A 56595-nucleotide genomic window follows, 5' to 3' on the forward strand; every position below is an offset into this window, starting at 1 on the left:
GCAAAGGAAGCAAATCTAACTCGTGGTGCTTTATATCATCACTTTAAAAATAAGCAAGGTCTGTTTGAAGCAGTATTAATTACAGTACAAAAAGAGGTTGCTGATCAAATCGAACGAGATGCTAGAAAAAGTGATGATTTGTGGGAGCAACTATTATTAGGGTGTAAAGCATTTGTAACAGCTGCTGTTGAACTTCAAAATAAACGAATATTACTCATTGATGGTCCGGCAGTTGTAGGTTGGGAAGTTTGGCGATCGATGGATAGACAAAGCTCGATGCGATTGTTACATGAACAACTTGACCTTATGCAAAGAAGTAATTGCTTCAAGCCAGTTTCAGTGGAAGCGATGACCCACTCTTTATCAGGTGCATTAAATGAATCTGCATTATGGATTGCTCAAATGCCAGAGCACGAGGGTTCGTTGGATGAAATAATGAAAGTAATTTCATATTTCGTTGAGGGATTTAAGCTGCAGTATGGGACTTCGTAAACCTTCTCTTTTTAAGAATATTATTGGAGGTAGTAGGAAAGAATGGATTTCCTTCAGGTTGTCAAAAAACGTTTCTCAAGAATTATTACTGAAATTTAGAAAAGGATCCGTCACTTTTTCCGTAAGAGTAGACGGACCATCCTTTTTATTCTATACGTTTCAAACATCTTTTTCTTTCTAGTTCTCCCGCATATAACTGACAGTAAGTCCCACACTTCAAGTAATAAAGTGAATATTTGGGGGGATAAACAAAACCCCCACTGATTGAAGTTTCACTTTATATGTGAGTATAATCTATTTAGTGCACAGGGCTGCCTTAGCTCTGGCTGCATCTCAAAAAAATCAAGATTCCCCTTTTCCAACAATTCCATAAAACAAGATTTTTACAATATCCTCGGTCATCGGCAGTATTTGTTTATAGATATCCTCACGCTGCATAGCTTCTTTAAATATTTGTAAATACATTAGAAGTGACTCATTTGATAGGTTAGGATCGATAAATCCGTCACGCCTTCCTTCATCAAATAAAGCCATCATTTTAGGCAGTGCCTTTTTTTGATACAACTCTTCAACATAACTAGTTCCAGCTGCATATTCCTTCATAATGACGTCATAGAAATTAGAATGTATATGCTGGGCTGTTTCCTTTTTCGCAAAAATAATCCCCTTTATTTTTTCATGGAAAGGTAAATCGCTGTTAAATAATTCTTCAAATTCCCACCATGCTTTATTTATATAATGTTTAATTACTTCTTGGACAAGGTTATCCTTGCTGCCAAAATAATTATAAATCGTTACCTGAGATACATTTGCTTTTGTAGCTATTTCCTTAATAGCGACTTTTTGTACGCCGAAATCCATAAATAAACTTAAGGCCGCCTCTAAAATATGTGATTTTTTTAACTCCCGTCTTCGTTTAAAACCGTCCAACTAATCTCACCTCATTTTAAGTTTAATAAAAAATATGTAATAAAACAATAAAAATATTTCATAAGTTATTGCAAAAGAGGTTTTAAATATATATTATGAAATATATAAGTTAAAATATTTCATAATTTGAGAAAAGGGTAAGGGAGGAAGAAGAATGCCTGTATTGAAAACATCGAATTTAACAAAGAAATTTGGTAAGTTTATGGCGCTAGATGGTGTAAATATAGAAGTTAATGAAGGAGAAGTCTACGGATTTATTGGGCCGAATGGAGCTGGGAAGTCAACAACGATTCGCATATTATTAGGAATATTAAAGGCAACGAAAGGCAACGTACAGATTTTTGGGAAGGATGCATGGTCAGAGGCTGTAGAAATCCATAAGCGAATTGCTTATGTTCCAGGTGATGTGAACTTGTGGCCAAACTTAACGGGTGGAGAGGTTATTGATCTGTTTGTTAAACTTCGCGGTGGCAATAATAAAAATCGTAGAGAAGAACTAATTAAGCGGTTTGAATTGGACCCAACTAAAAAATGTCGTACGTATTCAAAAGGGAATAGGCAAAAGGTTGCTTTGGTTGCCGCATTTTCTTCTGATGCAGACTTATATATTTTAGATGAGCCGACATCGGGGCTTGATCCATTAATGGAACAGGTATTTCAATCTTGTATATTAGAAGAAAAGCATGCAGGGAAGAGTGTTCTGCTTTCTAGCCATATTTTATCTGAGGTGGAAAGGCTTTGTGATCGTGTTGGTATTATTCGACAAGGAGAAATTATAGAATCTGGCTCACTAAGTGAAATGCGCCATTTAACACGTACCAATTTGTTAGTTGCTACCAAACAGTCCATTGCTTCCCTTGATGAAGTAAAGGGTGTTCATGCCATTGAAGAGCAAGGGAGTGAAATATCCTTTCAAGTTGATACGGAGGAGTTGGATGCCGTTATTCGTTATATTAGTCAATTTGGCATTGTAAAATTAGAAAGTGCTCCACCGACATTAGAAGATTTATTTATGAGACATTATGAAGGTAAATCGAATATAGGAGCAGGAGGTGCGGTGTAATGGCTGGCCAATTCACAAAAAATACAGGAAGACTGTTACGCTTTCTCCTCCGTCGTGATCGGTTGCGTATCTCTGTCTGGATGCTTTCATTAGTAACTGTAACGTTGATGATTGCCATTTCTTTTACTGATCTATACGCAACAAAGGCAGATCGTCAAGCAATAGCTGAAACAATGTTAAATCCAGCAATGACAGCCATGGTGGGAAAAGGATATGGGTTAGAAGATTATACATTTGGAGCTATGATGGCACATCAGATGCTTTTATTTACAGCGATAACAGTAGCAATTATGAGCATTCTTTTGGTAGCACGACATACTCGAGCAGATGAGGAAGAAGGCCGCATAGAGATGGTCCGTTCCCTTCCGACTGGACGGTTATCTAATTTGCTTGCCACACTTAGTGTAGTTTTTATGACGAATTTTTTACTAGCGCTTATTATTGGCTTTGGTCTAGCATCATTGGGAATAGAAAGTATGGACTTAGCAGGGTCTTTGTTATATGGAGCTGGCTTAGGAGCAGCTGGTTTCTTTTTCACAGCCATAACAGCAGTTTTTGCACAACTGTCCGAAAACTCTCGTGGTGTAATTGGTTTTTCTTTTTTCGTATTAGGAATTTCCTATATGCTACGTGCTATTGGTGACGTTAGTAGTGAAGCATTATCATGGGTCTCACCGTTAGGGTGGATTTTAGGTACACAGGTTTATGTTAATAATTATTGGTGGCCCATTCTATTGACAGTTGGTGTATCGTTTATACTATGTATATTGGCACTTTATTTAAATGCGATAAGGGACTTAGACTCTGGTTTTCTTCCTGCTAAACCAGGAAAGAGGCGTGCATCCTTCTTTTTACAAAGTCCATTCGGATTAATATTTCGACTTCAACGTACTGGCTTAATCGCATGGGCAATTGGTATGTTTGTAATTGGAGCATCATATGGTTCTGTTCTGGGGGATTTAGATACGTTCTTTGAGGATGTGGAAATGATGAAGCAAATGTTAACCCCAGTGGAGGGATTTTCGCTTACGGAACAGTTTATTACCATGCTGATGAGTGTCCTTGCTATGATGAGTACCATTCCAACGTTAATGGCAATACTAAAGTTAATGGGGGAAGAGAAGAAGGGGCGCACGGAGCATTTATTAAGTCGGGCTATTTCGCGTACTCGTTTAATAGGTAGTTCATGGGTGATAGCGATGCTTGTTTCATTTGGGATGCTTTCATTAGCGGCAATTGGACTATGGTCTTTAGCAACAGCCTCCATTGATGGAGGAATCGATTTAGGAGTTGTTTATCGTGCAGCAATGGTCTATCTACCTGCCATGTGGGTAATGATTGGTTTTACAGTATTGCTTATTGGACTGTTCCCTAATGGGAGTAGTTGGATATGGGGTTACTTAATTTATTCGTTTATTGTAGTTTATTTAGGTAATTTAATGCAATTTCCCGATTGGATGAGCAATCTTTCCCCATTTGGTCATGTACCACAAATACCAGTAGAGGACATGAATATAATGGCCATTTTCATATTGACGGTAATAGCTTTTGCATGCACCACCATTGGTTTTATAGGCTATCAGAAACGGGATATAGAGGGTTAATTAAAAGCCGAAAGATAAAAAAAATGTGGATACGTTGTGTGATGTATCGTTGCCGAAGCCTTCTCCACGGAAAGCGAAGTATCAATAGGAGTATTATCGCAGAAACATGAACATATACTTTTTTCCGCGTCCATTGCCTCAGCTAACTTAGTAAAGAAACATACGTTACCAAGGGATCTTCGGACTCGTGTTGTTCCAGCCGGATAAGGAATGCCTAAGTAGCGATACATTGCACGCAGAAGTTTCACTTTATTCGTGGGTGGACGGTGTATTAATTCCTGGTTTCCTTTATAATAAAAGAATATATGGAATGTATTTATGATAGGGGTCAAGGTAATGGGTAAACAGCGAAACGGGATAAAGCCATTTATATCTTTAATTATATCTACGAATATTCCAAGACTTGCACTTACAATAGGCTTAATCGGAAGTATAATTACTACACTTGTCGGATTGAGTATTCCTTTGCTAACTAGAGAACTAGTGGATGGGTTCTCTATCGAATCAATGAGTATGCTATTGATTGTGGCTATTGGGCTTGTATTTATTTTACAAGCAGTCATTGATGGCATATCAACGTATTTACTTGCAGCAGTAGGACAGCGAATTGTTGCTCGTCTAAGGGAACAAATGTGGATGAAGCTGATTCGGATGCCAGTTAGCTATTTTGATAAGACGAATAGTGGAGAATCGGTAAGTCGCGTTGTTAATGATACAGGTATAGTAAAAGATTTGATTTCACAGCATTTTCCACAATTTATTAGTGGATTGATATCTATTATTGGTGCAGTTGCTATTCTACTAATTATGGATTGGAAAATGACACTCATGATGTTAATTGCTGTTCCAATTACCATCCTACTTATGATGCCTTTGGGCAGTAAAATGGCGAAGATTTCCCGTAGTCTACAAGATGAAACAGCAATGTTTACAGGAAATATCCAACAAACTCTAAGTGAGATTCGCTTAATGAAGTCGTCTACTGCTGAATCCTTTGAAGAACAAAAAGGCGTGCAGGGAATCGGCAAATTATTTTCATATGGCTTAAGAGAATCAAAAATATTTGCCCTAATTGGTCCATTAATGTACTTAATTATTATGGCTGTAGTTGTCATTATTATCGGTTATGGTGGGATAAGAGTAGCAAATGGAACGATGTCAACGGGGTCGCTGGTAGCGTTTTTATTATATTTATTTCAAATTATAATGCCTATTACGACATTCGCTATGTTCTTTACTCAATTGCAAAAAGCAAAAGGTGCGACAGAACGGATTATAGATATATTAGATCTACCGGTAGAAGCTGGTCAAAATGGGATTGACAAGCAGATTACACATGAAACGATTCATGTAAACAATGTTACCTTTGCCTATGATGACAACGAGCAGGTGTTAGAGAATATATCTTTCACCGCAAAGCCTGGAGAAATGATAGCTTTTGCGGGTCCTAGTGGAGGAGGAAAGACAACTTTATTTGGGCTATTGGAACGATTTTATCAGCCATCTGAAGGAGAAATAATAATTGGTAATACATCGATTCAGGACTTATCCTTAGAAGCTTGGCGTAGCCAGATCGGATATGTCTCACAGGAAAGTGCAATGATGGCTGGAACGATTAGAGAAAATTTAACCTATGGCCTAAGTAATGCATCAGATATATCGGATGGACAGCTCTGGGCGGTTACTGCGATGGCTTACGCAGATCAGTTTATTGCTGATTTTCCCGAGCAGTTAGATACAAAAGTAGGAGAACGAGGAATAAAACTATCAGGTGGACAGAGGCAACGAATTAATATTGCCCGTGCCTTTTTAAGAGATCCAAAGATATTAATGATGGATGAGGCTACTGCAAGTCTTGATAGCCAATCTGAAAGAATTGTTCAACAGGCTTTAACGCGATTAATGAAGGGACGTACGACTTTTGTTATTGCCCATCGCTTATCAACAATTGTTGATGCAGATAAAATTGTATTCATTGAAAAAGGAAAAATAACTGGCATAGGTAATCATCAGGAGCTTATGGAGCAACATGCCTTATATAGAGAGTTTGCCGAACAGCAATTAGCTGATCGTTAAGCGTGGAGAGCGAAAACATCGCTCTCTTTTTTTATAGTCTAGGAAATTAGAAAATTAGCCCATGTGGGTAAATATGGGCGTGTCTAAGCCGCGTCCAGATCCAGCGCCCAGAAACAGGCGACTTCACGAATCGCCCTAATCTAAGTCATCATCTACAAGCAAACTCACCGTGATTCCTTTATCTCGGTTGACTCGCTCCAGTCGCTACGCTTCTAATCCGGCGTTTGTTCTTTTGTTCTAAGATTGCTATGTTTTGGCTATCTGAACCAGCATAGATTTAAAAATGCTAGTGCGAGAGTATGGTGAAAAGTTAAACGCTACTACTGCGAAGATTACAAAATACGATGTAGTCAAGCAATTTCAATCTTTGAGTACATTATATATCTAAATTATGAAAAAATTCCAGGTAATATATTGCATGTTAGAGAAAAAAATAGTATGATTAACACCATTGATATATTGCATATAGATGGAAGGCATTTACATTAAAATTTGCTTCTAGGAGAGGACATATATATGAGGGAAAAATTATCATTTTCAAACTATGCCGCCATAGGTGTAATGTTATTTGCATTATTCTTTGGAGCTGGTAATTTAATATTTCCTGCTCAGCTTGGACAACTTGCTGGAGCTAATGTTTGGCAAGCGGTCATCGGGTTTTTAATAACTGGAGTAGGTTTACCATTATTAGGTATATTAGCTATGAGCTTTTCTGGTAGCAAAAATCTTCAGGATTTGGCCGGTAGAATTCATCCTATCTATGGTGTTATGTTTACCGCACTATTATATCTAACGATAGGACCATTTTTTGCAGCACCAAGAACTGGAACGGTAGCATTTGATGTTGGCATTTCACCATTTATCAGCGAGGGATTCCAGCAAGGTGGTTTAATGATTTTTACACTCGTTTTCTTTGCAATAACCCTATTTTTTTCGCTTTATCCTGCAAAAATCGTCGATTATGTTGGTAAGATTTTAGCGCCAGGCATTGTGGTACTACTTGTGATTTTACTTGCTATGGTTATTTTCAAACCAATGGGTTCTTTACAAACTCCTCAGGAGGCATATGCAGATGGTGCCTTTTTGAATGGATTTTTGGAGGGCTATAATACAATGGATGCACTTGCTTCCTTGGTGTTTGGAATTATCGTGATTAAGGCTATTCGTTCATTGGGAATTACATCTAAACGAGAAATATTGAGAGCTACGGCCAGGTCTGGTTCTGTTGCTATTGTTTTATTAGGAGCGATATATGTTGGAATTGCTTATTTAGGAGCTACAAGTACAGAGATATACGGAATATTTGATAATGGTGGACCTGTATTGAGTAGTGCATCAACACATTATTTTGGAACATTTGGATTGATTCTATTAGCGCTTGTTATTACATTAGCTTGTTTAACGACAAGCATTGGGTTAACAACTGCTTGTTCAGAATATTTTCATTCATTATTTCCAAGGATAAGCTATAAAAAGTTTGTTGTATTCTTTGCAGTGATAACTTTTGTAATAGCTAATTTTGGTCTTACTAATATTATTACTTATTCCATACCTGTACTGATGTTCCTATATCCATTAGCGATCGTCTTAATGTTATTAGCATTCTTGTCACCTTTGTTTTACCATGGAAGATCTGTCTACATTTCGGTAATTGCAGTAACATTTTTAATCAGTAGCATTGATGGACTAAAATCGCTCTGTGAATCATTAGGTATTCCTTACTTTAACTGGATGATTCCCATTGTTTCGTTCTACGAAACAGTTTTGCCGTTATATAATGAAGGTCTTGGCTGGCTAATCCCAGCATGTATAGTCCTAATTATTACAGGCATTGTTCTTCGATTGCAAAAAGCATCTACTGTTCAGGCATAATCGAAAAAATAAAGTATGATTAAGAGACGGAGACAAATGTAATGAAGAAACAATAAAGAACGAAAGGATAATTAATTTAAAATAATTATCCTTTCGTTTTTTGATTAGGATAATTAATATAGCATCTGAAATATGTGAGACTCCTTGAAAAAGAAGAGCGCTTTATCTGCGTGCTATGTATCGCTGCCAAAGTCCTCCTTATCCACAGCACGAGCCCGAATCCACTTGGTAACGTGTTTTCCTTTACCAAGTGAGCTTAGTCCGTGCTCGCGGAAAGCCAGTGTATGTTCATGATGCGGGGGTGATACTCCTATTAATAAACGTGATTATTCGTATTTTGAGTAAAGAAGTTGTGTTTAGTCCCAGCCCCTTTTCAATAATTTATTCCTCATATAACCGGCAGTAATCCCCTCACTTCAAGCAATAAAGTGAAATCAATATTGGGAAGTGGGGGATCAACTTCCAGTAAATGTCCAATTGGTTTAAAGGTCTTTATATCATACCCTCGTGGTACTAACAATCCGTGGGAGATAATAAAATGCCCACGGATTGAAGTTTCACATTATTTTAGTGCTTGAAATTCTTGTATCGTACGTAACCAATTTTCTTTCATAATTGGAGCAAGAGCCTCATTATTTCCTTCTTTCATAAGGTTAATAATCTGGCTATGTTCTTCTATGGATTGTTCAGTTAAAATGATGGAGTTATGGAAGAATAAGCGTCTTACATGGGCTTGTAAGTTAGCAATAATGTTGTGGATATAGGGATTATTTGCAGCATCAACGATAACTTGATGAAATTCTTCGTCAATTTTTAAAGCGGCATAATAATTCTCTGAGCGAATAGCTTTCGTAAATCGGTCATTAATTTCTTCCAATACAGCTGTTATATCATCCGTTAAATTATCAATAGCTAATTCAGCTGACAAGGCCTGTAGTACAGCTAATGGTGGAAGTAAATCATTCATAGATTCTTTTTCCACTTCTGTTACTTGCGTTGCTTTTCCAGGAAACATCTTTACAAATCCCTGTACTTCTAAAAGTTGTAGAGACTCTCTAACCGGAGTCCTACTCACGCCTAATGCTTTAGCAAGTTCAGAATCATTAAGTTTTTCTCCAGGTTGTAATGTACCATCAATAATCCACTGTTGAATCTGATTAAAAGCACTTTCCTTTGCGGATTGCCTTACTGGCCTGGAATGATCTGAAGGTATTGGCATTATCTGCTCCCCCTCTACAATTATTTTTAGTATACTAAACAGTATACAATAAATTATTAATTATGGAAATATGCAATATATCACTAAGATTTTTAAACGTTGTGGAGGGATTTATTTTGATTAACTATGAAGATATAGTTTCTCAGGAGCTAGAAGCTTGGCGAAGGAAAATGTATGCTAAACCTAACTTATTTAATCAGCTTTCTAAGAAAGCACAGATGAAAATAAATAACTGGATACCTGAAAAGGCGCATCGGATAATTACTGAAAGTATTAAAAATATGGTTAAGGCTACATTAGTAGGCTCACATGTAACTACGAAAAAACCAGAAATGCAAGAAATGAATTTATATCAGCAAGATCAGCTTGTAAAAGAAAAGTTATCCACCTATCGCAAAACAGCAACAGTAGAAGGTGCAGGTACTGGTGCTGGTGGTATTTTTCTTGGTTTTGCGGATTTTCCTTTACTACTGTCTATAAAAATGAAATTCTTATTTGAGGCTGCAACCATATATGGCTTCGATACAAAGGCTTATGAAGAACGATTATTTCTTTTACACATATTCCAATTAGCTTTCTCCAATGAAAAAGAAAGAAAGAAAACGATGTATGTTATTGAAAATTGGGAACATGAAAAGCAACATTTACTGGATATGGATTGGCGAGCATTTCAACAGGAGTATCGTGATTATATAGACTTGGTCAAATTATTACAACTCGTACCTGGCTTTGGCGCTATTATCGGTGCTTATGCCAATTATAATTTACTTGATCATCTCGGGGAGACGGCTATGAATGCGTATCGTCTGCGACTATTAGCTGTACCAGAAGAGTAAAAGTAAAGGGGAGGGTAGAGAAAAATAGGGGGACCCCTGCAAAAACAGCAAGAGCCCGAAGGTCCACGTTACTAAGCGTGGTTAACCGTGTTAATTTGGTTTGTGGAAAGCGTTCCATACTTTTGATTGCGATAAAAAATAACAGGCTTATTTGATATTTACTCTCGGCATTAACTTATGAAAAGCACTTCGTTTAGTTATGCCCTCTAGCAATTAATATGGATCTGCTTCATGTCCTTTTTCGATTGCTTGATCTGGTGCTTTTTCTGCATCTTTATTACCTAACGGATTTTTACTTGTTCCATCATTCATCATGGTTTTGGCCTTTTCCAGACCTTCACGTAAACGGAGGCCATATTCTTCATCTGCATCCTCAGCCAATGCGACCATTTTATCTTGAATACGTTGATCACACATAGAAAGATCATTCACTAAATTAGAAATTAAATCATCCTTTTCCCAGTCTTTGAAGCTACGGAATGTCTCGCCTGCTTGCTTTGTATTGTCATTTCTGTCGATGGATTCACGAACAAGCTTTCCTTTTATCTCAGGGGTGTATTCTTTTCCCGTTTGTTCAGCTTCCTTTAATCCACCTAGTACCGAAGGCTCGTAATTAACATGTGGATTTTGACCAGGTGCTTTGTCATTTTGCTGACGTAATTGTCCACCCTCTTGGTTTGTAGCAACACGCTTTTTTGTTGCATTAATAGGAACCTGTAAATAGTTTGCCCCTACACGATAGCGCTGTGTATCAGAATAGGAGAACGTTCTACCTTGCAGCATTTTATCATCTGAGAAATCAAGTCCATCGACAAGAACCCCGGTACCGAAGGCAGCTTGTTCAACTTCTGTAAAGTAGTTTTCTGGATTTTTATTCAATACCATTTTTCCAACTGGTAACCATGGAAACTTGTCCTCCGGCCATAGTTTTGTATCATCAAGTGGATCGAAATCTAGCTCGGGGTGTTCATCATCGGTCATAATCTGGACGAATAGTTCCCACTCAGGATAATCTCCTTTTTCAATAGCATCGTATAAGTCTTGTGTAGCGTGATTGAAATTGGTAGATTGAATCTCATTTGCTTCTTGCTGTGTTAAGTTTTTAATTCCCTGTTTTGGTTCCCAATGGTACTTAACTAATACCGCTTCGCCCTCTTTGTTAACCCATTTATATGTGTTTACCCCAGAGCCTTGCATCATTCGGTAATTTGCCGGAATGCCCCAAGGTGAGTAAATAAAGGTTACCATATGGAAGCTTTCAGGGGAATTCGCACAAAAGTCGAAGAAGCGTTCACTATCTTGAATATTTGTTACAGGATCTGGTCGAAAGGCATGAATCATATCTGGAAATTTCATTGCGTCACGAATGAAAAAGATCTTAATATTATTTCCGACTAAGTCCCAATTCCCGTCCTCCGTGTAAAATTTTACAGCAAAGCCACGTGGATCACGTACTGTTTCTGGAGAATGTGTACCATGAACAACCGTTGAAAATCTGACAAAGACAGGAGTTTGCTTCCCTTTATCCTGAAAAACCATGGCTCTTGTATATTTGGATATAGGCTCATCACCAGCCATGCCGTATGTCTCAAAATAGCCATGTGCCCCAGCACCACGAGCATGAACTATCCGTTCGGGAACTTTTTCACGGTCAAAGTGACTTATTTTTTCGATGAAATCATAGTTTTCCAGTGTTGCTGGTCCACGATTTCCGACTGTTCGTATGTTTTGATTGTTAGTAACAGGATGCCCCTGCCTCGTTGTTAAGGTATCTTCATTTTCGATATTATTGGCTTTATTTGTATTTTTTTGCTCCATCCGTTTTCTTTTCCACCTTTCTAAAATATAACTAAACTAGAATTTCCATAATTCTGCTATTTTTTAGTTTGCCCACTTATCTAAATATCATTCTTTAATTTCCACAAAGACGGGATAGACAGTTACATGGTAAAATATTAAAAGAGTCTTTGAAAAAGAGAGGATTTTTTTTGTGAAACTAACAGAAGCGAGTAAAACAATGTCTCCAGCATATGACCCATGGGAAGCATATATGGACGTGGAACAGCATGGGGGAATAACATTGTCTAACATTGAATTTACAACAACAACGCTTTGTAATATGCGCTGTGCCCACTGTGCAGTAGGCTATACACTACAAGGGAAGGACCCGGATGCACTACCAATGGAATTGATTGAACAGCGACTAGATGAAATTCCTCACCTTCGTACACTAAGTATTACTGGTGGAGAGCCGATGATGTCGAAAAAATCTGTTCGTGATTATGTAGTTCCATTGCTTAAATATGCTCATTATCGTGGTGTGAAAACACAAATTAATTCGAATCTGACCTTGCCTTTTAGTCGCTATGAAGAAATCATTCCTTATTTAGATGTCTTACATATTTCACATAACTGGGGTACTGCTGAAGAATTTGCGGAGACTGGATTTGCAAGAATGGAGAGAAAGCCATCAGAGGAAAATCGTAAGAAATATTTCGAACGAATGGTTGAAAATGCTCAGAAATTATCACAAGCAGGTGTCATGGTATCTGCAGAAACGATGCTAAATGGTCGGACATATCCTTACTTAGAAAAAATTCATGACCATGTGCTTGAAATGGGTTGTGCACGACATGAGATACACCCGATGTATCCCGTAGACTTTGCAAGTAATTTAGAAACGTTATCCTTAGAAGAAATGCGGAAGGGTATCGAACGGTTATTAGACCACCGTGATCCTGATACATGGATGTTATTTGGTACCTTGCCTTTTTATCCATGTAGCACGTCCCAAGCGGATTTGAATTTACAGAAGCGTTTATTTAAGGAAAAGAATGTATCGGTGCGAAATGATCCTGATGGTCGTTCTCGTTTGAATGTAAATATTTTTTCGGGTGATGTGATTGTGACTGATTTTGGAGATGAGCCAAAACTAGGGAATATACAAACCACTTCGTTACTTGAAGCTTACGATCGTTGGATGGCTTCAGACACAGCAAAATCGTTAAATTGTCATTGTCCTGCTGTTAAATGTCTTGGTCCAAATATTCTTGTGAAAAATACATATTATCAAGATGTAGACTTTCAACAAAGAAAAGCCACTATTAAACTGTAATTAACATATGAGGGGGACTAGAGGATGGAAGTGTGGGATCTGTATGATAGGAATAGAAATAAGTTGGATGAAAAGCATATACGGGGAGTGCCGATGCCAAAGGATCGTTATCATCTAGTTGTTCATGTATGAATTCAAAATGATAGTGGGGGGCTTTTATTATCAAAGCGACACCCTAACAAGCCATATGGGGGTTATTGGGAGTGCACAGGTGGTTCTGTGATTGCAGGGGAAAACAGCTTACAGGGGGCATATCGAGAGGTAGCTGAGGAACTAGGCTTACAATTAGACGATAAAGCAGCAAAATTACTTCGTAGAGAAGTTAGACAGGTAGATCATTTGGACAATTGGCTGTTTCATAGCAATGTATCTATTGAACAGTTAACTTTTCAACCGGAAGAAGTAATAGATGCTAAATGGGTAGATGAAGAAACATATCGGCGAATGGTTAGGCAGAAAGCAATCGTTCCAACGCTCCATCACTTCTTTGATGAATTAATGGTGAAGTAAAAGCTTAGTATTTCCTAGGAGCTTAAGGGAGCCAAGAAAGTGTTGACAACTAGTTTTATGTATCGTTATAAGGTTAAGTGTGGGATGACTGCCAGTAAATGTCCGATTGGTTCAATGGCCTTTAGGTCATACCCTTGTGGTACTAACCATCCGTGGGATAAACACAACCCCTACGGATGGAAGCTTCCCTTTATCTTTAGTTAGTATAAAAGAATATAGATTGTTTTACATGTGTACGCTTCTATAAATCGGAGCGTTTTTTTCTTAGTCTAGGAAATTATAAAATTTGTGCCTATGGATAAATAGGAGCGCTTGCGCTTTTGTTCAAAGTTAAGAAAGTATAAAATCAGTGCAATGACTGCGTTAAGCCAAGTAGTTATTTTGAAATGTTTGATGTATATTGGCAATGCTCCGACTAATTACTTCGCTTTCCGCGGGCACGGCTTCAACTAACTTTGCAAAGAAGAACACGTTGCAAAGTGGATTTTCGGCTCGCGCTAATCCCGCAGGAGTCTACGTAATTAGTCTCCGCTATGAGAAGGTGCAACAATTCTTGTCATAAGTAATAGGTTGACTTTTTTTACAATGGGTAAAGTGAAAATCGTTATCCGTGAGTATAAAAGCAGCTGTGTTACTTCATGCTAGCGTTGTAGAGCCTGATAATAGCGAAGGCCGGCTACTTCAACTCCTGTGGGAAATGTTTGACCTGAAGATCCACTTTTTTGAGCGGGTTTTGCTAAAAAAGTTAGCTGAAGGACAAACCCCACGGAAAGAGAAGTGGGCAGCCGGAGTGGTGGTCAAGCAAGCAGTAGCTATTATTCCATAATAGCTACTAGAGGGAGCGTAAATCTGAGCATTTAGTGATAAGGACTGAGCGAATTTTGCTCAGTTTTTCTTATTCAGGTTTTTTAGTTAAAACGTCATGATCAAATTGTGCTTATCATTGATTGTAATAAAGGTTGTAGTATAAGACGTGAATTTATAGGTATTTATTAATTCATTTGTATAGATTAATAAATTGACAGTTAAGAAAATAGATTATAAACTTACATAAAGTAACTGTATTTCAAAATGTAATTATATAAAAGAAGAGAGGACAATGGTTATGGAAAGAACATTCTTTAGCAATCGTGCAACATATGTAGGCGACGTATCCATCCATGTTACGAATCTGAACAACTCACTTGATTTTTATCAGAACATCATTGGATTCCATATCCTTGAAAGGAATGAGCGGAAGGTGGTCTTAACAGCGGATGGCAAAACATCATTACTCACCTTAGAGGAGCCAGAAAAAGTATTATCTAAGCAGGTGAAAACAACGGGTTTGTACCATTTTGCATTATTATTACCAACACGTGCTGATCTTGCTTCTTTTTTAATGCACTGTTTGCAACAAAATGTCCAGTTAGGGGCATCTGATCACCTTGTTAGTGAAGCATTATATTTATCAGATCCAGATGGTAATGGTATTGAGGTCTATTCTGATCGACTATCGTCAGCGTGGGAGTGGATAAATAATCAAGTGACCATGGCAACAGAACCGTTAGAAGGTGAGGGGCTTCTAGCTGAATTGAAATCACCATGGATGTATTTACCAAATAAAACGGTTATGGGTCATATTCACTTGCATGTCGCACACTTAGAAGAAGCCAAACAATTTTATGTAGAAGGTCTTGGATTTAACGTCGTTTCCAACTATCCTGGTGCATTATTTATATCTACAGCGAATTATCATCATCATATTGGACTTAATATATGGAATGGTGAGGGAGCACCGGCACCGGAAAATAATAGTGTGGGTCTAAAATTATTTACACTTGTTTACCCAGATAAGCAAACATTAGATGATGCAATCGACCGCTTAAAGGCTAGTGAGGTTAAAATAAAGGAAGAGAATAATGGATACTCAGTGGAAGACCCTTCAAAGAATCTCATTCATTTACGGAAATAAAAAAGCTATCATTTCCTAGCTCTTTCTTTGAAGAATTTCTAAAGAAATTTAAATATGTCTACATGTTTTTGTGACTTTTTGATACATTAAACCGTAGTACAACTGATAACTTTTTGTAGAAGAGGAAGGTCACATGGCATATTTATTTTTGATTATTGGTTTCGTTTTGTTAATTAAAGGTGCAGATTTATTTGTGGATGGTTCATCGAATATTGCTAGATTGCTTCGCATTCCACCAATCTTAATAGGTTTAACAATCGTGGCATTTGGTACTAGCTCACCTGAAGCAACGGTGAGTATTGTTGCGGCTTTACAAGGTACTGCAGATGTTTCAATGGGGAACGTTATTGGGAGTAATATTTTTAATTTAACACTTGTCGTTGGGATTGCGACGATTTTGTTCCCAATCAAAGTAGAAAATGAGACGATTCGTAAGGAAATTCCATTTACATTATTGGCCAGTGTAGCACTATTAATTTTAATTAGCGATACGGTTTTACAAGGGTTTGAGATAAACTATATCTCTCGAAGTGATGGACTAATCTTTTTACTATTCCTTTCTGTTTTTATGTATTATGTGATTGAGGTCGCATTAAAGAGTAGAGAAAATACAGCGCAAGACAAATCAGCAAAACAAACAAAATGGGGGAAGAACATTTTAATTACAGTACTGGGATTAGCTGGTATTGTTATTGGTGGACAAATGGTAGTTAATAACGGGAAGGAAATCGCTTATTCACTGGGAATGAGTGAAGCTCTAGTTGGTTTAACAATCATTGCAGTTGGAACTTCCCTTCCAGAGCTAGTGACCTCCATTACAGCTGCTTTGAAAAAGGAAAGTGAAATTGCATTAGGAAATATCGTTGGAAGCAATATCTTTAATATCTTATTTGTACTTGGAACATCATCTGTGATTACGCCACTAGCTGTTAATGGTAAAGTTATTATAGACATTATCATGATGATTGGTTTAACGGTTTTGCTGCTAATTTTTTCGAGGACAAATTATCGAATAGGGAAGACAGAGGGAGTATTTCTTGTAGCTGGTTATGTGCTATATGTAGCTTACATTATTATTCGGAATTAACAAAAAAATAAGCATAAGATGAACTGCACCTCCGTTGTTAGACAGATCTTACAATAGGGTGCAGTTCAATTATACGTTAGTGCTCCTATTTTATAACTGTTGGTACCAATTTCTCGCAGCCTCTACCTCACTTAACGTTAACTGATGACCTTGATTTTCCCAATGTAATTTTACATTTGCTCCTGCATTTTCTAATAATTGCCTCAGTTCTTCAGATTCTTCAGCAGGACATATTGGATCATTCGTACCTGCTGCAATAAATACATTGATCCCAGAAAGATTTGGTAATGAAATTCCTCTTCGAGGTACCATCGGGTGATGAAGAATAGCACCTTTTAAGGGATTTTTATAATGAAAAAGTAAACTTGTAGCAATATTAGCGCCATTGGAATATCCAACAGCAATGATATGATGACGATCAAACTGATAGTTTTCTGCAGCCTCATCTAAAAATTCATTTAGTTCTTTTGTACGGAAAATTAAATCTGCTTCATCGAATACTCCTTCTGCTAATCGTTTGAAATAGCGTGGCATTCCATTTTCAAGAATATTACCGCGTACACTGAGGATATTCGCTTCTGGATCAATTTTACTTGCCAATGGAATAAGATCCTGCTCCGTTCCGCCTGTACCATGTAATAATAAAAGCGTTGGTTTTGTTTGATCTGTTCCTTTTTGAAAGATATGCTTCATGATGAATCTCCTTCCTGGATTATGCGCGACGTCCAACTTGTTTAAGAACATCAATTAACGATTTCTTTTGCTCATCGTTAATTCCGATAAACAATTCTTCAATAACCTTTTGATGCTTTGGGAATATTTCATCCATTAATTCCTTCCCAGCATGCGTAATATGAATATAAACAACGCGCCGATCTTCATGGCAATGTTGCCTTTCAAGTAGACCTTTCTTTTCTAGCTTATCAATCACGTATGTGATAGAGCCCGTACTAATTAATACTCCTTCCGATATTTCTCGAATCGTTTGATTTCCTTTATGGTATAGCGTTTCTAATATAGTAAATTCAGAAGTTCGCATACCATAACTGCTGATATCCTTTTTTATTCGCTCCTGAACGGCTTTTGAAGACTTCATTAATACAACAAATGATTTTAATGATAGATTTTCACTCAATATTTAACCACCTTAGACATTTATATTTAATTAATTTATTATTAATTAAATGTAAATCATTCGTTAGAGTCTGTCAACTTATTCATGTGTGTAACAATCGTCATTTATTTCTTATCAACTCTCTTTTTCGTGCTAAAAGTCTTTGGAATTCTTCATCTAGTTCCTCTGAAGGTTCTATACTAAGTTTACTTAGTATTTCTGTAATTTTTGTTTCTAATACAATCAATTCTTGCTCTGTTGCATTTTCTTCCGTCTTTGGTATATGGTTTTTGAATTCGTCATAGGTACCTTCAAAGATGTCAACTGTACCACTTTTAAAAGCAATAATTCGTGAGGCAATGCTTTGGATAAAACGCCGATCATGGGAGACGAATAGTACTGTTCCCTGATAATTTTTTAGCAATTCTTCCAGTGCTTCTACTGCTTCGATATCTAAAAAATTGGTTGGCTCATCTAAAACAATGGTGTTTATATTACTTACAAATAACTTAGCAAAAGCAACCTTTACACGTTCTCCCCCACTAAGTACTTGCACACGTTTATACACATCATCTTGAGAAAAGTTGAGCCTTGCCAATACAGTCCGAATCAAGGTCTCATCTTGAATCGATGTAATACTGACATTCTTTATAATGGTTTCATTTGTATCAAGTATATCTAGGTTTTGACTAAAATAACCAATTTTCATTGATGGCGAATGATGAACATGTTCTCCTTCGTTTACCATTTTTTTAATGAGCGTAGTTTTCCCACTTCCGTTAGGACCAATTACGGCGATTTTATCTCCGCCTCTAACGTGAAAACGAACTTGATTAAAGAGAGTGCGTTTTCCCACCTTTCCTTTTAGGTCTTCAACACGTAAGATTATCCTACCATTTATCTTTATATCATTAGGTAGATTCATTTTAATGGGAGTAGGTTCTTTCACTTTATCCACTTTTTCTAGTTTCTCTAACCTAGTTTCTATGGCTTTGACTGTTTTCCGTAATTTTTTTTGTTTATTAGCAAAATAGGGTTTGGCACCTGTTATTTTGGCTTCTGAGTTAGTTGTCTGCTTTGGCTTTTTAGTTGCTCGTTGCGCTTTTTGTTCTTTTAATTCTAGGGCTTCTTCCAATTGCGTTTTCTTTTTGATATATTGATCATAAGCCTGCTCCTGCTGTCTTCTTTCGAGCTTCTTTTGTGCGCGATAATCTGAGTAATTGCCTTTGTATACGGACAATCTCCCGTCTTCTAATTCCCAAATGGTCGTACATAGTGCATCTAAAAATTCTCGATCATGGGAAACGATGATCAATGCACCATGCCATTTTTGTAGCTGTTTTTCCAACTTTTCAATATGAAATGTATCCAAATTCGTAGTCGGCTCATCCGCAAATAAGATATCTGATTTTTTTGCCAAAGAATGGTTTATATATTCTTGTGTAACTTCACCACCACTTTTGGTCGTAGTTGTTCGTTTCAATTGGGGAAGTAATTCACGTGTTCCTTGTGAGATTACCTCACCTTCTTCAGGCGTTTCTTCACCTGCCAGTAGTTGGAGCAAGGTTGTTTTTCCGCTTCCATTTTTTCCGACAAGACCTATTCGATGGTGCTTATGGATACGAAGTGTTTCTACATCAATTAATTTCCGATCCTGTATAAATACTTTTAATTTTTGAGCTTCCAATAACTTCATACATTTCATCTCCAATTCCTTTAAAAGTAGAGACAAAAAATGCCTCCCACTCATTTCAGAATAGGAGGCAAATGTGTATTGGCTAACTTACACGGTTGTCTGCGAATAATCAAATACATTAGACAGCGTTTTTTTAACCAGTCACATCAAGCACAATCCTATTCTGAAACTTCGTTAATGGCATAGCAAAATAAACAGATTGAATCTGTTATTAGACTACCCTTACTCGAATGTTTTCAGTGAATAGGATTAGTACTTCATGTAATTAGGTCACCCTTTACAATTTTATTAGTGCAATTATATATAATTTCCTTTATTTTGTCTATAATACAATCGGCTAATAATTCAAATATGGTGTTAGACATTTATGATAGCCCTTTACAAAAGAGCAAGTATTTTATATAGTGTATATACCTAATATTTCTAGGTAGGTGAGAAAATGTTTAACCGAGAGTTAGTAAAAGGAAGTACTTCCTTACTTGTATTACAGCTTTTAAATGAACGCGATATGTATGGCTATGAGCTAGTTAAGGAAATGGACCAGCGTAGTGAACATCATTTGCAAATCAAAGAAGGAACATTATATCCCGCGCTCCATAAACTCGAAAAACAGGGATATATTACTTTTTATTGGCAAGAGCAAGAAAAGGGACCAGCAAGGAAATATTATTGCATAACAGAGCAAGGGAAAGCAATGCTGGAAGAGAAAACAAATGAATGGCATCGCTATGTACAGGTGATGAACAATTTAATCCGGAGAAAGGAATCATGAAGACAGCAAGTCAATACTTCCTTCAAGAACTAGAACAAGCAATAGGTGATCATCCAGATAAAGTTAATATTTTAGCAGAATATGAATTACATGTTCATGAATGGATGAAGGAAGAAGGTGCTGAATCTGTAGATAACTATTCGAAATTAATTGAAAGACTTGGTTCCCCTCAAGAAATAGCACTTTTGTGGAGACAGGAAGCAGCGATTACTCCTAAAAAAACACAATGGTTATTCGTTGGTTTAAATATTGCTATGTTTCTTGGCGGAGTAATTCTAACAATAATTTATAATGTTTTCTCTTGGCATTGGGTGGAGCAATTATGGCATGGACTAACAGAGACTACTTTTATTATAATGATTGTTTATACATTATTTTGGGGACTATTAGGCTATGAAATTGGTAAGGAGTTTGGTGATGGTGGTAGAAGGCTATTACATAAAACGTTTATCGTCTCTGTTGTACCAAATTTACTGCTTATGTATTTAACCCTTTTTAAACTTATTCCCTATGAGTGGTTTCAGCCCTTGTTAAATGTGCCCTTTATCATGCTTTGTATAGGTTTTACAGTAGTTTTATATCCCGTGTGTTTGGTTGGTTTTCGTTGGGGACGTAAATTATCTGTATAATAAGTGCTTAGCCTTAATCATACGATACAGCGTAGTGATTGTTTTACTAAAAGTAGCGTGATAATAACAGCAACTTGATCGCGCTGCTTACACATTAATTTCAGATAAAAATTTTTAGTTATATACATAGTTATTCTATATACATAGTTATTCTATATATAAAATAACAATGTTTGGAGGGATTAGATGGTAAACCAAATAAATTTGCGAGGTGTGTGGTTATTATTAGTATCTTTGGGATTAGGGATAGTTGCAGAAGTTTGTTTTTTTCATGGTAAGATAGGTATCTCCTATATCGTATTTATTGTGGCATTATATATGGTAATATTTCTGCATTTTCAATTTGCATTTTATCATCGAAGAATTGGTATGCTGCTGATGGTTGTTATTTGGCTATTAGCAGGAAGTTATTTATATTTGGACTCGATTCTGTTTTATGAAATAAACTTAGTTGTTATTCCGTTACTTATATATTGTCATCTTGTCTTAATTACAACACCAGACCAATACGCTTGGGTTAGTATTGAATTTGTAACAATATTGAAAGAAAAGTGTAGCCAGTCCGTACGTTATAGTTTAAATGCTTGTGACGAATTATTTAAACGGGTTTTTAAATACAATAATAAGGATATGGTAATACCTATAAAACCCATACTGATTGGACTAGGAATTGGTATCCCATTGTTACTCATTGTTATAACCTTACTAATGTCTGCCGATAAGGTGTTTCAAGAATTAGTGCTGCGTGTACCCAATTTTATAATGCAAATGAATCTTTTAAAGGAATTTTGGCGTATAGCTATTGTGCTATTAGTAGCATTCTTTTTCTTCGGTTTGTTTCGTGTTTTGCCAAAAAAGCCCTCTACTCGTGAAGGGATAACAGGCCCACAAGAAAAAAATTGGAACGGGCTGACAGCAGTTACGATTCTTCTCATGCTGCTTTCTGTGTATTTACTGTTCGTGTGCATTCAGTTTTCGTATTTTTTTGGTGAAAGCCTTCATTCCGGTTACACTTTTGCTGAATATGCAAGGAAAGGTTTTTTTGAATTAATCATTGTAACATTAATTAATTGGTCGATACTAATTAGCTTTATGCGCTTCGTACAAAATACTAGTGTCAAGCTTAACCGTATGTTAAAAATTCTTTACACTTTGCTGATAGGTTTGACTTCGATTATGCTTATTTCTGCATATCAAAGGCTCAGTATGTATGAAGAAGCATATGGTTATACGTTAGATCGAGTATTAGCGCATGGATTCATGATCTTCCTTATGGTAATATTTGCATATACATTAATACGTGTATGGTTAACAAGACTATCACTTTTGCATTTTTATCTTATAGCAGGAATGATCTTTTATACAGGGATGAATGTGATCAATATAGAAAAGCTTGTGACAGATAAGAACTTAGAAAGATATGAAGAGACTGGAAAGATAGATATCTATTATTTGAACACACTTTCATATAGTGGATGGAATGGCTTGCTACAACTATATACAAAGGAACCTAACTATCATGGATTAGAGGAGTTATTAATAGGACGAATCAACCAGGTGCAGCGGAATACAGAAAAGTCGTGGCAATCCTTTAATTTTACTAGACAGAAGATAGAAGACAAATTAGATAATTTATATGTAGATTAAAAAACGATCCCTGGTTTTTCAATAGGGAGTTTAATGCAAGGGGGATCTTTATGAACGCATACATTCCTACACACGTTGCTATTATGATGGATGGTAACGGCAGATGGGGAAAACAACGAGGGTTAACGAGAAGTGAAGGACATTATGCTGGAGCACAAGCTATGGAGCATATTATCGATGCTAGTATAGAATTAAATATAAAAGTCTTAACATTATATGCTTTCTCATCGGAAAATTGGTCACGCCCAAAAGATGAAGTTAATTATTTGATGCAGCTACCTGTTAAATTCTTTAAACAAAAACTTCCAGAGTTTCAGAAGAGAAATATAATGATTCGCTTGTCAGGAAATATCGATGAATTGCCAAAGCGGACAAAACAGTCACTTATTCAAGCTGTCGAAGAAACAAAGAATAATACTGGAATCGTTGTTAACTTTGCCTTTAATTACGGAGGAAGAGCTGACATTTTACAAGCAATCCGTAAGATCATTGATGAAGCTCGAAATGAACAAATTGATATTAATCAAGTAGACGAAAAGTTGTTTCGAAATTACTTGTATACAAGTGAACTGCCAGATCCAGAGTTAGTAATTCGTACTGGTGGAGAAAAAAGAGTTAGTAATTTTCTATTATGGCAATCTTCTATGGCAGAGCTCTATTTTTCCGATGTGTACTTTCCGGATTTTAATGAACAGGAACTATGTGCTGCAATACGAGAATTTCAACGTAAACAATGGACGAAACATAGCGAACTATTAAGTTAAAAGCTCAAGCTTGGTCTAGCCAAGCCTTGAGCTTTTTTATAATCTAGGAAATTATAAAATAATTTTGGAGGTTATATTCTAGTTTCCATAAATAGCATTGACTATCTCTGAGCCTTATCCTTGCTTTAAAGATTCTGAACGGTTTGAAGCTTATAGTCTTTCAATTTACCTTGATAAATTGCTTGAAAATGATTAACTTGCTGTAAATCATGTGGTGTTACTAAGGATATAGGCTTATCAAAATCGACGATGTCACTCTCTTTCAATACACTTGCAACAAACTGAGAGCAAAAGAAAGCATTTTTTCGGTTAAATGGCATATTAAAAATAATGGCAATTAACCCTAAGAAATTATAGCGATACTTATCTTTTTCCTCTTCAAGCTGTTGAATATATGCTCGCATTTGCTGCCATTGCTGTTCCGTAATAGTAAAGGATAGAACTACACCTGTTGCCTGCTTAAATAGTCCATTTTTTACGTCCTCTTGAACAAACCCACCGATAAAAGGATTTTTAGCTGTTTTTCTTCCGAAACTATAAACACGTTCCAAAGAAGGATCAAACGAGATAGAAGCATGATTGTATGGTTTTCTAGTATATAACCGGATCAGTCTCGTAAAAACTGTCCCAGTATCTGTTAGCAGTATATAAACTTTTTTATTCTGCATAGCCCTCTCTCCCATTAAGCGATACTTCATGAGTTAAAATTTCTAAATGATAAGTCCAACTATATTAATTAATACGTAATAAAGTCCTAAATAGATTCTAAAAAATTTTTAGATTTTGTTCTAGTCTAGGAAATTATAAAATTAGCCATGTGGAAAAATATGGGTGTGTTGAGCCGTCCAGCTCCAGTGCTCAGAAACGAGGCGACTTCACGACACCCTAGGATAGTTATCATCGGCTTGTAAGCATACCGTGATTCCTTTATCTCCGTTGACTCGCTCCACAGTCGCTACGTTTCTAATTGAGCGCTTGTGTTTTTGTTCCTACTTAATCATAAGGTACTACTTCATTAATTATAAGTAGCTTAGGAAATATCTAGGTATACGACTTGAGATGTATATTTTCAAAACATGTGTTGACAAATTATAATACATGTAATAAATTTATTACACATGATAATTATTTGTTTGTCAATGGGGAAGAATAAGTGTCCATGGTAAATGCATTGATAATGAAGCCAGGAGTGTTAGAGAGAAATGGATAAGAAGCATCATTTAAATGGAGACCAGCTACTTGCTTTTTTTGAGGCATTAGCTAATCCTCATCGCTTAAAAATTATTTCTATTTTAGATCAGGAGCGAAAGTATGTTAGTCAATTGGCTAGAGAGGCAGAGATGAGCAGACCTTTATTGTATATGCATTTACAGAAGTTAGAAAAGGCTGGAATTGTCACGAACGAAATGGAGTTATCGCATGATGGAAAAGCAATGAAATATTATGAGCTCGCTTCTTTTGATTTTAGAATTACTCCAGAACTAATCAAAGAAGCAGCTAAAACAATAACATTTAAAAAGAAAGAAGGGAAATAGGAATGGATTCTGAAACAATGTATGAATTAGCAGGAATGCTTTTTGTTGTGTTTCTTATTGGGTTTGCGGTTGTATTACTTGTATCGCTTACGAAAGTGTGGCAGACAAGAATTAAAACTTCAAAGGAAGAGGTATATCAAAAACTTGCTGCCGAAGCAATTGAAGTACAAAAAGCGTCTAATACGCATCAAGAAAAATTAACTGCTGATATGAAAGAAATCAAAGAAAAGGTTGCTTCCATGGAAAAAATGCTAAAAGAAGTGGAGTAGCAGTGAGAAGCTCAAATATAACTTAAAGACTTGCCGCTAAGGCGAGCAAAAAAGGTTTTAAGATAGTGGTTATGTGAAATGTTTCAGGGAAGTTCTTCTAGCGTAATAAAAGACTCCGACTTCAAGCAACACTGATCGAGTGTTGTATGGACATTATAATGTGGAGCATTTTTCAATCGTCAGGAAGGTTTCAACCAACACATGGTACGTATCGATGAAATAGTTAAATTAACTTGCAATTTGGAAAATATGTGCTATTCTAGTAATAGTTAAAAATGAACGGAGGTTTTCCTAATGATTTTAAACAGACTACGTTTCCAAAAGATTGAACTATTAACTGAATAAGTTCAAGGACGCTGGCTTGTACTGTAGCGTAAATGGGAATAGTCTGCCTTTTAGGAAATCATATAGTTCTGTAAAAAAGGGGGGTATACCTCCCTTTTTTCGTTTAGAAAAAATAAAGGGTGATCTATATAATACAGTACACAGGCAGTGGTCTGTGTTTTTTATTTGGTTATAATTAGCCATCACAAAAGGGGCACTAACTATGGGGAGGAGTGGTTGTCATGACATTGTCAAAAAAACAAGTTATGGAATTGGCGGAAAAACATAATATGAATTTAGTGGAACAGTCGCTAAAAGAGAATCAATCTGGATTAGATTTTCATGTTTTCTTTGCGGAGGATCAGCTTGGTGATCAATGGGTGCTTCGGATGCCGAGGCGTAAAGATGTAATTCCAAGGGCCCGACAGGAGAAGCGAATATTAGATATTGCTGAAAGGAATCTTACTGTTCAAATCCCAAATTGGTCTATTTTCACCGATGATTTGATTGCGTATAAGCTATTAACTGGTATTCCGGCAGGGACTATTGACCCTGAAGCAAAAAGTTATGTTTGGGAAATTGACGACAAGAATGTACCAGTTGAATTTCATATAACCTTGGGAAAAGTAATAAAAGAGCTACATGAAAGTAATCATCAATCTGCTAAGGAAGCAGGAGTGACCGTTTATACACCAACAGAATCACGAGCATCCATGAAAAGCCGTATGGATAAAGTGCAGGCAGAATTTACGATTAGTGATTCATTATGGGAGCGTTGGCAAAGTTGGCTTGAAACAGATGCGATGTGGCCAGAACAAACAGCAATGATTCATGGTGATTTACATGCAGGCCATATACTAATTAATAAGCACGCGGAGGTTACTGGGATTATTGATTGGACAGAAGCTAGAGTAGATGATCCTGCTAATGATTTTGTAGCGCATCTTGCATCATTTGGAGAGGATGCCGTGAAAAAATTAATTGCTGCATATCAAGAAGCTGGAGGTTATGTTTGGCCAACCATGTTTGAACATATTGTTGAGCTTACTGCAGCTTATCCGGTTTCCATTGCCGAATTTGCATTAATCTCTGGAATAGATGAATATAAAAACATGGCACAAGAAGCGTTGATGTTAAACAACTAGTCTTGTTTACTAGTATGTGTCAAAAAAGGAGACAGGGACGAAAGTGTTTTAAGCAAAGAAAAAGCGATGACTCGTGCAATTAAACGGATCTGGCAATATACTTCGCTTTATGTGGGCGGCTAACGAGTCTCATCGTGTTAACGTACTATGTGGCTTCGCCTATGCCTTTTTCCGCAGGATAAGGCATAGGCAGCGCTACATCGCACGTAGAAAAGCGCTCTTCTTTTTCAAGAAGTCTACGTATATTTCCGGAGTTATAGTAGTACATTCTTCATTTAGAATTGCATTTAGCTAAGTACCGCCTTGATCAGTCTTTCTTTGTTGCCTGTGTCATTTGATTCCAAATAGAGCCTTTTGCTTCTTCTCCATCTTCAATTCGTGCTAAAGCCATCTTCACTTGCATTCTAACTTCAAATTCAGGATCTTCCATAGCAGTCCTTAGAGCTGAAATAGCAGTTTCATCTCCTAGCTCGTATAGAAACATCGCTGCACGCCAGCGAACAAGTCTGCTTTTATCAGATAAGGAGTGGATTATCTCAGGTATCGCCTCTTTAAATCCAAGGTCGGAGAGACAATCTCCTGCTGTTCGCCGAACATTGACAGCTTTATCTGTTAATGCTTTATATAAATAGGGAAGTACGTCTTTGTCTTCAATCATGCCGAGATAGGCAGTTGCTAATCTACGAATGGATGATTTTTCATCCTCTAGTGCTTTGTCTAAAACAGGTAAATCTTCTTTTGTTGGGTTCATTTGATCCAACGCAGCATAGCGTTCTTTCCAGTTCGGATTATTAAGCATTTCAAGTGTCACCTTTTTATTTAGAGAGGAAACAAAGGATGTATCATTAGTTAAGGCATAATTGACAAGGTCAGATAATCGCTGGTTGTCGTAACTTGCTGAAACCTCCTCAACGACATCCTGTCCGATCTCCTCTAGATCACCGTATCGCGGGTTTTGCTCGATCCATTTTCGTTCTTCAAGCATGTTTTCTGAAGCTGTGGAAGCGTTCATTGCAGCGTTCATAAATCTATCAGGCAGGCCGAAGCGTTTTTCATTGTCACCTTCTGTTAATTTCACCTGCATCGGAATATAGCGGAATGTTTGAATATAAACATGGACTTCTCCAAAAGCCTCTTCGTTACTAGCGCTGGTCGAAATAACATCATCATTTTCTTTTTCTACTGATCCTAAAACTTCTCGAACCGCCGGAAGTATTTCCTCCCAAGCAACTCGCGGATTTCGCTCCAGTGCGATAAAATTAATGACGCGATAGATACCTTTTACTCCTTTAATTTCGAACAATTCTTGTATATAAACAGGTGCATCCTGTTTGTCATCAGCTAATGTAAAGTTTTGAGTTTGTCCATCCGTGAGGTGTTCATCAACATTAATTTTCATGGAATATGGGCTAGGTGTTGGTTCAATTGATACAATCTTCATAAAACATTCCTCCTTTTTAGATTAAAGCTTAACGCTAGTTGAATGAGCTGCCGACTTAACATTTATCATTCCTACTTTTTGCTGCAAGAGCTAAGCGATAGTAACTATTAATTTTAACAAATGGCCAAAAGATAATCTATATGGATATATTAAAATTCTAATAGCATATGGTTGGTATGATATAATAGTAAGGTTGATTTTAAAAGTTAGCTTACAGGGCATCTTCTCATGTAGGAGATGTTTTTAATCGTATAGGAGGATGGAAAGATGGAAAAAGTATCAATAAACGAATCAAGGACAGTGCAAACAAGGCTGGTGCTCCCACCAGATACGAATCATTTAGATACTATTTTTGGTGGAAAGGTATTGGCTTATATCGATGAAATTGGTGCTCTTTGTGCGATGAAGCATGCAAAAAGTGCGGTTGTTACGGCATCAATCGATTCGGTTGATTTTCTTTCATCAGCGAAAGCCGGAGATTCCTTAACATTGGAAGCTTTTGTTACATATACAGGAAGAAGTTCAATGGAAGTATATGTGAAAGTAACGGCGCGTGATCTAATTAATCAGGTTGAAAGATTAACAACGGAATCATTCCTCACAATGGTTGCAGTCAATGAACAAGGACAACCTATCCCTGTGCCACAAGTATATCCAGAAACGAATGAAGAAAAGAAATTACATGAAACAGCTCCATATCGAAGAGAGAATCGGAAAAGGCGTGCGACAAATAGAAAGTAGAAAAAAGAGGCAGGGACAAAACACACTTCTTTACTCAAAATACGAATAATCATGTTATCAATAGGAGTATCATCGCCGCACCGTGAAACTATACGCTCTTTCCGCGAGCACAGCCTCAGCTAACTTGGTAAAGAAAAACACGTTACCAAGTGGATCTTCGGACTCGTGCTGTTCCCGCCGGATCCTCGCTTATTTCAGGTGCTAAATTTATTATTCTAATCAAAAAACGAAAAGATATTTAATTCAAATTAATTATCTTTTCGTTTTTTATTGTTTCTTCATTCTTTTGTCTCAGCCTCTTTTTTGTAGAGAAAAGAATAGCTAGCAGTCATCCATTTATCATTCCTGCCGTTGTTCCAGTAAATTTCTAAACCGTTCTTTAAATAGCCTACGATCTTCTTTTGAAAAAGGTTTCGGCCCTTTTGTTCGTTGCCCACTTTTTCTTGCCATAGCACTTAAATAGCGTGTTTGTAAAAGCTGGTCAATATTTTCGTTCGTATAAAGGAAGCCTTTGTGATGAACTACTTGACAGTGTTTAGCAAGCCCTAAGGATGCAAGGCCGTAATCCTGAGTTACAATAATGTCACCTTTTTGTACTAATTTCATAATTCGATAATCTGCTGCGTCAGCACCTGCATCAACATAAATAGTTTTGACTCCATCTAATTCGCGTCGATTAGAAAAATGGGAAAAGCTTTGAACAAGTGTAACAGTAATTTCAAATTCATTCGCTAACTGAATGACAGAATCCTTTACAGGGCAAGCATCTGCATCTACATATATTTGCATGATAAAACTCCTCATTTGTACTTATATCTTGGGGTGAGCATAGTTTGAAAGCTCTCAAATGTCAAGTTAAAGTATATGTTTTGTTTTGGTTATTAATGTGCACTTTACAATAGTGTACGATATACACCATAATGTTTTTAGGAGTTGATAAGATGAGCGATATTAAACAGCACTTAGATAAACTAACGCAGGAACTACGTAGGGGTACGCTAACAATTGGTGTTTTAAGTCAATTATCGAAGCCACAGTATGGATACTCTCTAGTAACGAAACTAAATGGAGAGGGAATCCATGTTGAACCAGGGACGTTATACCCATTGCTAAGAAGACTAGAAAAGCAGGGATTGCTGGAAAGCACTTGGAATACAGATGAAGCCAGGCCACGGAAATACTACATGTTAAGCAAAAGAGGTGCAGAAGTATTTGAACTATTATGGCAAGAATGGGAGGAAATGGTGGATAGCTTAAACCATTTAATTGGTTTAGAAAAAGGAGGAGACTCGGGTGGAAATCATCGATAGGTATATTTACGCAGTGACGCAGCGGCTGCCTCAATCGCAGCGAGCAGATATTTCTCAAGAGCTTAAAGGTCTAATTACAGATATGCTGGAAGAACGAACGGATGGAAAGCGTACTACTGATAAGGACGCTGAGCAAGTATTACTCGAGCTAGGAGACCCAAAGCAGCTTGCGGAGCAGTATCGTGAAACAAAAAAGTATATCATAGGTCCTGAATTTTATGATCCATTTATGACGGTTATGAAAATAACATTATATTCTGTTGTTATTGTTATGAGTTTTGAATTTGTAATTCAAATTATCATTAACCCAGCAAGTCTATTGGAGCAGTTTGTAGATTATATTGTGTTATTTTTCACGATGATACCTATGGCGATTGGCTGGGTAATAGCTGTATTTGTATTGTTGGAGTATGTTCAAGTAAATGGACAAGATTTGAATATAGAAAAGAATTGGACACCATCTGATCTTCCGCAACTTCCCGACCTAAAAAGACAGATTAAGCGATCCGAACCGATTACAGCGATTATTTTCTTTATAATTGTTATGGCAATGGCGGTCTTTTCAAGTAACTACTTTGGCGTGTGGCGCTTTGAGACAGGGGAATTTGCTACTGTAGTCCCGTTCTTAAATGAGGATACGTATTCAGGTTATATGTTATTTATCCTTCTCATTCTTAACCTATAGTTAAAGAAATTGTCAAACTAATAAAAGGAAAATGGACTAGTAAATTGCTTATATTTACGGTGGTGATTGATATAATAACCGTTGTGGTAGTTCTGTTGATGGTAACCGGGCCTGATTTTTGGAACCCCGCGTTTATGCAAGAACTTGAGCAGGCTGGTATGATAACAGAGAGAAGTGAAAGCTATGAAACTGTTGAAAAAATCTGGGAAACGGCAACTCTTTGGACATTAATTTTAATGATTGTAGGGTTAATATGGAATATCATTGCTGGGTGGTTAAAAGTTAGAAAAATGAATAAATAGATGTTTTCTTTTTCCGCCATATTGATTATAATTACTATCAATTATAATCAATATGGTTTTTTATTAGGGAAGAGGTGGAATTGATGAGGTTAGTTGAGCCAGCTCAGGAATGGGAAAAAGAACACCGAGCTTATGTGGAAGAATGGGGACTGACACGGATGATTCCTAGTAGTTTTGACTTAACAGGACATGACACTTATGGTGCCTACCTGAAGGCAAGGACTTTAAGACAAAGCGGTCATGGGAATCGTGTACCAAGCTCAAATTATTTCTTAATTAATGATGAGAATAGAATAGTAGCAATGGTTGATATTCGACATGAGCTTAATTCTTTTTTATTAAATGTTGGTGGGCATATTGGATACAGTGTTAGACCCTCCGAACGTAGAAAGGGATATGCCACTCGTATGCTTCATGAAGCTTTGGGAGTGTGCAAGGATTTAAAGATAAAGCGTGTACTAGTAACATGTGATGAGGATAATATTGGTTCAGCCAAAACCATAGTAAATAATGGTGGGTTAGAGGATAATAGCTTTATTGATGAAGATGACACACTGAAAAGGAGGTTTTGGATCAACAATGACTAACAGCATTGATTCTATCATTATGGAATACATGAAAAAGGAAGACTGGCCAGAGGTAAGAGATATCTATATAGAGGGTATTAAGACAGGAAATGCAACATTTGATACAGAACCACCAACTTGGGATGAGTGGAATAGTAAGTATTTACAAACATGTAGACTTGTTGTACGTGAACATGGTAGAGTCGTAGGCTGGGCTGCTTTACTGCCAATTTCATCTAAGAAAGCTCACGCTGGTGTTGCGGAGCTAAGCATTTATCTCGGTGCAAAAAGTAGGGGAAAGGGATTAGGGAGAAGGCTAATGGAATTTCTAGTAGCGGAAAGTGAAGCTGCTGGTTTCTGGACACTACAATCTGGTGTTTTCCCAGAAAATGTAGGAAGTATTTATTTACATGAAAAAGCAGGATTCTATGAAGTGGGTATTCGAAAACGAATTGGAAAACTAGATGGCGTATGGCGTGATGTTATTTTATTGGAGCGGCGAAGTAAAGTTATCGGATAGACTGAGCTGCTAATAAAGATCGCACCAGTTTTATCCCACATATAACTGTCAGTAAGACCCCCACTTCAAGCAATAAAGTGAAACCAATATTGGTAAGTGGGGATCGACTGTCAGTAAAGGTCTGATTGGAGGATAAACAAAATCCCCCACTAATTGAAGTTTCCTTTTATTTGACAAGCCCATTCCTTTAGCGATTTTGCTTGGTTGGATCTCTTTTTTCTCCGTTTTTCACTTCCTTTAGTGTAGAATTCACCAAGATGCTCTTCATTGTGTTGCTTTTCAACAGCTTGTTTGCATTATACACCAACCTGTTTTATCCTTTTCCTTCACCTAAATTTCAGATCGAAAGCTTTTGCCAAGTTCATCACTAATACCAAAGTAATGTCTAAAATTGTATAGTAGTGGACTCCATTTGTTTGGATTAATATGATTTTCATTCATAATAATTTCCTTATGTGCATGTACATGGATAGCCTGTGTTTCAACAATTGCAAAGAATGGAGCGTATTCGGGAATCTGAATATTCTTCACGATCGCTTCAATTTGTATGGGGCACTCTGCAATACGATTCGGCTTAACCTCTTTGGAAGGACAAGGAGTTAGCCCGCTAACAGCATACTTTTCCTTCTCATACTTGAATCCATTGTCTTTTTTAAAATTTGGTACAGGGTCTTTCCCGGTGTATGGAGCGAGTCGTTCAACATTCTCCCAGAGGGAAGGGTCTGGAATATTAAGAACACATTCAGGATGTCTCTCTAAGTTTTCTATTGCTTTTCCACCTAGACCAATTCCTAATACGATCGTATTACCTAATGCCCACGATGATGACAATGGACTAATATTAACTGTTTCATCCTCATTGCATGTGTTTAGTAAAATAACTGGTGTTCCGTAATAAAGAATTTTGGGTTGAATTGTTTCAGTGACGGGTACGTGCTTCCATTTTTTTGTTCTCATGTTTCTATCTCCTTTCATTCATTAATTTGATTGTATAACGTAATTATTTCGATTATCATCGAAATATGAATTACAAAAGGAGGAAGTCTATGAAAACAAATACAAATGCGGCGATAATAGCTTCACTTGTAAGTGAAGCGTCAAGAGCTGCCATATTAACGGTATTACTAGACGGTAGATATCATCCTGCTAGTGAGTTAGCGTATATGGCAGGAATAAAACCTCAGACAGCAAGCTTTCATCTAGCAAAAATGGTTGATGCAAATGTCGTAGCTGTTTCTCAGCATGGAAGGCATCGATATTACGGAATCCAAAGTCAAGAAGTTGCTCAAGTAATGGAATCTTTTTTATCGATAGCACCACCTATTAAGATTAAGTCTTTAAAGCAAGCAAAGGAAGATAAAGCCATTCGTTATGCTAGAACTTGTTATGACCATCTTGCTGGTAATCTCGGTGTAGCAATAACGACTTCCTTCCTTCATAAAGGTTTAATTGATGAAAAGAAAGAAATATTTACAATTACTGAGGATGGGAAAGAATTTTTTACAAGTTTTCAAATAGATCTAGAGAAGCTAAAAAAGAAGCGTCGTTCTTTTTCACATAAATGCTTAGATTGGAGTGAAAGGCGACCACACCTTGCCGGTGCACTGGGAAATGCATTGTTAGAGCGTTTTATAGAATTACATTGGATTCAGCAATTACCTAAAACACGTGCGATAAAAATTACAGCTGAGGGAGAAAAAGGATTTAAAGAAATATTCGCTGTCGATATGTCACATTCATCGTAAAAACTGCAAATGTATAATTTGCCCCAATTTCTAGAAAATATTTAGAAGTTGGGGTTTTATTTTGTGTTAAATTTATTAGTCTTGGTGTTATTTAATGATTTTACCTATTGTAATTTATCTGAAAAAGTAATATACTACATTACATGACTAATGCACTAACCTACATCTGATTGGAAGGGAGGCTGCAGGAATGCATTTGAGTACTGATGGCACGAAACCTATCTACGTCCAAATTGCAGAATGGATCGAAACAGAAATATTAAATGGTAATTTCCAGCCAGATGATAAAGTATTTTCTCAATATAAACTCGCAGAGATGTTTACCATAAATCCTGCAACTGCAGCTAAAGGATTAAATATATTAACAGACGAAAAGGTTTTGTATGGAAAAAGGGGACTTGGAAAGTTTGTAACAACGGAAGCAAGATCAATCATTGTTGATAAACGGAAGAATCAAACATTAAAGGGACTCATACTGGAAGTAGCGTTGGAAGCAGACCGGTTAGATGTAGACGAAGAAGAGTTAATAGAAATGTTAAAGCTAACAATGAAGAAGCAAAAGGGGGATGTGTAATGGGATTGATTACCTGTGAAGAACTAAGTAAAAGTCGAGGAGGCGAAAATGCATTAAATGACATTTCCTTTTCTATCAATGAAAATACAATTACTGGACTGGTTGGTAGGAATGGGGCGGGAAAAACGACATTATTAAAGATTCTTTCAGGATTATGGAGGGAATCTTCTGGGAAAGTGCATGTTCTTGAGGAACATCCTTTCAATAATTTATTTGTTGCTGTTAACTCTATTTATATTGATGATCAAATGGTATTCTCACAGACACTTTCTCTTAAGGATATTCTTATAGAGGCGGAACGATTTTATCCAAATTGGGATAGGGAATTAGCCAATCGTTTATTTGAATATTTTCAATTCCATCCGAAGCAGAAACATGGTCAATTATCTAAGGGGAAGCGAAGCACCTTTCATATGATTTTGGGGCTAGCCTCAAGATGTGCAGTGACAATCTTTGATGAGCCAACAATAGGTATGGATCATGCTGTTCGAAAGGATTTTTACAGAGCATTATTAAAGGATTATCTTACTGTTCCGCGAACGATTATCATTTCTAGTCATCACCTAGAGGAAATAGAAGAATTGCTAGAGCATGTCCTGTTGTTAAAGCACGGAAAGAAATTATTTCATTTGCCAATCGATGACGTTAAGAATTATGCGATTGGTTTAACAGGTAGAACTGAAATAGTAAGGCAATGGGTTAAAAATAAACAGATCATCCATATGGAGAATGTTGGTGTAAATAGCTCCTATGTAGTTATTAAAAATGACCCATTTGATTTAGATCAGGCTAGGCGACTTGGCATTAGCGTATCACCTGTTACTCCCAGTGATCTTTGCATTTATCTAACTGATCAGGAACAAGGGAGGATTGACGATGTCTTTAAATAGTATTTCATTTAGAAGTCTGGTTTACAGTCAGTATATATATAAATTAAAAAGCTATATAGGATTATTTAATTCTTTGGTTGTTTTACAGCTACTTGCCATTCTTTTTGCTCTAGGTGGCTCTGGTATGAGTGGTACGAGTGGATATGGGATTCGTATAGATGTTAATTATTACTCCGCCGATTTAGTTATCATCTTCACCATCCTTTGGGCATTTTTTAGTTCTATATTAATGACAACTCGAAGCTATCAAGAAGAAAGCTATACATTTGTTACGAATCGGCTTAGTAATAATCTTTCAAATATCGCAGTCATATTGACTATGAGTATTATTAGTGGTTCAACGGCATTACTATCCAAGCCGTTAATGAAAGTAGTCTTATACGTAATTGGTGACACATTTTTTATAGAAGCAGAAACGGCGATTAGCAGGATGGATCAACTAAGTGGAATTATAGCGACCATTTTGTATATTTTATTAGCAGGCTCGATTGGCTATCTTATTGGCACTGTTGCGCAAATGCATCGACTTCTCACTATCATTGTTCCGGTTGTATTCATAGGAATACTTGTTGCTTTTGATGGGGAAGGGCAATTCACTTCCAAAGTGACAGCGTTTTATTATCAAGAAACCTCCATATTACTATTTAGTGCAAAGATGGTTGTAACGATTGCCTTATTATGTAGTGCAGCTACACTACTTAGTAATAGAAAGGAGGTTAGACAATGAATGATGTTATCGTAACCTTTTTACCTATTGTCTTACTTCTTGTTATTATTACAATCGTATTTGTTATATCAAATGTATGGAAGAAATATGTAGGTGGTTATAGAAGAGGTATCAAGTGGTTGTTTGCACTATATATTATGACGCTACTTATTGCTGCTTGTATTTCTTATATATTACCAATTGAAAAGCCAATTAAGGAAGAGAAGGTAGAGAATGTACCGTATATATATGATTATATAGAAAGTGGAAGGAAAGATGAGATTGATCCTCGGTTTATCCGTCGACAATGGGAATATTCATTGGCAGAAGAAGAACTGCAAATCTATGCACCTGAGAATAATTTCAATGGTACAACGATTCTCGTAGAACGGACGGATGATTTAAAAGACAAGGTTGAGGTCACTTTTTATCAAACACCTACTTATATGTATGGAAAGCGAATGACAGATCAAGCCCCGTTACCAATTATCAAGCAAGAGAAAAATGTACTATACATGATGAAGCCAGAAGAAGTTTCAGTAGAGGAGAATACCTTTAAGAGGGAATTTCCATTTAACCAATTTACTGGTGAGGAATTTATGAGTAATGGTGCAGACATTTCTTATGGTCAGGATTTACTTTTTGTCCGTATTGATCATTCCATTAAGGTTCACTTAGATGAATCTGCTGGAATGCATATATTTAAATCAGAGTGAGGCTTTCCCTAAAGGTTTATACAGTGATGTAACTGAAAGGACGAACAATAGTAGTGAAGCGTAGGAAATATACGTAGACTCTACGGGAACAGCACGAGTCCAAAGATCCCTGTAGCGACTCGAAATGAGGAGCTACAGAAACGGAGGCCGTGCCCGTGGAAAGTGAAGTATATTTCCGATGCTGTCATACATCTAGTATAGTTCGTCTTTTTTTGATAAGCCTACTTTTGTCCCTGCCTCCTTTCAAACATATTCAGTACGTAGCATTCCCATATGTAATAAGTCATGCCATTTCCCATTTCGATATAAAAATTGCCTAGATCTTCCTTCGTGAAAAAACCCTAATTTTTCATAAAGCTTAATAGCCTTTAGGTTAAAGGAAAACACTCGTAAAGATAGTCGGTGTAAATTCATTTCTGAAAATGCATAGTTTAGTAGCAGTTGCATTGCCTCTTTACCATAGCCCTTTCCCCAGTAGTCTTTATTACCAATATCAATAATGCATTCTGCGTTGTGGTTTACATTGTCTATTTGTATTAGCGAAATAACGCCTATGGGTGTTTCGCCGCTGTCTTTAACGGTAATGATGTAGCTTTTTGATGTGCTACTATGGAGAATGACTTCTCTGACAAATGATTTCGTTTCTTCAAATGTATAAATATCTAGATTAGGACTCGTTGTCTGCATAACATCTATATCATTTCTCCATTGGTGGTAAAGGTCCGTATCCTCGATTGTCATTTTTCTTAACTTTATTCTAGAAGATTCAAATAACATATGATCACGCTCCTATTTTTGGGGTGTTTGTACTATTGGACAAAGCAAAGTCTTTAACGATTCCAAGAAAAAATCTATTTGTTTTTCCATGCTTGTCACCTGTGATCCAAGTAAATCGGTGTTTAATATCATTCCATCCATAAATGAAATAAGATAGTGTGCAATGGTATCTCCATCTGTAACTGGATTTAATTGACCGGCATCTTTTCCTTGTTGGATGGTATGTTTAATTCCTTCAACCATTACTTCATATCGCTTTTTAATATAAGAGAAATGCTCCTTGTTGTTAACATAGTTAGAAGAAAGAAAGAATTCACTGCGTGCTTGTACAAGGGATGGCTGATTCGTGTGAATATCTACTAGTTGTTCAATCCAAAAAGTAAGTTGTTGCCAAACCGATTTTCTACTATCTATTTGGATATTCGGCAACAGGTACTGATCGTCATTATAGAGTACCTCCACAAAGGCATGATCTATATTTTTGAAATAATTATATATTGTTCCCCTTGATACACCAGCAATATCAATAATGTCTTGTATAGTTGCATTTGTGTATCCTTTACTTAGAAAGACTTCACGGGCCGCAAGTAGTAGCTGTTGCTTTTTTTTCACTTTGTATGTACTAGTAACTTTGGGGGCCATATATTGCCTCCTTTACCTAAAGTGACAAGTATGTCATTTTAGGTAATTATAAATGACATCCTAATTAAAATCAATGTGCTATATTACAACGAATTTAAATATTTAATACATTTAGTGTTTTTTGATTCGTATTACCTAAGACAATCACTCCTGTAAAAACAGGCTCTTCTAAATATAGGCTTTTATGCCTCTTAAAATGGGGAATTTTATGCTATATAATAGTAATGTTAATGCTAATATATTTTATGATGTATGACTGAAGCTTCAAGCAGCACCGAGGTGAGAAAATGGAATCCTTAAACTGGATTAATGGACAAATCAGTCGGACACAGAATTCCCTTTACATGTTAAATGCTCAATTAGATGAAAAACGCAGGGAATTGGAGCGACTGGCATTAGTCCATTCTAATTTATATGATTATCATAAAGAGCTTAAACAGCATAGAGATCTATGTGTAAACCCAGAATTATCAGAAACTACATGGTATGGACAACTTGCAAATCAGTTCAAACAGTATCGGGATCAAGAAATTCTATCAAATTATCAATCCCTGTATGACTATCAGTTAGTTCAAACGCTTGATCAATTAAATGACAAAATAAGGGAAACGAAGCAAGCCATTATTGATATTCGTATGGATGTATCTACACATAATACGGAGCTTGATCACTTATATGATAAGCAACGAAGGGAGTTAATGAGTTAGTGAGTGAAGAAATAAAGCTAAATTATGCACCGATAGAAAAGGCGTTAGCAAACTTACGAACAAACATTCAGTCATTGGAAAATAGAATACCAAGTGATGCCCAAAGTGACATATCATTAGACATGGTAAATAAAGTAAACGAAATTAATCTTTTATTAGAAGATGTATTGAGCTCTTACCAAGCATTACTTCTTACTCATGAACAAGAAACATTGGAAGCAGTAAATCAATTATTAGAGACGGAAGAACGAATAGCTTCCAACATACAGATTGTTAAATAATAGGAAAACGACCACGATAACTCTTCAACAGCGTTCCCCATCAGGAGGTTTCCATGAAAACATTAGACATTCAGGAGTTAAATCACTATATTGATAGGTTACGAACAAAGCTTACAACTGTACAACAACAAATGAATGATATACGACAAGCCGTTCACCAATTGACATCGTTGGACCATGCATTGCAAGGAAATATGGGAACTGCAATTCGCTCTTTTTTTGCAGATGTCCATGAACCATTTCTACAATATCTCGATAATTTTCTTACAGAATACGATCAGGCGCTTATCCAATTAAAAGAGGCTGTACACTCATATGAACCAGCAGCAGATGGCTTAGTTCAGCAATCTTTTTTAGAAAATGATCTGGAACATGGCTTACAGCGAGTGGAAGATGTGACGAAGGGAATAACAGATGAAGTAAATCATGAAATTTATAAGATCCAAGATATTATTTCTCTACCATTGCTCGATGACCATGATCTACTTAGAGGTATTCAGCAAGCTAAGAATAACAAGAATGAAGTAATCGAGCAGTTGTATGCCTTAGATCGTTCGCAGATGAATACGTTAGAGCCTCTGTTACAAGAACTAACAGTAATGAAAAACTATATGGCCAATATTAAGGACGTTTTTTATCGTGAAAGTAATTCTATTTCAACATATGATGGTTCAACTTTAAAGAATAGTAGTCCGTATGATGAAGTCATTAAAGAAGTTCATCCACCCAACGATCAATAGCTGAACTTCTATCAAGTCACAGCATATATGCGTAGCTAATCACTAATTTTTAAATAGGATATAAAAGAAAGACTTTGATAACAGTCAATCAAAGTCTTGTTATTTTTTTGAATCGTATAGATTGGTTTTTGTAGAGTTAGGTTTTAATCTTCGAAAAAAGCTCGATTAATTTGTATATATTTTTCCTCTTCTTCTGGAATATCTTCTTCCATATAAATCGCTTGTACAGGACAAGCTGCTTCACATGCTCCGCATTCAATACATATATCGGGATCAATATGAAACATATCTTTACCCTCTTCAATGCAATCTACAGGACATACTTCTATACATTCAGCTGCTTTTTCGTTTTCACATGGTGAAGTAATAACAAATGCCATAAAAAAGTCTCCTTTACTTTATCGAATTACCATACTTTATAAGGCATAAGCTTTGTAGTGTTATTGTTTAGTACGTTGAAAAGGATGAAGGGAAAACGGTATTATGGTGCAACAGTTTATCCCACATATGACTGGCAGTAATACCCCTTCAAGCAATAAAGTGAAACGAATATGATACTTGGGGGATCGACTGTCAGTAAACACCCAATTGGTTCAAAGGCTTTTAGGTCATATCCTTGTAAGTTAAGAAAGTATAAAATCAGTGCAATGACTGCGTTAAGCGAAGTAGTTATTTTGAAATGTTTGATGTATATTGGCAATGCTCCGACTAATTACTTCGCTTTCCGTGGGCACGGCCTCAACTAACTTTGCAAAGAAGAACACGTTGCAAAGTGGATTTTCGGCTCGCGCTAATCCCGCAGGAGTCTACGTAATTAGTCTCCGCTATGCGAGGGTGCAACAATTCTTGTCATAAGTAATAGGTTGACTTTTTTTACAATGGGTAAAGTGAAAATCGCTATCCGTGAGTATAAAAGCAGCTGTGTTACTTCATGCTAGCGTTGTAGAGCCTGATAATAGCGAAGGCCGGCCACTTCAACTCCTGTGGGAAATGTTTGACCTGAAGATCCACTTTTTTGAGCGGGTTTTGCTAAAAAAGTTAGCTGAAGGACAAACCCCACGGAAAGGGAAGTGGGCAGCCGGAGTGGTGGTCAAGCAGTAGCTATTATTCCATAATAGCTACTAGAGAAAGCGTAAATCTGAGCATTTAGTGATAAGGACTGAGCGAATTTTGCTCCGTTTTTCTTAATGGTACTAACAATCCGTGGGGATAAACAAGGTCCACAACTGATTGAAGTTTCACTGCATCCTAATCTCTTTTAACAATGATAGATATTCCTTGACCGACACCAATACACATTGTAGCCAAACCGGTTTTACATTGTCTTCTTTTCATTTCATGTACTAAAGAGGTTAAGATTCTCGCTCCACTGGCTCCCAATGGGTGGCCGTAAGCGATGGCTCCCCCATTAACATTTACTTTTTCCTGATCTAATTCTAATGAACGTATACAAGCAAGTGATTGCGCAGCAAATGCTTCATTTAACTCAATTAAATCAAGGTCATCGACAGTCATATTTGCTCTTTTCAATGCTTTCTTAGTAGCTGTAATTGGACCAATTCCCATGATTCTCGGTTCTACACCAGCAACAGCTGAAGTAACATAGGTAGCCATTGGTTCTAATCCTAGCCTATTCGCTGTTTCTCTGTTCATTAACAGGATGGCAGAGGCGCCATCGTTAATTCCAGAAGCATTTCCTGCAGTTACGCTACCATCTGAAAACAAGGGAGGGAGCTTCTTTAGTTTTTCTCTAGAAGTATGCGATCTAGGGTGTTCGTCTATTTCTAAGTTATATACCCCTAATTTTCGATCATGAATAGGTACTGGAGTTATTTCTGCTTGAAGGATCCCATTGTCCATTGCTGATTTAGCTTTCATTTGACTTTGAAGAGCAAATTCGTCCTGTTCTGATCGAGAGATTTCATATAACTTAGCAACGTTTTCTGCTGTTTCTGGCATAGAATCGGTACCATATTTTTCTTCTAAGGAAGGATTCGTAAATCGCCAACCAATTGTTGTATCTTGGAGAATTTGATCACCACGTTTGAAGTCCTTATCTGATTTTCCCAATACATAGGGAGCTCGTGTCATACTCTCTGTTCCACCTGCAATCATAATATCACCGTGTCCTAATGCAATGGCTCTTGCAGCATAAGTAACAGCATCTAATCCTGACCCACAAAGCCGATTGATCGTAGTTCCGCCAATTTCTGTTGGATAATCGGCCAAGAGGGTAGACATCCGAGCAACATTGCGATTATCTTCACCCGCACCATTTGCATTCCCCATAATGACTTCTTCTACTTTATTAAGTGGTAATGCAGGATTCCGTTCCTTAATGGCTCGTAGGACATGTGCACCTAAGTCATCTGGACGCACCGTTTTTAAAGCGCCATTGTAACGACCGATGGGGGTTCTAACGGCATCAACGATAACAACTTCGTGCATTGTATTTCCTCCTACTCATTGTACTTATATATGCCATGCATTGTTTTTTTTCCTAATCGACCTGCTTTTACAAGCTGTTCTAATAATGGTGCTGGCCGGTACTTTTCTCCTAATGTTTCATGTAAATATTTTAAATTATTGAGACGTGCATCTAGTCCTACCAAGTCGGATAGCTCTAAAGGACCCATTGGATAATTTAGCCCTAGACGAATGGCCTTATCTATATCTTCAGCAGTTGCTACACCTTCTTGAAGCATATGAAATGCTTCATTTCCTACTAATGCACTTATTCTGCTAGTAACAAAACCTGGAAACTCATTAACTTGTACACTTTCCTTTCCCAATTTTTTTGCTACCTCTTGAATAACTTTTACTGTTTGATCGTTTGTCTGAATGCCACGAACTATTTCAACAAGCGGCATTTGTATGGCTGGATTAAAAAAATGCATGACTGCAACCTGTTCTGGTCGATTAGTAAAAGATGCTAGTTCGGTCGGACTAATAGTAGAAGTATTAGATGCAAATATAGTATGCTTCGGAGCAAACGCATCAGCATCTTGCATTAGCATTTTCTTAATATGCTGCTTCTCTGGAACTGCTTCAATAAATAAATCTGTTGTCACAAGGGCTTCTTTTAATTTACTAGTTGTTTCTAAATTAGCTAATACGTTTTTTGCCTGTTTTTCAGTGATTTTTCCCTTTTGAATGCCTTTTTGAGCCGTGGTATTTACATATTTTATGGCGGACTCTAATTGATCTTTAGAAACATCTACTAAAATAGTATGAAAGCCAGCAAGGGCAGAGACATATGCAATGCCTCGGCCCATAACTCCTGCACCAGCGACTGTAATATTCTGGTTAGTCATCTGTATCCTCCTACACACCAAATGGATTTAATGGTTTGGGTCCATAATAAGAGAGTATACTTTTGTCTTCCAAGTAGAGATCTAGTGTTTCGACACAAAGTTCTCTACCAAATCCGGAATGCTTATATCCTCCAAATGGTGTTCCAGGGAATGCTGAAAATGGATTATTTATCATTACAATACCTGCTTCAATTTGGTGGGAGACTCGTGTTGCTCTACCTTGATTAGTAGTCCAAATAGCAGATCCAAGCCCATACTCAGTATCATTTGCTCGTTTAACAACATCTTTTTCATCTGTGAACGTTTCTATGACAACTACCGGTCCGAATATTTCCTCTCGAACTACTTTCATGTCAGGAGTGACATCTGTAATGATGGTCGGCGCATACCAATATCCGTTTTCAAACCCTTCTATTTTCAATGCCTTGCCACCAGTAGCGATTGTCGCACCGTCCTGTATTGCGGATTGCACATACCCATCAATGACTTCCAATTGTTCTTGACTAATGATGGAGCCGAGATGTGTACCTTTATCAAAGGGATCACCAGATTGTAATCTTTCCGTTTTGGCAATAAATTGCTCCATAAATTCATCATAGATAGATTCATGAACGAAGAGTCGAGAGCGTGCTTCGCAGGATTGTCCAGTGTTAAAGAAGATACCAAATAATGAACCTGGTACTGCTGCATTTAAATCTGCGTCTTCGAATACAATATTTGGTGACTTTCCACCAAGCTCAAGCGTTAAACGCTTTAAGGTGCTTGCAGACTTTTTCATAATTTCTTTACCAGTATCGGTCGATCCGGTGAACGCTACCTTGTTGATGTCATTGTGTTCTACAAGATAGTCGCCGATAACTTTACCTGAACCAGGAAGTGTATTAACAACTCCTTCAGGTACTCCAGCTTCGTGGCAAATTTCGTTTAATATAATTGCTGTAATAGGTGTTAAACTAGCAGGCTTTATAATGACAGAACATCCTGCAGCAATTGCGGGCGCTATCTTCCAGGCTGCCATCATCATTGGATAGTTCCACGGTATAATCTGAGCGCAAACACCGATTGGTTCTTTGTGTGTATAATTTAGAAATCCATTAGGCATGTTATTAACGGTTCCGCGATGACCGACAATTGCTCCGGCATAAAATTCAAAGTCTTCGATAGATTGATTTATTTGAACTTGTGCAGCTCCTATCGATTTACCGCTGTTAAGTACTTCCATTTCAACAAGCTCATTGAAGCGCTCCCGCATAATAGTAGCAATTTTATTAAGGACACGAGCACGCTTACCTACAGGGTATTTTCTCCATTTACCGTGATTAAATGATTGCCTTGCTGCTTGTACAGCTCTTTCTGCATCTTCTGTCGTTGCCCTTGCAACTGTGGCTAAAATTTCACCCTTAGCCGGGTTGTATGTTGTGAATGTCTCTTTAGAGCTACTATCAACACGCTCCCCATTTATAATCATTCGGTAGTAATCTCGTTTCATCGGTTTAACCTCTTTTGCTAAATCTGCTACGACAGTACTTGCCATTGTAATCACTCCTTTTATTATTTGCCAACAAATGTTGGCTTGCGTTTCTCTTTGAATGCCTGCAATCCTTCATGATGATCCTTTGACATTCCAGCAATTCGCTGTGCTTGCGCTTCTTTTTCGAGCATGTTATCAAAAGGAAGATTCATGCCATCTAGCATATAGCGTTTAATTAATGAAACGGATTTGGTCGGTAAAGCCGCAAGTTTTTGCGAAAACGCACTAACTTTTTCATCCCATTCAGATGAATCGATTAATTCGGTTGCTAATCCAAGCTGATATGCCTCCTTGCCGGTTATCGGTTTACCAAGTATAGATATTTCTAATGCCTTGGCATATCCAATAAGGCGTGGTAGGATATATAAGAATCCAGAATCTGGTATTAAGCCAATATTGATAAATGCACTTACAAATTTAACATCTGGCTTCACTAATCGGAAATCAGCTGCCAATGCTAAACTCATGCCAGCGCCTGCAGCCGTTCCATTGACAGCTGCAACGATGGGTTTAGAAGTTTTTCTCATAGCTTCCATCATCGGATGATAGCGTTTGCGTAATAGAGTAGCATGATTTGTGTTAGTATCTATGCCAGCTAAGTCTTCTCCTGAACAAAAGGCTTTTCCTGCACCTGTAATGACGATACACCTAACTAAATCGTCCTTTACTGCTAATCGTAGAGCTTTCATAATCTCTAGATTCATGGTTTCTGTAAAAGCATTATAGGCAGAAGGTCGATTCAGTAGAATAGTAGCTATGCCGTTTGATTGGCTGTAGTTAATGGCTTGAAAATTTTCATTCATATTCATTCTCCTTTGAAAGAAGGATTTCGTTTTTCCATAAATGCCTTCATGCCCTCTGTTTGATCCTGTGAAGAGAAAGTAAGATAAAAGTTCTTTCTTTCTAACTTCAACCCTTCCATTAAAGATGTATCCATAGCTTCATATACTGCCTCTTTTATTAACCGAATGGCCAAAGGTGCTTGATTAGAAAGTTGCTCTGCCAGTCGCATTGCTTCCTCTTCAACAATTTCGTTAGCTACTACTTGATTAATGACACCGTGATCGAGTACTTCTTGTGCACGGATCATTTTTCCAAGCCATATCCATTCCAATGCTTTTGCTGTGCCCACTGCTTTTGTTAAAAGTTGGGTTCCACCTGCTCCTGGCATGACGCCCAATGACACTTCTGGAAAACCAAATGTAGCGTTTTCTCCAGCAACTACTAAATCACAATGTAGTGCTAATTCAAACCCTCCACCTAAGGCAAGACCTTCAACAGCTGCAATGATTGGTTTCTTAATTAATCTGATACGATCCCAGTCAGCAAATGGGTTAGACATTTCAAGTGATAGTGGAGAATCATCCAGCATTTCACCAATATCTGCACCTGCTGCAAACGCTTTTTCATTTCCTTTCAAAAGAATAACTCGAACCGAAGAATTATGGTCAAAGTGCTCCAACTGTTCAACAATTTCCTTAACCATTAACCTGTTTAAAGCATTCGCTACATTGGGGCGAAATAGCTGGATGACACCGACCTTATCTATGGTATACGTGTTTATATACTCACTCGTCATCAATTTCCTCACCAATCATTAGTGATACGATGTCACCTGCAAAATTCATAACATCTTTTCCTGATGCCTTTCCCTCTGCTGTTTTCATTGCTTGTTTCAATGCATCATGGTTGTCATAATACATCTCGCATAGTAAATAATAATCAGATTTCCCCATTGGTGAACCTACAATTCTAGTAACCTTCATTTCTCTTAATCCAGGAATCTTTTTTGTTATTGGTGTATGTGTATTGAAATAATGCTCATCAAATGCTTCCTTGTCCTCCGGTTGTTTGTATAACGCAATAAGTTTCACCATATATATACCCCTTTCTAAATTAAGTGATGGTATGATGATCTAATACAGGTTTCATTGCTTCAAATGGATTTTTACAAGCTGCGCAATATAAAATACTACGACACGCAGTAGGTCCAAATACATTCTCCATTGATGTGAATGCAGAACCACAGTATGGACAGTCCACTGTCCACTCATCCCCTGGAATATAATTTTCAGGTGGAGGAGCTATCCCGTGCTTTTTTAACTGTTGCTTGCCATGATTCGTAATGGAGGTGGTCGACCATGTTAATTGAAAGGAGAAAGTAACCTGACAATCCATAACCCAATGAAGCTTTTGGACTGCAGTCTGCACATTTTTTTGGATGAAATCTAAAGCAGGACAGCCTGCAAATGTAGGGACCATCGTAATTGATACTGTACCTCCATCGATAGAAACTTTATGAACCATTCCTAGGTCAACCACGCTAACTGCGGTTAATTCAGGATCATCAACCTTCTTAAGCGTTTCATAGATTTCCTTTTGTTTTAGCTCCATACTCAAGTTGGTCACCTCCTTAAGCAAATGCTTACCATACAGCCTTTTGGTCACTATTATATACTTCACTTAGCGTGCTTAATGCTTGATCTAAATCTGCTGTATGTTCTCCATATCTTCCCCTCGCAGGATGATTATCAACAAAAAGCGAAGATGGTAAGGATAAAGACTGTTCCAGCTCTTTTAGCCACTGCTTTCGAAGGTAATCCTCACCTGCAATTAAATGATGCTTCTCAAGTTCAAATGCTTTTGGACCTAAGCCTATAATATCCGCACAAGCTGGCCAGGCAGCTTCCAATTGAAACTGAACCTTATTTTGTGCTTCCTCTGTCGATCCAAGCAACTGCTTTAACCACATGCGCCAATGTGCTAAATGATATGGCTGCTCCATTAAAACTTTATTAGCAATATCTGCTAGTGGTTGATAGGAACTATTTATAATGGTCTCCAATTTAACTTTCTTCATTGTTTCAAAAAGAAATTGTCTTACTACTGTTAGCGCCCAGTCGTAATAAGGTTCTTGCAAGTATGAACCTTCACCGTTTTTTCTCTCAAAATAGCTGGCATTTCTTCTTTCCACCGCTTGCCGTTCATGTGCTAACTTATCTGCGTTACCTATATCTAAGTCTTCTAGCAAGTGGTAATATAGAGAAGCGTGCCCCATTGTATTTTGGGTAATGGACGAAAGAGCTACATCTTCTTCTATGTGAGGAGCTAAGCCTAGCCATTCAGATCCTCGGAAGGAAATGATAAAATCGTCGTCGGCAAGCTGAAATAGTAATTCAACAAGTGCCTCAAAGTAGGAAGGATTTTGTTTCGCTTCTTTTGCTGTATCTATCCGTTTCACAATTTTTTCACCTCTTTCCACGACATAATTTCTTTCTCATCTAGCATTCCTTGCTCTTTTTCACGCCATTTTTTCCGTAGGTATCCATAGCCTTTTGTTGTACGATATTCCTTGTTATCTAATCGTTTCGTCCATAGTTGCCGCTCCTCACTGGTCATAGAACGAATTTGGCTGCGTGGTACAACCCATACATCAATAACATTTTCTCTGCGCATAAAATTTTCCTGTGCCATATTTAATGCCATTTCATCGTTAGGTGCTAGTAAACTAAATTGATGCTGAATAGGTGATTTTGCATTTTTTTTGCTAAAAACTTCATACTCCTGGTAAAAATTCGATCCATCGTGACTAGTCATATCTGCATGATCCTCCTTTCTTAATTAGGAGACGACAGCTTGAGGAGCTAAAGCTTGTCGAACCCATCGATTATTTTCGTAGGCTATGTCTCTTAATCGTAATCGTTGCTTTGAACAAGGCCCATTATTACTAATGATTTTTTTGAATTCATTCCAATCTGGTTGCTTGTATTCCCAACGTTTATTGGCTTCATCATAATGAATAGTTTCATCTGGTACCGTTAATCCCAAAGAGAAAATTCGAGGTAAGTACTTATCCAAGAAAGCTTGCCTTAGTTCCTCATTAGAACTTTTCCTAATTCGATATTTCGTAGTTATTTCCTGCTTAGAAGAACCAGTTGTTGTTGCTGAAGCTGGCCCAAAAAACATGAGTAATGATGACCACCAACGATCAAGAGCTTCCTGTAACATATCTCTTTGCTTGTTAGATCCTTCTGCAAGAGCCATAATAATAGATTCTCCATGCTGTGCATGGAATACTTCTTCCTGACAAATTCGTTGAAGTGCTCGTTGGTAAGGTCCATATGAGGCGTCTAACATATTTGTTTGTGAAATGATAGCTGCTCCATCTACTAACCAACCGACTATGCCTGCATCTGCCCATGTTTTTGTGGGCATATGGAAAACATTATGAAACTTAAGCTTGCCGTTTAATAAGTCTTGCATGATATTCTCCCTGTTTTTACCATAGGGTTTAATTAAATCCTCAGCTACACGAAGTAATAATTGGCCATGACCCATTTCATCTTGAACCTTAGCCATAATGCCTAGTTTTCTTTTCAAGCTGGGTGCTTTGGGTACCCATTCTTTTTCAGGTAGAGCTCCCATGATTTCGCTAATTCCGTGCATGGATATGAGTTTGATTAATGCATTTCTGTATTCATCTGGCATCCAGTCATCTGCCTCAATTTTTTCTCCTGCCTCTATTCGTTTCATGAAAACAGTATGCTTTTCTGTATCCTTTTCATGATCAGCAGCAGATGCGCCTCCATAAATATACATTTTCTCAACTCCTTATTACGATTAATTAACGCAATTATAATAAAACGTTATATAAATATCAATAGCGAAATATTTTTAAATTTTTGTTAATACAATAAACACCTATGTAATTAAGCTTATGAATGAATTGTTGCTTTTACTACAGCATCACAAATATTGACAGCGCTTTCAATAAAAGATACTTTATATGTAACAATTTTGGTGAATTCGTTTAAAAAATATCATGTGAAAGGGGAATATTATGTCTACTTTTTCAAAAGAAGAACAGTGGAGTCATCTGCAAATGAAGGATTTACAATGGTCTCGACTAAAGAAATCCATTAAACATGCTTATGAAAATGTACCTTTTTACAGAGAAGCTCTGCAACGCATTCCTATTACTCCCGATGACTTTTGTTCATGGCAGCAGTTCCAAGAACTTCCTTTTACGAAAAAACACCATTTACGCGAGAATTATCCGTTCCAGTTGTTAGCGACTCCAGTTAATGAGGTCGTTAGAATCCATGCATCATCTGGTACTAGTGGTAAACCAACTGTCGTTGCATATACAAAAAATGATATTAGCCACTGGGGACATATGGTGGCTCGTGCTATTTATATGGCTGGTGGCCGGAAGGGTGATATTCTACATAATGCTTTTGGCTACGGTCTTTTTACAGGTGGATTAGGTATTCACCATGGATCTGAATATCTAGGATGTGCAACTGTTCCAATTTCCGGAGGGAATACAAATAAGCAAATAGCTATGATCCAAGATTTTAAGCCACGTATTATTTGCTCGACGCCTTCTTATCTATTAAACATTGGTGAGACAATGATAAATCAAGGAATTAATCCAGCAAACACGTCGTTGAAATTGGCAATCCTTGGTGCAGAGCCTTGGTCAGAGAAAATGAGGGATATAATAGAGCAAATGTTTGATCTGGATGCGTTAGACATCTATGGTTTAAGTGAAGTTATGGGACCCGGCATCGCAATGGAGTGTGAATGTAAAGAAGGATTGCATGTTGCCGAGGATCATTTCATTATAGAGGCTATTAATCCTGAAACGCTAGAGCCTGTACCTGATGGGGAGGATGGAGAATTAATCTTCACGAGTTTGACGAAGGAAGCCATACCAATTATTCGATATCGGACGGGTGATGTTGCATCATTAAGTAGAGAAAGATGTGCATGTGGTAGGACAACAATTAAAATGAGCCGTGTGAAGGGCAGAATTGATGATATGTTAATTATTAGAGGGGTTAATGTATTTCCGTCTGAAATTGAACGTTACATTTGTAGTGCAGAAGAATTGGAGCCACATTATGAAATTCACTTGCTGAAGAAAGGTGCAATGGACCATGTGGAATTGCACGTGGAAGTATGCGAGTTGTTTTATAATTCTTTATCTGAACAATCATTTAATGACCAAAAGTCATTGGAGCTCATTCAAAAAGTTAAAAAGACATTGAAAATGGAACTGCTTGTATCTGTTGATGTTCGTTTGACAAAGCCTAAAACACTTTTACGTTCAGAAGGAAAGGCGAGACGAATTATTGATAAACGTCCGTCGATGTCTGCCACATTATAGTGTATAGAGTGTGCTACAAAATATGAATCGATATAGGAGTATCATCGCACAATCTGAAATATACTCACTTTGCACGGGCACGTACGTAGCTAACTTGGTAAAGAAAAGTGCGTTATCAAGTGAATCTTCGGACTCGTGCTGTTCCCGCTGGATAAGGAAGGCTTCGGCAGCGATACATGGCACGCAGAAAAAGCGTTCTTCTTTTTCAAGGAGGTTCGCATATGTAATGTACTATATTAATTATTCTAATCAAAAAACGGATGATAATTAATTTAAAACAATTATCATTCGTTTTTTATTGGTTCTTATTTACTTTTATCTCAGATTCTTTCTTTTCAAGTTAAGCTATTTCGGCTAGAATAGGAATGGATAACTTGTTCAATGATTTTGAATATATACAATGATTAAGGGAATGGAATTACAAAATGGCAAAATTATTTAATACACGCTCCATGATTTTCACGCTTTATGGTGACTATGTTAGTCAATATGGCAATGTTATTTGGATTGGAAGCTTAATTCGGTTATTGGAAGAATTCGGTCATAATGAACAATCGGTGCGTGCGGCTATTTCTCGTATGAATAAGCAAGGGTGGGTAAAGTCCCAAAAGAATGGAAATAGGAGCTATTACTTTTTAACAGACAGAGGAAAGGCTCGTATGGATGAAGCTGCTCAACGGATCTATCAAATAGAAGCACCGTCATGGGATGGGCAATGGAGGCTACTTCTTTATACGATTCCAGAAGAAAAGCGCCATCTTAGAGATGAATTGCGGCAAGAATTAGTATGGAGTGGGTTTGGTCTTTTATCTAATAGCTGTTGGATCACACCTAATCCATTAGAACAGCAGGTAAAAGATTTAATAAAAAAATATGATATTGACGCTTATGTTAACTTTTTTCATGGTACATATGAGGGTACAAAGGAAAATAAAGATTTAGTAGAGCAGTGCTGGGATTTGGAAGCAGTGAATGAACGTTATTCACAATTTATTCAAGCATATAGTCAAAAATATATTATTGATAAGAGCAAAATTGAAAAAGGCGAGATGAATGACGGCAACTGTTTTGTGCAACGAACATTACTTGTACACCAATACAGAAAATTTTTATTTATCGACCCTAGTCTACCTAAAGAATTACTACCAGACAATTGGTTAGGTGATTCAGCTGCTTCGCTTTTCACAGATTATTATCAAATCCTTAAAGAACCAGCTACAAGGTTTTTTGAGTCTGTATTTGATTCTGGAGATATTAACGTATAGCGAGTAGGGCTGTCGCAAAAGATAGTATTGCTCTTACAAAACTGGAATATACTCCACTTCCGTGGAAGAAATGATTCCATATCGTCAGGGAAATCGATTCATCGAGTGTCTGTGCTTCCCGAGAGGTTTCGTATATTCCAGCCTATGAAAATATCTATTCAAAAACTTTTTCAAGGACATCTATTTGTTTAAATTCTTGTCCTTTCTGAACATACGTATCAATCGTTTCCTCGATCATATGAATATCCTTATCTGTTAATGTTCTTACAACTTTTCCAGGAGAGCCAAGAACGAGAGAGCGAGGAGGGACTACTTTTCCCGATGGGACAAGGCTATTTGCTCCAATAATCGTATATTCTCCTACCTCAGCCCCATCTAATACCGTAGCACCCATTCCCACTAGTACACCTCTTCTTAATGTGCATCCATGAACAATTGCATTATGGCCAATTGATACCTCATCTTCAAGTGTTAATGGAAATTGTTCATACAAGTGGCACATGGTGTTTTCTTGAATATTACAGCGTTTTCCAACCTTAATCGGACCTTCATCTCCACGTAACACAACGTTAAACCATATACTAGACTTTGCTCCAATTTCAACATTTCCAATAATTTTTGCACCATCAGCAATAAAAGCGGTTTCATCTATAGATGGTATAGCATCTTTATAACGGTAGATCATCTACATTCCTCCCTATAAAGTATGTTATAATTCAGTATAACACATTCTATACGGAGGTGGATAAAAGTGAATGACTTAACACGCAAGCTAGGAATTTCCCTTCCTTTCATTCAAGGAGGCATGGGTAACATAAGTCATGCAGAATTGGCTGTTGCTGTGTCTGAGGCAGGAGGGTTGGGAACAATTGGAGCAGGTACTCTTTCGCCTAACTATCTGGAAGATATGATTATCAAAATCCGTAAACAAACCTCTAAGCCATTTGCTATAAATGTACCACTATCAGTACAGAAGAATGTAGATGAGTTAATAAAATTGATTATAGGATACCAAATCCCTGTTGTTTCGTTGTCTGCTGGTAACCCAGCACCCTTTATAACTAAATTAAAGAATGAAAATATTATTGTAATCTGTGTGGTAGCGAACGAAAGGCAAGCTATAAAGGCAGAGGAAGAAGGAGCAGATTTTATTGTGGCAGAGGGTGTTGAAGCTGCTGGGATTAATGCACCGGAAGAGCTTACTACATTTACACTAGTCCCTAAAATATGCGATTCTGTAGCTATTCCAGTTATTGCTGCAGGAGGTATAGGTGATGGAAGGGGAGTGTTGGCTGCAATGAGCTTGGGTGCACAAGGAGTGCAGTTAGGAACAAGACTAATTGCGACAAAGGATGCGAAAGTTCATAGTTTATATAAACGTGCGCTCTGTGCCGCTGACTCTGATGGGACGATGATTGTTGGTCGTTCATATGGAAAAATAAGAAGGATCTTAAAGACCCCTTATGGGAAGCATTTGTTAGAGGAAGAAAGGAATAATCCAGATTTAAAAACATACCTAGATCTAACGGATGAAAACCATCATATTTTGGGAGCACTAGAAGGAAAGTTTTTAGAAGGTCATGTGAATGCTGGTCAGGTCGCGTCGATTATTAATGATATCCCGACGGTTAAAGAGCTTTTTCAACGAATGATACAAGAGGCACAAACCCTTTATAACCATCAGTTACCATTTGGAAAATCATGAGGTAATCTAAGGACGGAATTTATCTCGTATATAACTGGCAGTAAGCCCCCACTTCAAGTAATAAAGAGAAACCCATATGGGTATAGTGTGGTAGAAATTCTAAGTGACGTCTTTTCTAAACGAATATGATTACAAGAGAGGAGCGGTGCGATTTAAGTAGCCGTTCTTTTTTGTCATATTAGCTTTTAAAATTCCGTTGTCTATCCCCAAGGTCCTGAGCTGTTATAAAGAATATTCTCATATTTATATTGACAGTACATGGTGAATTACGTATGCTGTATATAACAAATATTTTGGATTCGTATTTAAAACGTAATACGATATTTAGTTGTTGGTTTGTGCTTTACATGATAATGACTGTGACTGCAATATTAATTGAAAGGGGGAAGGGTAATGTCAGAAGATACGTTGTATGATATTACCATTATTGGAGCAGGGCCAGTAGGTCTTTTCACTGCCTTTTATGCAGGTATGCGAAATGCATCCGTTAAAGTGATTGATAGTTTGCCAGAGGTGGGTGGGCAATTGTCTGCTTTATATCCTGATAAGTATATTTATGATGTCGGTGGATTTCCTAGTGTTAAAGCCCATGAATTGGTTAGGCGGTTATATGAACAAGCATTCACTTTTTCACCAACATTTCGTTTAAGTGAAACAGTAGAGCATATCATTCGTTTAGAAGATGGTAGTTTTAAGGTGATAACATCGAAGGATATCCATTATTCTAAGACTATAATTATTACGGCTGGAGCTGGTGCATTTCAACCTAGAAAATTGAAAGTAGAATATGCAAATCTGTATGAGCAAACGTGTCTGCACTATTCAGTCAAGAACCTAGAACAATTTAACGAAAGAAGGGTTTTAATTTGTGGGGGAGGAGATTCTGCTGTAGATTGGGCATTAGCACTGGAACCTATAGCCGAAGAGATAACATTAATACATCGACGACCTTCTTTTCGTGCTCATGAACATAGTGTATCACTTTTAGAAAAATCAAGTGTCAATGTTAAAACACCTTATGAGGTTAAGCAGCTTATTGGTACGGATAAAGCTATAGAAAAAGTCTTAATTCAAGAAGTGAAGGGTGATGAATCATTCGTATATGATGTAGATGATGTGATTGTAAGCTTCGGTTTTGTCACTTCTTTAGGACCTGTTAAAACATGGGGATTAGAACTTCAAAAAAATGCTATTCTTGTTAATTCTAGAATGGAAACAAACATAGCAGGCATTTTTGCAGCAGGCGATGTTTGTACGTACGAGGGAAAAGCCAAATTAATTGCAACAGGCTTTGGTGAAGCACCAATAGCTGTGAATCATGCTAAGAAAATAGCGGATCCCAAAGCCAAATTACATGCAGGACATAGTACCAGTATCTTTGCTACTGCAAAATAACCTATAAATTAGCTTTCGTTATAGGAGGAGGAAGATGGATAAAGTAGTTGTGGAAGAGAAAGGTTCATTAGCAATCATTATACTGAATCGACCAGAAGTATTAAATTGCTTTGATTATGATATGTTACAGCAGTTGGATAAAACGGTACGTAACCTACAACGTAAACAAGACATACATGTAGTTATATTTACAGGTTCAGGTGAAAAAGCATTCAGTGCTGGTGCAGACCTTAAGGAAAGACGAGGGTTATCTGAAGCTGAAGTTAGAAGGAATGTAAATAAGATTCGTAGAGTATTTTTACAAATTGATGAACTGCCACAGACGACCATTGCTGCAATAAACGGACACGCTTTTGGAGGTGGATTTGAACTAGCTTTAGCATGTGATCTTCGAATAGCAGTAAATGATGCAATGCTAGGTCTAACCGAGGTTAGTTGGGGGATTATTCCAGGAGCAGGAGGTACACAGCGGTTAGCTAGACTAGTAGGTCCGGCTAAAGCCAAAGAATTGATTTTGACTGCTCGGAGAATTGAAGCTAAAGTTGCTGAAAGGTGGGGAATAATAAATTCAGTTGAAGAACACGGAGAATTAATGGATCAAGCCAGTTCTTTAGCAGATGAAATTCTTGCTAATGCTCCATTAGCTGTAAATCAGGCGAAGTTCGCTATTGATAAAGGAAGTAATATCGATCTCCATTCCGGATTAGCTATTGAGGCAAATGCTTATGAATCTATTATTCCAACTCAAGATAGGATCGAAGCTTTACTTGCTTTTAAGGAAAAGAGAAAGCCAAAATTTCAGGGAAAGTAAAGTAGAATTCAACACCGGGATTTTCTTTCATTTCCCGTTTCCCCTCTTTGTATAACTAGACTTTGTGGTTTGAGACTTTAGCTTCTAATTCATGGAGATGGCGGAATAACTAACTGGATGCTACGCAGCATTCAGTTTTTTGATATATATTGTACGTTATAAACGAGCCTTTGGTTTTCCTAACTCAAGTAATGCAGTTTTTATCGAGCTGGTTAGAGGTAAACAGGGGACTCTTCGCAATTTATCCGCATATAACTGGCAGTAAGCCCCCGACTTCAAGCAATAAAGAGAAACCAATATGGATAAGTGGAGTGCCAGTAAATGTCCGATTGGTTCAAGGGTCTTTAGGTCATACCCTTGTGGTACTAATCATCCGAGGGGGATAAAAAAACCCCACGAATTGAAC

Annotated in this window: 62 protein-coding genes (1 of these 62 only partly in view); 38 read left to right on the top strand and 24 right to left on the bottom strand. The window is 37.2% G+C overall.

What is annotated here, in order from left to right:
* A protein-coding gene (locus tag D9782_RS07140; protein WP_026680313.1) for a TetR/AcrR family transcriptional regulator crosses the window boundary here: on the top strand, positions 1-492 show its 3' portion. It extends 108 nt beyond the left edge of the window; only the last 492 of its 600 coding nucleotides appear in the window; the start codon falls outside the window, past its left edge; it ends in the stop codon at positions 490-492.
* Positions 493-834: 342 nt separating this feature from the next.
* Here the strand turns inward: D9782_RS07140 and D9782_RS07145 are convergent, their stop codons facing one another.
* Entirely contained in the window at positions 835-1422 is a 588-nt protein-coding gene (locus D9782_RS07145) for a TetR/AcrR family transcriptional regulator (protein WP_026680314.1), read from the bottom strand.
* 154 nt (positions 1423-1576) lie between these two features.
* Between D9782_RS07145 and D9782_RS07150 the strand changes: the two genes are divergently transcribed.
* From D9782_RS07150 to brnQ, 4 genes are all read left to right on the top strand, one after another.
* On the top strand, positions 1577-2485 hold the full coding sequence (locus D9782_RS07150; protein ID WP_026680315.1) for an ABC transporter ATP-binding protein: 909 nt from the start codon (positions 1577-1579) through the stop codon (positions 2483-2485).
* Positions 2485-4089 carry an ABC transporter permease gene (locus tag D9782_RS07155; protein ID WP_121604393.1) on the top strand — a complete coding sequence of 535 codons (1605 nt, stop codon included), beginning with the start codon at positions 2485-2487 and terminating at the stop codon, positions 4087-4089. Before D9782_RS07150 ends, D9782_RS07155 begins: the two co-directional genes overlap by 1 nt.
* A gap of 336 nt (positions 4090-4425) precedes the next feature.
* Positions 4426-6165 (top strand): ABC transporter ATP-binding protein, encoded by a 1740-nt coding sequence (locus D9782_RS07160; RefSeq protein ID WP_121604394.1) that lies wholly within the window; start codon positions 4426-4428, stop codon positions 6163-6165.
* A gap of 516 nt (positions 6166-6681) precedes the next feature.
* Positions 6682-8037 carry a branched-chain amino acid transport system II carrier protein gene (brnQ, locus tag D9782_RS07165; RefSeq protein WP_026680318.1) on the top strand — a complete coding sequence of 452 codons (1356 nt, stop codon included), beginning with the start codon at positions 6682-6684 and terminating at the stop codon, positions 8035-8037.
* A 562-nt stretch (positions 8038-8599) separates the two neighbouring features.
* Here the strand turns inward: brnQ and D9782_RS07170 are convergent.
* The gene (locus D9782_RS07170; protein WP_026680323.1) at positions 8600-9256 is read right to left on the bottom strand and encodes a GntR family transcriptional regulator; all 657 of its coding nucleotides are present in this window, start codon (positions 9254-9256) and stop codon (positions 8600-8602) included.
* A 116-nt stretch (positions 9257-9372) separates the two neighbouring features.
* On the opposite strand from D9782_RS07170, the gene D9782_RS07175 reads away from it, so the two are divergent.
* Positions 9373-10092 carry an EcsC family protein gene (locus D9782_RS07175; RefSeq protein WP_205389470.1) on the top strand — a complete coding sequence of 240 codons (720 nt, stop codon included), beginning with the start codon at positions 9373-9375 and terminating at the stop codon, positions 10090-10092.
* 213 nt (positions 10093-10305) lie between these two features.
* On the opposite strand, the gene D9782_RS07180 is transcribed toward D9782_RS07175, so the two are convergent.
* Entirely contained in the window at positions 10306-11910 is a 1605-nt protein-coding gene (locus D9782_RS07180; protein WP_121604396.1) for a catalase, read from the bottom strand.
* A 199-nt stretch (positions 11911-12109) separates the two neighbouring features.
* On the opposite strand from D9782_RS07180, the gene yfkAB reads away from it, so the two are divergent.
* The 5 genes from yfkAB (at position 12110) to D9782_RS07205 (ending at position 16758) form a co-directional block, all read left to right on the top strand.
* Positions 12110-13207, top strand: a complete 1098-nt coding sequence (yfkAB, locus tag D9782_RS07185) for a radical SAM/CxCxxxxC motif protein YfkAB (RefSeq protein ID WP_121605840.1) — start codon at positions 12110-12112, stop codon at positions 13205-13207.
* A gap of 132 nt (positions 13208-13339) precedes the next feature.
* Complete coding sequence (locus D9782_RS07190) at positions 13340-13717, top strand: NUDIX domain-containing protein (protein ID WP_240455848.1); 378 nt, start codon at positions 13340-13342, stop codon at positions 13715-13717.
* Between the two features lie 610 nt (positions 13718-14327).
* A complete protein-coding gene (locus D9782_RS07195; protein WP_121604397.1) occupies positions 14328-14543 on the top strand; it encodes a hypothetical protein in 216 nt (71 codons plus the stop codon).
* Between the two features lie 279 nt (positions 14544-14822).
* Positions 14823-15671 carry a VOC family protein gene (locus tag D9782_RS07200; protein ID WP_121605841.1) on the top strand — a complete coding sequence of 283 codons (849 nt, stop codon included), beginning with the start codon at positions 14823-14825 and terminating at the stop codon, positions 15669-15671.
* Between the two features lie 133 nt (positions 15672-15804).
* A complete protein-coding gene (locus D9782_RS07205) occupies positions 15805-16758 on the top strand; it encodes a calcium/sodium antiporter (protein ID WP_026679874.1) in 954 nt (317 codons plus the stop codon).
* Positions 16759-16848: 90 nt separating this feature from the next.
* On the opposite strand, the gene D9782_RS07210 is transcribed toward D9782_RS07205, so the two are convergent.
* The 3 genes from D9782_RS07210 to D9782_RS07220 all read right to left on the bottom strand — a co-directional run bounded on the left by D9782_RS07210 (position 16849) and on the right by D9782_RS07220 (position 19568).
* Complete coding sequence (locus D9782_RS07210; protein ID WP_205601757.1) at positions 16849-17454, bottom strand: alpha/beta hydrolase; 606 nt, start codon at positions 17452-17454, stop codon at positions 16849-16851.
* 16 nt (positions 17455-17470) lie between these two features.
* Positions 17471-17893 carry a MarR family winged helix-turn-helix transcriptional regulator gene (locus D9782_RS07215; protein WP_026679876.1) on the bottom strand — a complete coding sequence of 141 codons (423 nt, stop codon included), beginning with the start codon at positions 17891-17893 and terminating at the stop codon, positions 17471-17473.
* Positions 17894-17993: 100 nt separating this feature from the next.
* Positions 17994-19568 carry a Vga family ABC-F type ribosomal protection protein gene (locus D9782_RS07220; protein ID WP_121605842.1) on the bottom strand — a complete coding sequence of 525 codons (1575 nt, stop codon included), beginning with the start codon at positions 19566-19568 and terminating at the stop codon, positions 17994-17996.
* A gap of 439 nt (positions 19569-20007) precedes the next feature.
* Between D9782_RS07220 and D9782_RS07225 the strand changes: the two genes are divergently transcribed.
* The 4 genes from D9782_RS07225 (at position 20008) to D9782_RS07240 (ending at position 23380) form a co-directional block, all read left to right on the top strand.
* Positions 20008-20340: a PadR family transcriptional regulator gene (locus D9782_RS07225; protein ID WP_026679878.1), complete on the top strand. Its 333-nt coding sequence runs from the start codon at positions 20008-20010 to the stop codon at positions 20338-20340.
* The gene (locus D9782_RS07230) at positions 20286-20969 is read left to right on the top strand and encodes an HAAS signaling domain-containing protein (protein WP_226983605.1); all 684 of its coding nucleotides are present in this window, start codon (positions 20286-20288) and stop codon (positions 20967-20969) included. Before D9782_RS07225 ends, D9782_RS07230 begins: the two co-directional genes overlap by 55 nt.
* 186 nt (positions 20970-21155) lie before the next feature.
* The gene (locus tag D9782_RS07235) at positions 21156-22616 is read left to right on the top strand and encodes a DUF4153 domain-containing protein (protein WP_121604400.1); all 1461 of its coding nucleotides are present in this window, start codon (positions 21156-21158) and stop codon (positions 22614-22616) included.
* Between the two features lie 50 nt (positions 22617-22666).
* Entirely contained in the window at positions 22667-23380 is a 714-nt protein-coding gene (locus tag D9782_RS07240; protein ID WP_034678401.1) for an undecaprenyl pyrophosphate synthase, read from the top strand.
* Positions 23381-23505: 125 nt separating this feature from the next.
* On the opposite strand, the gene D9782_RS07245 is transcribed toward D9782_RS07240, so the two are convergent.
* Entirely contained in the window at positions 23506-24048 is a 543-nt protein-coding gene (locus D9782_RS07245; RefSeq protein WP_034678403.1) for a hypothetical protein, read from the bottom strand.
* Between the two features lie 534 nt (positions 24049-24582).
* Here D9782_RS07245 and D9782_RS07250 point away from each other — a divergent pair.
* From D9782_RS07250 to D9782_RS07260, 3 genes are all read left to right on the top strand, one after another.
* Entirely contained in the window at positions 24583-24915 is a 333-nt protein-coding gene (locus tag D9782_RS07250) for an ArsR/SmtB family transcription factor (protein WP_026679882.1), read from the top strand.
* A gap of 2 nt (positions 24916-24917) precedes the next feature.
* Positions 24918-25184, top strand: a complete 267-nt coding sequence (locus D9782_RS07255; protein ID WP_026679883.1) for a hypothetical protein — start codon at positions 24918-24920, stop codon at positions 25182-25184.
* A gap of 566 nt (positions 25185-25750) precedes the next feature.
* On the top strand, positions 25751-26653 hold the full coding sequence (locus D9782_RS07260; RefSeq protein ID WP_121604401.1) for a macrolide 2'-phosphotransferase: 903 nt from the start codon (positions 25751-25753) through the stop codon (positions 26651-26653).
* Positions 26654-26960: 307 nt separating this feature from the next.
* Here the strand turns inward: D9782_RS07260 and D9782_RS07265 are convergent, their stop codons facing one another.
* The gene (locus D9782_RS07265) at positions 26961-28094 is read right to left on the bottom strand and encodes a conserved virulence factor C family protein (RefSeq protein ID WP_121604402.1); all 1134 of its coding nucleotides are present in this window, start codon (positions 28092-28094) and stop codon (positions 26961-26963) included.
* Positions 28095-28361: 267 nt separating this feature from the next.
* On the opposite strand from D9782_RS07265, the gene D9782_RS07270 reads away from it, so the two are divergent.
* On the top strand, positions 28362-28835 hold the full coding sequence (locus D9782_RS07270; protein ID WP_026679886.1) for an acyl-CoA thioesterase: 474 nt from the start codon (positions 28362-28364) through the stop codon (positions 28833-28835).
* A gap of 339 nt (positions 28836-29174) precedes the next feature.
* Here the strand turns inward: D9782_RS07270 and D9782_RS07275 are convergent, their stop codons facing one another.
* Complete coding sequence (locus tag D9782_RS07275) at positions 29175-29624, bottom strand: YaiI/YqxD family protein (protein ID WP_026679887.1); 450 nt, start codon at positions 29622-29624, stop codon at positions 29175-29177.
* A 152-nt stretch (positions 29625-29776) separates the two neighbouring features.
* Between D9782_RS07275 and D9782_RS07280 the strand changes: the two genes are divergently transcribed.
* The 5 genes from D9782_RS07280 (at position 29777) to D9782_RS07295 (ending at position 32218) form a co-directional block, all read left to right on the top strand.
* A complete protein-coding gene (locus D9782_RS07280) occupies positions 29777-30145 on the top strand; it encodes a PadR family transcriptional regulator (RefSeq protein ID WP_121604403.1) in 369 nt (122 codons plus the stop codon).
* Positions 30129-30830: an HAAS signaling domain-containing protein gene (locus tag D9782_RS07285; protein ID WP_240455819.1), complete on the top strand. Its 702-nt coding sequence runs from the start codon at positions 30129-30131 to the stop codon at positions 30828-30830. Before D9782_RS07280 ends, D9782_RS07285 begins: the two co-directional genes overlap by 17 nt.
* 134 nt (positions 30831-30964) lie before the next feature.
* A complete protein-coding gene (locus D9782_RS23535; RefSeq protein ID WP_240455820.1) occupies positions 30965-31132 on the top strand; it encodes a hypothetical protein in 168 nt (55 codons plus the stop codon).
* 83 nt (positions 31133-31215) lie between these two features.
* On the top strand, positions 31216-31719 hold the full coding sequence (locus tag D9782_RS07290; protein WP_121604404.1) for a GNAT family N-acetyltransferase: 504 nt from the start codon (positions 31216-31218) through the stop codon (positions 31717-31719).
* Positions 31712-32218: a GNAT family N-acetyltransferase gene (locus D9782_RS07295; protein ID WP_256365766.1), complete on the top strand. Its 507-nt coding sequence runs from the start codon at positions 31712-31714 to the stop codon at positions 32216-32218. Before D9782_RS07290 ends, D9782_RS07295 begins: the two co-directional genes overlap by 8 nt.
* A gap of 330 nt (positions 32219-32548) precedes the next feature.
* Here D9782_RS07295 and D9782_RS07300 read toward each other — a convergent pair whose 3' ends face one another.
* Complete coding sequence (locus D9782_RS07300) at positions 32549-33175, bottom strand: flavin reductase family protein (protein ID WP_026679892.1); 627 nt, start codon at positions 33173-33175, stop codon at positions 32549-32551.
* An 89-nt stretch (positions 33176-33264) separates the two neighbouring features.
* On the opposite strand from D9782_RS07300, the gene D9782_RS07305 reads away from it, so the two are divergent.
* From D9782_RS07305 to D9782_RS07325, 5 genes are all read left to right on the top strand, one after another.
* Positions 33265-33963, top strand: coding sequence for an ArsR/SmtB family transcription factor (locus tag D9782_RS07305; RefSeq protein WP_121604405.1), 699 nt, complete (start codon positions 33265-33267; stop codon positions 33961-33963).
* Positions 33964-34153: 190 nt separating this feature from the next.
* Positions 34154-34537, top strand: a complete 384-nt coding sequence (locus D9782_RS07310; protein ID WP_026679894.1) for a GntR family transcriptional regulator — start codon at positions 34154-34156, stop codon at positions 34535-34537.
* Positions 34537-35427 (top strand): ATP-binding cassette domain-containing protein, encoded by an 891-nt coding sequence (locus D9782_RS07315; protein ID WP_026679895.1) that lies wholly within the window; start codon positions 34537-34539, stop codon positions 35425-35427. Before D9782_RS07310 ends, D9782_RS07315 begins: the two co-directional genes overlap by 1 nt.
* Positions 35414-36154: a hypothetical protein gene (locus D9782_RS07320; protein ID WP_026679896.1), complete on the top strand. Its 741-nt coding sequence runs from the start codon at positions 35414-35416 to the stop codon at positions 36152-36154. Before D9782_RS07315 ends, D9782_RS07320 begins: the two co-directional genes overlap by 14 nt.
* On the top strand, positions 36151-36849 hold the full coding sequence (locus D9782_RS07325; protein WP_026679897.1) for a hypothetical protein: 699 nt from the start codon (positions 36151-36153) through the stop codon (positions 36847-36849). The genes D9782_RS07320 and D9782_RS07325 overlap by 4 nt, the downstream gene beginning before the upstream one ends.
* A 243-nt stretch (positions 36850-37092) precedes the next feature.
* Here D9782_RS07325 and D9782_RS07330 read toward each other — a convergent pair whose 3' ends face one another.
* Positions 37093-37626, bottom strand: a complete 534-nt coding sequence (locus D9782_RS07330; RefSeq protein WP_026679898.1) for a GNAT family N-acetyltransferase — start codon at positions 37624-37626, stop codon at positions 37093-37095.
* A 12-nt stretch (positions 37627-37638) separates the two neighbouring features.
* Positions 37639-38268 (bottom strand): TetR/AcrR family transcriptional regulator, encoded by a 630-nt coding sequence (locus D9782_RS07335; RefSeq protein WP_026679899.1) that lies wholly within the window; start codon positions 38266-38268, stop codon positions 37639-37641.
* 287 nt (positions 38269-38555) lie between these two features.
* Here D9782_RS07335 and D9782_RS07340 point away from each other — a divergent pair, with 287 nt between their 5' ends.
* Genes D9782_RS07340 through D9782_RS07350 form a run of 3 tightly spaced genes read left to right on the top strand, consistent with a single transcriptional unit; the run spans position 38556 to position 39996 of the window.
* Positions 38556-38975: a DUF5082 domain-containing protein gene (locus D9782_RS07340; RefSeq protein ID WP_121604406.1), complete on the top strand. Its 420-nt coding sequence runs from the start codon at positions 38556-38558 to the stop codon at positions 38973-38975.
* Entirely contained in the window at positions 38975-39256 is a 282-nt protein-coding gene (locus D9782_RS07345; RefSeq protein WP_026679901.1) for a YwqI/YxiC family protein, read from the top strand. Before D9782_RS07340 ends, D9782_RS07345 begins: the two co-directional genes overlap by 1 nt.
* Positions 39257-39309: 53 nt before the next feature.
* On the top strand, positions 39310-39996 hold the full coding sequence (locus D9782_RS07350; protein ID WP_121604407.1) for an LXG domain-containing protein: 687 nt from the start codon (positions 39310-39312) through the stop codon (positions 39994-39996).
* Positions 39997-40139: 143 nt separating this feature from the next.
* On the opposite strand, the gene D9782_RS07355 is transcribed toward D9782_RS07350, so the two are convergent.
* Positions 40140-40376 (bottom strand): 4Fe-4S binding protein, encoded by a 237-nt coding sequence (locus tag D9782_RS07355; protein WP_026679903.1) that lies wholly within the window; start codon positions 40374-40376, stop codon positions 40140-40142.
* Between the two features lie 523 nt (positions 40377-40899).
* On the opposite strand from D9782_RS07355, the gene D9782_RS07360 reads away from it, so the two are divergent.
* Entirely contained in the window at positions 40900-41097 is a 198-nt protein-coding gene (locus D9782_RS07360) for a hypothetical protein (RefSeq protein WP_121603754.1), read from the top strand.
* A gap of 147 nt (positions 41098-41244) precedes the next feature.
* Here D9782_RS07360 and D9782_RS07365 read toward each other — a convergent pair whose 3' ends face one another.
* From D9782_RS07365 to paaA, 10 genes are read right to left on the bottom strand one after another with little or no spacing between them, the layout of a single operon-like run.
* Positions 41245-42444 carry a thiolase family protein gene (locus D9782_RS07365; protein ID WP_026679785.1) on the bottom strand — a complete coding sequence of 400 codons (1200 nt, stop codon included), beginning with the start codon at positions 42442-42444 and terminating at the stop codon, positions 41245-41247.
* 11 nt (positions 42445-42455) lie between these two features.
* A complete protein-coding gene (locus D9782_RS07370) occupies positions 42456-43310 on the bottom strand; it encodes a 3-hydroxyacyl-CoA dehydrogenase (protein WP_121604408.1) in 855 nt (284 codons plus the stop codon).
* Positions 43311-43320: 10 nt separating this feature from the next.
* Positions 43321-44844: an aldehyde dehydrogenase family protein gene (locus tag D9782_RS07375; RefSeq protein WP_226983606.1), complete on the bottom strand. Its 1524-nt coding sequence runs from the start codon at positions 44842-44844 to the stop codon at positions 43321-43323.
* Between the two features lie 17 nt (positions 44845-44861).
* A complete protein-coding gene (locus D9782_RS07380) occupies positions 44862-45644 on the bottom strand; it encodes an enoyl-CoA hydratase/isomerase family protein (RefSeq protein WP_121604409.1) in 783 nt (260 codons plus the stop codon).
* 2 nt (positions 45645-45646) lie between these two features.
* Entirely contained in the window at positions 45647-46420 is a 774-nt protein-coding gene (locus D9782_RS07385) for an enoyl-CoA hydratase/isomerase family protein (protein ID WP_121604410.1), read from the bottom strand.
* On the bottom strand, positions 46410-46718 hold the full coding sequence (locus D9782_RS07390) for an EthD family reductase (RefSeq protein WP_026679780.1): 309 nt from the start codon (positions 46716-46718) through the stop codon (positions 46410-46412). The genes D9782_RS07385 and D9782_RS07390 overlap by 11 nt, the downstream gene beginning before the upstream one ends.
* A gap of 19 nt (positions 46719-46737) precedes the next feature.
* A complete protein-coding gene (gene paaD, locus D9782_RS07395; protein ID WP_051388231.1) occupies positions 46738-47235 on the bottom strand; it encodes a 1,2-phenylacetyl-CoA epoxidase subunit PaaD in 498 nt (165 codons plus the stop codon).
* A 31-nt stretch (positions 47236-47266) separates the two neighbouring features.
* Positions 47267-48082, bottom strand: coding sequence for a 1,2-phenylacetyl-CoA epoxidase subunit PaaC (gene paaC / locus D9782_RS07400; RefSeq protein WP_308036054.1), 816 nt, complete (start codon positions 48080-48082; stop codon positions 47267-47269).
* Positions 48079-48438, bottom strand: coding sequence for a 1,2-phenylacetyl-CoA epoxidase subunit PaaB (gene paaB, locus D9782_RS07405; protein ID WP_026679777.1), 360 nt, complete (start codon positions 48436-48438; stop codon positions 48079-48081). Before paaB ends, paaC begins: the two co-directional genes overlap by 4 nt.
* A gap of 24 nt (positions 48439-48462) precedes the next feature.
* Entirely contained in the window at positions 48463-49374 is a 912-nt protein-coding gene (gene paaA, locus D9782_RS07410; RefSeq protein ID WP_371414010.1) for a 1,2-phenylacetyl-CoA epoxidase subunit PaaA, read from the bottom strand.
* 307 nt (positions 49375-49681) lie between these two features.
* On the opposite strand from paaA, the gene D9782_RS07415 reads away from it, so the two are divergent.
* Both D9782_RS07415 and paaX read left to right on the top strand, forming a co-directional pair.
* Complete coding sequence (locus tag D9782_RS07415) at positions 49682-51013, top strand: phenylacetate--CoA ligase family protein (protein WP_121604411.1); 1332 nt, start codon at positions 49682-49684, stop codon at positions 51011-51013.
* Between the two features lie 425 nt (positions 51014-51438).
* Positions 51439-52278, top strand: coding sequence for a phenylacetic acid degradation operon negative regulatory protein PaaX (paaX, locus tag D9782_RS07420; protein WP_026679774.1), 840 nt, complete (start codon positions 51439-51441; stop codon positions 52276-52278).
* 154 nt (positions 52279-52432) lie between these two features.
* On the opposite strand, the gene D9782_RS07425 is transcribed toward paaX, so the two are convergent.
* The gene (locus D9782_RS07425) at positions 52433-52963 is read right to left on the bottom strand and encodes a gamma carbonic anhydrase family protein (RefSeq protein ID WP_026679773.1); all 531 of its coding nucleotides are present in this window, start codon (positions 52961-52963) and stop codon (positions 52433-52435) included.
* A 66-nt stretch (positions 52964-53029) separates the two neighbouring features.
* Between D9782_RS07425 and D9782_RS07430 the strand changes: the two genes are divergently transcribed.
* The 3 genes from D9782_RS07430 to D9782_RS07440 all read left to right on the top strand — a co-directional run bounded on the left by D9782_RS07430 (position 53030) and on the right by D9782_RS07440 (position 56189).
* Positions 53030-53983: an NAD(P)H-dependent flavin oxidoreductase gene (locus D9782_RS07430; RefSeq protein WP_121604412.1), complete on the top strand. Its 954-nt coding sequence runs from the start codon at positions 53030-53032 to the stop codon at positions 53981-53983.
* A gap of 393 nt (positions 53984-54376) precedes the next feature.
* Positions 54377-55378, top strand: coding sequence for an NAD(P)/FAD-dependent oxidoreductase (locus D9782_RS07435; RefSeq protein WP_121604413.1), 1002 nt, complete (start codon positions 54377-54379; stop codon positions 55376-55378).
* Between the two features lie 34 nt (positions 55379-55412).
* The gene (locus D9782_RS07440) at positions 55413-56189 is read left to right on the top strand and encodes an enoyl-CoA hydratase-related protein (protein WP_121604414.1); all 777 of its coding nucleotides are present in this window, start codon (positions 55413-55415) and stop codon (positions 56187-56189) included.
* Positions 56190-56595 lie beyond the last annotated feature (406 nt).

Origin of the sequence: Virgibacillus sp. Bac332 (genome assembly GCF_003667785.1) — a bacterium.
Classification (GTDB): Bacteria; Bacillota; Bacilli; order Bacillales; family Amphibacillaceae; genus Virgibacillus; species Virgibacillus salarius.

What these genes read in the sequence shown, in the direction of transcription:
- D9782_RS07150 (WP_026680315.1), top strand. Translation starts at nt 1,577, where the DNA reads ATGCCTGTATTGAAAACATCGAATTTAACAAAGAAATTTGGTAAGTTT.
- D9782_RS07155 (WP_121604393.1), top strand. Translation starts at nt 2,485, where the DNA reads ATGGCTGGCCAATTCACAAAAAATACAGGAAGACTGTTACGCTTTCTC.
- D9782_RS07160 (WP_121604394.1), top strand. Translation starts at nt 4,426, where the DNA reads ATGGGTAAACAGCGAAACGGGATAAAGCCATTTATATCTTTAATTATA.
- brnQ (WP_026680318.1), top strand. Translation starts at nt 6,682, where the DNA reads ATGAGGGAAAAATTATCATTTTCAAACTATGCCGCCATAGGTGTAATG.
- D9782_RS07170 (WP_026680323.1), bottom strand. Translation starts at nt 9,256, where the DNA reads ATGCCAATACCTTCAGATCATTCCAGGCCAGTAAGGCAATCCGCAAAG.
- D9782_RS07180 (WP_121604396.1), bottom strand. Translation starts at nt 11,910, where the DNA reads ATGGAGCAAAAAAATACAAATAAAGCCAATAATATCGAAAATGAAGAT.
- yfkAB (WP_121605840.1), top strand. Translation starts at nt 12,110, where the DNA reads ATGTCTCCAGCATATGACCCATGGGAAGCATATATGGACGTGGAACAG.
- D9782_RS07200 (WP_121605841.1), top strand. Translation starts at nt 14,823, where the DNA reads ATGGAAAGAACATTCTTTAGCAATCGTGCAACATATGTAGGCGACGTA.
- D9782_RS07205 (WP_026679874.1), top strand. Translation starts at nt 15,805, where the DNA reads ATGGCATATTTATTTTTGATTATTGGTTTCGTTTTGTTAATTAAAGGT.
- D9782_RS07220 (WP_121605842.1), bottom strand. Translation starts at nt 19,568, where the DNA reads ATGAAGTTATTGGAAGCTCAAAAATTAAAAGTATTTATACAGGATCGG.
- D9782_RS07225 (WP_026679878.1), top strand. Translation starts at nt 20,008, where the DNA reads ATGTTTAACCGAGAGTTAGTAAAAGGAAGTACTTCCTTACTTGTATTA.
- D9782_RS07230 (WP_226983605.1), top strand. Translation starts at nt 20,286, where the DNA reads ATGGCATCGCTATGTACAGGTGATGAACAATTTAATCCGGAGAAAGGA.
- D9782_RS07235 (WP_121604400.1), top strand. Translation starts at nt 21,156, where the DNA reads ATGGTAAACCAAATAAATTTGCGAGGTGTGTGGTTATTATTAGTATCT.
- D9782_RS07240 (WP_034678401.1), top strand. Translation starts at nt 22,667, where the DNA reads ATGAACGCATACATTCCTACACACGTTGCTATTATGATGGATGGTAAC.
- D9782_RS07245 (WP_034678403.1), bottom strand. Translation starts at nt 24,048, where the DNA reads ATGCAGAATAAAAAAGTTTATATACTGCTAACAGATACTGGGACAGTT.
- D9782_RS07250 (WP_026679882.1), top strand. Translation starts at nt 24,583, where the DNA reads ATGGATAAGAAGCATCATTTAAATGGAGACCAGCTACTTGCTTTTTTT.
- D9782_RS07255 (WP_026679883.1), top strand. Translation starts at nt 24,918, where the DNA reads ATGGATTCTGAAACAATGTATGAATTAGCAGGAATGCTTTTTGTTGTG.
- D9782_RS07260 (WP_121604401.1), top strand. Translation starts at nt 25,751, where the DNA reads ATGACATTGTCAAAAAAACAAGTTATGGAATTGGCGGAAAAACATAAT.
- D9782_RS07265 (WP_121604402.1), bottom strand. Translation starts at nt 28,094, where the DNA reads ATGAAGATTGTATCAATTGAACCAACACCTAGCCCATATTCCATGAAA.
- D9782_RS07270 (WP_026679886.1), top strand. Translation starts at nt 28,362, where the DNA reads ATGGAAAAAGTATCAATAAACGAATCAAGGACAGTGCAAACAAGGCTG.
- D9782_RS07275 (WP_026679887.1), bottom strand. Translation starts at nt 29,624, where the DNA reads ATGCAAATATATGTAGATGCAGATGCTTGCCCTGTAAAGGATTCTGTC.
- D9782_RS07280 (WP_121604403.1), top strand. Translation starts at nt 29,777, where the DNA reads ATGAGCGATATTAAACAGCACTTAGATAAACTAACGCAGGAACTACGT.
- D9782_RS23535 (WP_240455820.1), top strand. Translation starts at nt 30,965, where the DNA reads ATGCAAGAACTTGAGCAGGCTGGTATGATAACAGAGAGAAGTGAAAGC.
- D9782_RS07290 (WP_121604404.1), top strand. Translation starts at nt 31,216, where the DNA reads ATGAGGTTAGTTGAGCCAGCTCAGGAATGGGAAAAAGAACACCGAGCT.
- D9782_RS07295 (WP_256365766.1), top strand. Translation starts at nt 31,712, where the DNA reads ATGACTAACAGCATTGATTCTATCATTATGGAATACATGAAAAAGGAA.
- D9782_RS07300 (WP_026679892.1), bottom strand. Translation starts at nt 33,175, where the DNA reads ATGAGAACAAAAAAATGGAAGCACGTACCCGTCACTGAAACAATTCAA.
- D9782_RS07305 (WP_121604405.1), top strand. Translation starts at nt 33,265, where the DNA reads ATGAAAACAAATACAAATGCGGCGATAATAGCTTCACTTGTAAGTGAA.
- D9782_RS07310 (WP_026679894.1), top strand. Translation starts at nt 34,154, where the DNA reads ATGCATTTGAGTACTGATGGCACGAAACCTATCTACGTCCAAATTGCA.
- D9782_RS07315 (WP_026679895.1), top strand. Translation starts at nt 34,537, where the DNA reads ATGGGATTGATTACCTGTGAAGAACTAAGTAAAAGTCGAGGAGGCGAA.
- D9782_RS07320 (WP_026679896.1), top strand. Translation starts at nt 35,414, where the DNA reads ATGTCTTTAAATAGTATTTCATTTAGAAGTCTGGTTTACAGTCAGTAT.
- D9782_RS07325 (WP_026679897.1), top strand. Translation starts at nt 36,151, where the DNA reads ATGAATGATGTTATCGTAACCTTTTTACCTATTGTCTTACTTCTTGTT.
- D9782_RS07330 (WP_026679898.1), bottom strand. Translation starts at nt 37,626, where the DNA reads ATGTTATTTGAATCTTCTAGAATAAAGTTAAGAAAAATGACAATCGAG.
- D9782_RS07335 (WP_026679899.1), bottom strand. Translation starts at nt 38,268, where the DNA reads ATGGCCCCCAAAGTTACTAGTACATACAAAGTGAAAAAAAAGCAACAG.
- D9782_RS07340 (WP_121604406.1), top strand. Translation starts at nt 38,556, where the DNA reads ATGGAATCCTTAAACTGGATTAATGGACAAATCAGTCGGACACAGAAT.
- D9782_RS07350 (WP_121604407.1), top strand. Translation starts at nt 39,310, where the DNA reads ATGAAAACATTAGACATTCAGGAGTTAAATCACTATATTGATAGGTTA.
- D9782_RS07355 (WP_026679903.1), bottom strand. Translation starts at nt 40,376, where the DNA reads ATGGCATTTGTTATTACTTCACCATGTGAAAACGAAAAAGCAGCTGAA.
- D9782_RS07365 (WP_026679785.1), bottom strand. Translation starts at nt 42,444, where the DNA reads ATGCACGAAGTTGTTATCGTTGATGCCGTTAGAACCCCCATCGGTCGT.
- D9782_RS07370 (WP_121604408.1), bottom strand. Translation starts at nt 43,310, where the DNA reads ATGACTAACCAGAATATTACAGTCGCTGGTGCAGGAGTTATGGGCCGA.
- D9782_RS07375 (WP_226983606.1), bottom strand. Translation starts at nt 44,844, where the DNA reads ATGGCAAGTACTGTCGTAGCAGATTTAGCAAAAGAGGTTAAACCGATG.
- D9782_RS07380 (WP_121604409.1), bottom strand. Translation starts at nt 45,644, where the DNA reads ATGAATGAAAATTTTCAAGCCATTAACTACAGCCAATCAAACGGCATA.
- D9782_RS07385 (WP_121604410.1), bottom strand. Translation starts at nt 46,420, where the DNA reads ATGACGAGTGAGTATATAAACACGTATACCATAGATAAGGTCGGTGTC.
- D9782_RS07390 (WP_026679780.1), bottom strand. Translation starts at nt 46,718, where the DNA reads ATGGTGAAACTTATTGCGTTATACAAACAACCGGAGGACAAGGAAGCA.
- paaD (WP_051388231.1), bottom strand. Translation starts at nt 47,235, where the DNA reads ATGGAGCTAAAACAAAAGGAAATCTATGAAACGCTTAAGAAGGTTGAT.
- paaB (WP_026679777.1), bottom strand. Translation starts at nt 48,438, where the DNA reads ATGACTAGTCACGATGGATCGAATTTTTACCAGGAGTATGAAGTTTTT.
- paaA (WP_371414010.1), bottom strand. Translation starts at nt 49,374, where the DNA reads ATGAAACGAATAGAGGCAGGAGAAAAAATTGAGGCAGATGACTGGATG.
- D9782_RS07415 (WP_121604411.1), top strand. Translation starts at nt 49,682, where the DNA reads ATGTCTACTTTTTCAAAAGAAGAACAGTGGAGTCATCTGCAAATGAAG.
- paaX (WP_026679774.1), top strand. Translation starts at nt 51,439, where the DNA reads ATGGCAAAATTATTTAATACACGCTCCATGATTTTCACGCTTTATGGT.
- D9782_RS07425 (WP_026679773.1), bottom strand. Translation starts at nt 52,963, where the DNA reads ATGATCTACCGTTATAAAGATGCTATACCATCTATAGATGAAACCGCT.
- D9782_RS07435 (WP_121604413.1), top strand. Translation starts at nt 54,377, where the DNA reads ATGTCAGAAGATACGTTGTATGATATTACCATTATTGGAGCAGGGCCA.
- D9782_RS07440 (WP_121604414.1), top strand. Translation starts at nt 55,413, where the DNA reads ATGGATAAAGTAGTTGTGGAAGAGAAAGGTTCATTAGCAATCATTATA.